The organism is Aeromonas tecta (assembly GCF_000820185.1).
Classification (GTDB): domain Bacteria; phylum Pseudomonadota; class Gammaproteobacteria; order Enterobacterales; family Aeromonadaceae; genus Aeromonas; species Aeromonas tecta.
This window is the reverse complement of record NZ_CDCA01000010.1, coordinates 255,776-303,527: the sequence shown is the minus strand read 5'-3', so window position 1 is coordinate 303,527 and position 47,752 is coordinate 255,776. Positions and strand designations below refer to the sequence as shown.

Here is a 47,752-nt window from a genome sequence, read left to right as displayed (position 1 = left end):
GCCGCCGCCGATCTGGTGTTGGTGGTGGCAAGTGCGCCACTGGATCTTTCCGCCTATGACGGCAAGCGCCTCTATCAGGGCAGCATGGATCTCGCCTTGCAGGATCCCGCCGCCGTGCTGAGCGCAGCCGCGGGGGAGGCCAAGGTCTATCGCCATCAGGCCGCGCCGGCCGTTGCCGCCAAGCCTGCGAGTGTAACCAAGCGTATCGTGGCAGTGACCGCTTGCCCCACTGGCGTTGCTCACACCTTTATGTCGGCGGAAGCGCTCGAAACCATGGCCAAGCAGCTGGGTTATCAGATCCGTGTCGAGACCCAAGGCTCGGTCGGTGCCCAGAACGCCCTGACGGCAGAAGAGATCGCCGCCGCCGATCTGGTGTTCCTCGCCACCGATATCGAAGTGGACATGGCCCGCTTCGATGGCAAGCCGGTGTATCACACCAGCACCGGGGCGGCCCTCAAGAAGACCCGTAGCGAACTGGACAAGGCCTGGACCGAGGCGGCCGTCTATCGTCACAGCGGCGCTGCGGTTGCCAAAAAGGAAGAGAAGGCCGGCCCTTACAAGCACCTGCTGACCGGCGTTTCCTTCATGCTGCCCATGGTGGTGGCCGGTGGCCTCATCATCGCCATCTCCTTCATCTTCGGGATTGAGGCGTTCAAGGAGCAGGGGACACTGGCTGCCGCCCTGATGCAGATTGGCGGCGGCTCGGCCTTCGCCCTGATGATCCCGGTGCTGGCGGGTTACATCGCCTACTCCATCGCCGACCGCCCGGGCCTGGCCCCCGGCATGATAGGCGGTATGCTGGCAAGTTCGCTTGGCGCCGGTTTCCTCGGTGGCATCGTCGCCGGCTTCCTGGCCGGTTACAGCGCCAAGTTCCTGAGTGACAAGGTGCGCCTGCCGGTGACCCTGGAAGCGCTCAAGCCCATCCTCATCATTCCGCTGTTTGCCAGCCTGTTTACCGGTCTGGTGATGATCTACGTGGTGGGTGGCCCGGTGGCCGGCATCATGAGCGCCATGACCGAGTTCTTGAACAACATGGGCTCCGCCAACGCCGTGTTGCTGGGTGTCATCATCGGAGCCATGATGTGCTTCGACATGGGTGGCCCGGTCAACAAGGCAGCCTATGCGTTCGGGGTCGGCCTGCTCGCCTCCAAGACCTATGCTCCCATGGCCGCCGTGATGGCTGCCGGCATGGTGCCGGCGCTCGGGATGGGGATCGCCACCTTCCTCGCCAGCAAGAAGTTCATCAAGACGGAGCAGGAAGCAGGCAAGGCCTCCTTCGTGCTGGGCCTGTGCTTCATCTCCGAGGGGGCCATTCCGTTTGCCGCCAAGGATCCGATGCGCGTCATCCCGGCCTGCATGGTGGGCGGCGCCCTGACCGGTGCGCTCTCCATGTTGTTCGGCTGCGAACTGGTGGCGCCCCACGGCGGCCTGTTCGTGCTGTTCATTCCCAACGCCATCAGCCACGTGTTTATGTATGTGCTGGCCATCGCCGCAGGCTCCTTGGTCACCGGGGTGAGCTACGCCATGCTCAAGCGCAGCGAGGCACAGGCCAAGCTGGCGACCGCCTGACGGCTCAACCCGAGCTAATCAGCAATGCAAAAAGGGCGGCCATGAGGCCGCCCTTTTTATCTTTCGCTATGTAATTTGATGGCAGATAGTATCGTCTGGATATCAAAAGGCAGTCAGAAATCCCATCCAGGTTGCATTGGCTGATCCGGGTCGCCGCTCTCCTGCGCCTTGCGTCTGGCGGCCAGCACCCGGGCCTTGCGATTGCGGCACAGCCGCATCACCTCTTGCTGCTCCATGGGATTCATGGTCAGCCAGTTGAAACGCTCCTCCCGACTGCGCAGGCATCCCTTGCAGTAACCCTTGTCGTTCACTTCACAGACCCCGATGCAGGGGCTCTGTAGCGGGAAGATCTCGAGCTGTTCCATTCATGACCTCGCACACCTTGTCCCTCTGTTATAACCCAGATGACTGGCCTTTGGAAAAATCCCTGCGCTCATCCTTGCACTCTGGCAGCACTCTGGCAGAGAAGGGGGATTTTAGGCCATACAGGTCAAGCGGGAGCCGAGGGCCATAGGGTTGCCGTTGCTGCTCCGGCATGGCGCTGTCGACCCAAGAGGGCCTTCGTTGCGACATTCGATTCCTGTTGGGCCTCAACTAAGCTTCCTGATGCAGCCCCACCGCCCATCTGGAGTCAGAACGCTATGAAACGGTTTAACAAACAACATGGTCTCATCTTGATACTGCTCGCCGCCAGTGGCGCCCTCAGCGCCGCCGAAGTCCTCAACCGCAACATCACCGAGGCCGAGATCACGGCCGCCCAGGATGGCTGGGGCAAGGCCCTGGTGCAGATAAGCGATGACTACCGGACGGGAGGCATAGATAAAGCGAAAGCCACCGCTTCCGCCGTGCTCGACAGCGCCTATGGTTACGCCGACGGGCCCGTGCTGTTCAAGCCGACCCTGGCGAGCGGTGAGCAGACCTTTCGTCTGACCAAGGCGGGGGCGCTTGCCTATTTCGTCGGCCACGATCCGGCTTATCCGGCCGACACCGGCTTTGCCCTCAAGAACTGGAAGAGCTATCGCTACGAGAATGCCGCCGTCTACATCAACGGCAACATGGGGCTGACCATGGGCACGGTGCACCTGGTCGATCGCGACAACAAGGAGGTCGATGTCGACAAGACCTGGGGATTTCGCAAGGGGGACGATGGCAAGGTACGCATCGTACTGCACCACTCCTCCCTGCCCTATAGCCACTGAGCGCCACCAGGGCCGGGTGTCTGCCCACACCCGGCCACCCTCATCTTGCGATCGTCCGCCGCTCCCGCTTTCCGAATGCCGCAGCTTGTGATGAATAAACCGGATTTTTCAATTTAAGGGGCCAAGAGGGCCTTTGTTTTTGTATGATAGCGCCGCCTGCTGATGCGCTGCGGGAATGGCAGTGCGGCGGCTGTGGGCGAGCGGACGAACCCAAGCGGGTATCGGTTGCGGCCTTTGATTGAATTCATCACCATTTTCATGGTGTTAGCGTTATTCGGTAGATGAGGATATATGAAAAAACACGCGTACTGGCTGACCGCCGCTGTGGTTGGGTTGGCCGGTTGTGCGGGCAACCCTGAACCAGCCAAGGTGCCCCAGAAGAAATCCGAAGCCAGATGCTTTCTGAACTGCGAGGTGCCAGAGAATCTGGGCAAGCAGTATCTGGACGGTACCCTGCCAGATGATCTGGTGCGGGTTGAGCGGGTCAACAGCCGTCAGGCGTCGGATTTCAGCAAGTTCGGCCCCCAGAGCCGGCTGGTGCTGGAGCGTTCCGGCAAGATGACCCGCCGCTACGGTGAGCTCTATCGCCAGCTTTCGCGCTGGGTGGCCAACGGTGGCAATCCGGCCCAGATCAGCCAGTACGGCATCAGCCTGGCCCAACTTGGCGGCTCTGATCGCATGGGTAACGTGCTGTTCACCGGTTACTACTCACCGGTGCTGGAGGTGCGTCACCGGCCGGATGCCAAGTACAAGTACCCGATCTACGCCATGCCCAACTGCGCCGGTCGCTGCCCAAGCCGGGCCCAGATCCACCAGGGGGCGCTGGCCAACCGGGGGCTGGAGCTGGGCTACAGCAAGTCCCTCATCGACAACTTCCTGATGGATGTGCAGGGCTCTGGCTTCGTCCACTATGGCGATGAGGACAGGCTGCAGTACCTCGGCTATAGCGGCAAGAACGGTCACGGCTATGTGAGCATCGGCCGGGTGCTGATCGACAGGGGTGAAGTGCCCAAGGCGCAGATGTCCATGCGGGCTATCAAGGAGTGGGCCAACCGCCAGCCGGAGGCGGGCGTCATGGAGCTGGTGGAGCAGAATCCGTCCTATGTGTTCTTCGAGCGCCGTCCGACCAACGACGTGATCGGGGCCGCCGGCATTCCGCTGTTGCCGATGGCGGCGGTGGCCGCCGATCGCACCCTGCTGCCGATGGGCACCCCCATCCTCGCGGAAGTACCGCTGCTGGATAAGGAGGGCCACTGGACCGGCAAGCATCAGCTGCGTCTGCTGATCGCGCTGGACGTGGGCGGCGCGGTCAAGAAGGGGCATCTCGATCTCTACCATGGCATGGGAGAGAAGGCCGGGGTGGCCGCGGGCCATTACAAGCACTTTGGCCGGGTCTGGAAGCTGGGCCTGCATCAGGGACCGACCGCCGCGCCTTGGCTCTGAAATCATGGCGGGCCCGCGTCACCAGGACGCGGGCTATACGCCAGATAACAAAAAAGCCGCCGGAGCAATCCGGCGGCTTTTTTGTGGGTGGCGCTGGCCAGACATGGCAGGCCTTTGCTCACTCTTTTTTCAGACTCAGCCGAATGGCGCCCAGCGGTTTGCAGCAGCAGGGCAGACATTCTCCCTGAGAGACAAACGCCAGCGGCACATTGGGATAGTGCACCTTGCCCGCCAGCAGCGGGGTGCGGCAGGCGCCGCAATAGCCACTGCGACACTGGAACTCTAGCCTATGGCCGTGGCGCTCCAGGGTCTCCAGCACGCTCTCACCAGGATGGGCCTGCAGGGCGCCATCCTGGGTATGAACCAGCAAGGCTTGTGGCTCTTGCTCCGTTGCCTGCTGCGGGGCAGGGGATGGGATGCTGACGGCGTCACTCATGGCGCAATCTTATCCAACGCAGCGACGGTGGTGCCGTCGATCACATCGGCCCCGCATTGCTTGATCACAGCTCGAAGTCACCGAGATCGTCGGCATGCACTTCGCTGTCGATCTGGCCAACCAGATAGGAGCTCACTTCCACTTCCTGGGGGGCGACCTGCACGTTGTCAGAGGACAACCAGGTGTTGATCCAGGGGATGGGGTTTTGCTTGGCGCCGACGAAGGCTGGCTGCAGGCCGACCGCATGCATGCGCAGGTTGGTGATGTACTCCACGTACTGGCAGAGGATGTCCTTGTTCAGGCCGATCATGGAGCCATCCTGGAACAGGTACTCGGCCCACTCTTTCTCCTGAATGGCCGCTTCCTTGAAGATGTCGAAACAGGCTTGCTCGCACTCGGCGGCGATCTCTGCCATCTCGGGATCGTCCAGGCCATTGCGCATCAGGTTCAGCATATGCTGAGTACCGGTCAGGTGCAGCGCCTCGTCACGGGCGATCATCTTGATGATCTTGGCGTTGCCTTCCATCAGCTCGCGCTCGGCGAAGGCGAAGGAGCAGGCGAAGCTGACGTAGAAGCGGATCGCCTCCAGTGCATTGACGCTCATCAGGCACAGGTAGAGCTTTCTCTTCAAGCCACGCAGGCTGATGGTGAGTTCACGGCCTTGAACGCGATGAGTGCCTTCCCCGTGCAGATGGTAGAGCGCAGTCGCCTCGATCAGATCGTCGTAGTAGTGGCTGATGGAGCCGGCACGCTTCAAGATCTGCTCGTTGGTGATGATGTCGTCGAACACCTGCCCCGGGTTGTTGACGATGTTGCGGATGATGTGGGTGTAGGAGCGAGAGTGGATGGTCTCTGAGAAGGCCCAGGTCTCAATCCAGGTCTCCAGCTCCGGGATGGAGACCAGCGGCAGCAGCGCGACGTTCGGGCTGCGACCCTGAATGGAATCCAGCAGGGTCTGGTACTTCAGGTTGGAGATGAAGATGTGCTGCTCATGGGGCGGCAGCGCCTGGTAGTCGATGCGATCGTGGGAGACGTCCACCTCTTCCGGGCGCCAGAAGAAGGAGAGCTGCTTCTCGATCAGCCGCTCGAAGATGTCGTGCTTTTGTTGATCATAACGGGCCACGTTGACCGATTGGCCAAAAAACATCGGCTCTTTGAGCTGGTCGTTCTGGGTTTGGCAGAAAGTTGAATAGGCCATGGTGATTTGAATGTCTTGAATGAGAGGAAACAGGAGGGCGGGAGCTTCATGCTCCCGCCCAGTTATCAGATCTTACAGTGGCTTATATTTTACAAGCTCCGCCGGCACAATCATCTTGCAGGTCGGTCTGGGCATCGTCTGCACCATCACGGGTGTTGTGATAGTACAGGGTCTTGAGGCCGTATTTGTAGGCGGTCAGCAGATCCTTGAGCAGCTGCTTCATCGGTACCTTGTTGCCTTCGAAACGGGCGGGATCATAGTTGGTGTTGGCGGAGATCGCCTGATCCACGAATTTCTGCATGATACCGACCAGCTGCAGGTAACCATCGACGCTCGGTTGCTTCCACAGCAGTTCGTACTGATCTTTCAGGCGATGATACTCGGGCACCACCTGCTTGAGAATACCGTCTTTGGAGGCCTTGACCGATACCAGGCCGCGCGGCGGCTCGATGCCGTTGGTGGCGTTGGAGATCTGGCTGGAGGTCTCGCTTGGCATCAGGGCGGTCAAGGTAGAGTTGCGCAGACCCACGGTCTTGATCTCTTCGCGCAAGGACTCCCAATCCAGGTGCAGGGGTTCGTTGCACAGCACATCGAGATCCTTCTTATAGGTATCGATGGGCAGGATCCCTTGGGCGTAGGTGGTCTCGTTGAAGGCCGGGCAGGGGCCGAACTCGCGGGCCAGCTGCACCGAGGCCTTCAGCAGGTAGTACTGGATCGCCTCGAAGGTGCGGTGAGTCAGCGCGAGGCCAGAGCCGTCGGAGTAGCGAGCACCATTTTTTGCCAAGTAATAGGCATAGTTGATAACCCCAATCCCCAGAGTGCGGCGATTCATGCTGCCTTTTTGCGCAGCTTTCAGCGGATAATCCTGATAGTCGAGCAGCGCATCCAGGGCGCGCACGGCCAAGTCGGCCATCTCTTCCAGGTCTTCCAGCTTCTCGATGGCGCCGAGGTTGAAGGCCGACAGGGTGCACAGGGCAATCTCGCCCTCTTCGTCATCGACGTTGTTGAGCGGCTTGGTCGGCAGCGCAATCTCGAGGCAGAGGTTGGACTGGCGCACCGGCGCCACGGCTGGGTCAAACGGGCTGTGGGTGTTGCAGTGATCCACGTTCTGGATGTAGATGCGACCGGTACCGGCACGCTCCTGCATCATCAGGGAGAACAAGTCCACCGCCTTGATGGTCTTCTTGCGAATGGCCGGATCTTGCTCGTACTTGACGTAGAGCGTCTCGAATTTGTCTTGATCCGCGAAGAAGGCATCGTACAGGCCGGGGGCATCGGAGGGGGAGAACAGGGTGATGTCACCGCCCTTGATCAGGCGCTGGTACATCAGCTTGTTGATCTGCACCCCGTAGTCCATGTGACGGACTCGGTTTTCTTCCACGCCGCGGTTGTTTTTGAGTACCAGCAGGCTCTCTACCTCGGTGTGCCACAGCGGGTAGAACAGGGTGGCGGCACCGCCGCGCACGCCGCCCTGGGAGCAGCATTTGACCGCGGTCTGGAAGTACTTGTAGAACGGGATGCAACCGGTGTGGAAGGCTTCGCCGCCACGGATGGGGCTGCCAAGACCACGGATGCGACCGGCGTTGATGCCGATGCCGGCGCGTTGGGAGACGTAGCGCACGATGGCGCTGGCGGTGGCATTGATGGAGTCCAGGCTGTCATCACACTCGATCAGCACGCAGGAGCTGAACTGGCGAGTCGGGGTGCGCACACCGCTCATGATCGGGGTCGGCAGGGAGATCTTGAAGGTCGACACCGCATCGTAGAAACGCTTGATGTAGTCCAGACGGGTATCTTTCGGATACTTGGAGAACAGGCAGGCGGCCACCAGGATGTAGAGGAACTGCGGGCTCTCGTAGATCTCACCGGTGACACGGTTTTGTACCAGGTACTTGCCTTCCAGCTGCTTGACCGCGGCGTAGGAGAAGTCCATGTCACGCCAGTGATCCAGGTACTCGTTGAGTTCCTCGAATTCGGCCTGGGTGTAGTCGGTCAGCAGGTGCTTGTCGTACTTGCCCATGTCCACCAGACGGGCGACGTGGCTGTAGAGGTGGGGCGGCTCGAACTGGCCGTACGCCTTCTTGCGCAGGTGGAAGATGGCCAGACGGGCGGCCATGTACTGGTAGTCAGGGCTCTGTTCGGAAATCAGGTCGGCGGCAGCCTTGATGACGGTCTCGTGGATGTCGGCGGTACGGATACCGTCATAGAACTGGATGTGAGACTTGAGCTCCACCTGAGAGACAGACACGTTGTCGAGTTTCTCGGCAGCCCAGTCGAGCACGCGGTGAATTTTATCCAGATCGATGGGTTCTTTGTGTCCGTTACGCTTCGTCACAAACAAGTTCATTGGCTGATGACCCTTAGTTGATTCCCGAAAAACCATCGCGCCAGGTCCCCATCAGGCCGTTATAGGCGACAAGCGTGGGGACGTACAGCGCGATGAATCACAAGATATAGTGTTATTTTGATTTCGAACTACAAGATAGTGAGGTCACCCCGGTATTGCAACGTGTGGATAACCTGATTGCTGTGGATAAATTGTGAGTCTTATTGTCTCTGTTAGTGACTGCTCACAGTGAGTGGGTTTTCATGCGTCCGATCCGGTAAATGCAAGTCTGATGATCGAAGATGGAAAATTTAAATAACTTTTTTTGCTTGCGAAAGGAGGTGGTTTTTACTAGCAAATTGCAGCTGGCTATCCCTTGTGCAGCAAGGGTCAAAAGGTGTCCGATCCCGTCACCAGCCCCGTTGCCAAGGCGAAAAAAAGAGAGCCTGGCCCGGCTCTCTTTCCTCATGCCTGTCATGCCGTCCAGATCCATCGCGGAAGGAGTCGAACAGACCATTTTTGTGTGAAAAGCTGCCTGTGACATCCATCAAAGGCAGCATGAGGCCGCTTCGGGCTCAGCTCAGCTCGTAGCGCAGCCAGTGGTGCAGCGCCTGCACGGTATCGAATTGCAAGTCCGCGCCCCACTCGGCGGGATCCTCGTCATCGTGCAGATAGCCCCAGCCCGCTACCGCGGTGCGCATGCCAGCATTGCGACCCGCCTCGATGTCGCGCACATGATCCCCCACATAGAGGCAGTGCGCCGCGTCCACGCCGAGTTGCTCGCAGGCGTAATACATGGGGGCGGGATCGGGTTTGCGCACCGGCAGGGTGTCGGCACTGACCGTTACGCCGCAATTGGCAAGGGCCGGCAGGGCGGCCAGCAGTGGCTCGGTGAGAAAGCCCGGCTTGTTGGTGACTATGCCCCAAGGCAGCTCTTTTTCCTCTAACCATTCGATCAGCGCGAGCATACCGTCATAGGGGCGGGTACCGACGCACAGATTGGCCGCGTAGTAATCGAGCAGGGCGGTGCGAAGGCGAGTGGCGCCGAGCTCTTCGAGCAGCTCGTCCCCAAGGCCCGCCCTGAGTAGCCCCAGCGCCCCGTGGGAGGTGGTCTGGCGGATAACGTCGTCAGAGAGTGGCGCGAAACCTTCGCTTATCAGCACGTGGTTGACGGCGGCGCCGAGATCCGGCGCAGTGTCGAGCAGGGTGCCGTCGAGATCAAACAGCACGCAGCGCAGTGGCGCCTTGTCGGTGGTGCCCATCAGCCTTGCTCCGGGCGCTCGAACGCCACCATGTAGTTGACGTCGACGTTGGCGCCGAGCTTGAAGCGGTTGGAGAGCGGCGCATAGTGCACCCCGCTCATGTCGCGCACCAGCAGGCCGGCGGCCTCGCCCATACGGCACAGCTCGGCCGGGGTGATGAATTTCTTGTGGTCATGAGTGCCCTTGGGCACCATTTTCAGCAGATATTCGGCGCCGAGGATCATCATCAGATAGGCTTTCGGGTTGCGGTTGATGGTGGAGATGACCACCTTGCCGCCCGGGCGCACCAGGGTGGCGATGGCGCGCAGCACCGAGGCCGGATCCGGCACATGCTCGAGCATCTCCATGCAGGTGACCAGATCATACTGGCCGGGGGCCTCGTTGGCATGCTGCTCGGCGGTCATCTGTTGGTAGTGCAGCTCAACCCCTTGCTCCAGCGCATGGAGGCGGGCCACGCCGAGGGGCTCTTTGCCCATGTCGATACCGGTCACCTTGGCGCCGCGTCTGGCCATGCTCTCGGAGAGGATGCCGCCACCGCAGCCGATGTCGAGTACCCGCTTGCCAAACAGGCCGCCGCTCTGGTCGGTTATCCAGTCAAGGCGCACCGGGTTGATTTGATGCAGTGGCTTGAACTCGCCCTCCATGTCCCACCAGCGGGAGGCAATGGCTTCAAATTTGGCGATTTCTGTCAGATCGACATTGGCATCAGTATTCATTTTCGTGGATCCTGTGGCAGGGGCGCGACAGCTGCATGACATGCGCGCAATCTATTGTCCTGGCGGGCATTATAACGGACGCACTTATGCAAACCAGCCTGATTTGCGGCTTAAGGTATTTCACGTCCTGTGTTACTATGTCGCGCTGTTTAAGCCAAAGAACAACTAATTAGGGATTAAGGCTTTCTATGAGCGATCTGGCCAGAGAGATCACGCCGGTCAACATCGAAGAAGAGCTCAAGAGTTCCTATCTTGATTACGCCATGAGCGTGATCGTAGGACGAGCTCTGCCGGATGTGCGTGATGGCTTGAAACCGGTTCACCGCCGCGTTCTGTTTGCTATGAACGAGTTGGGGAACGACTGGAACAAGCCCTATAAAAAATCGGCCCGTGTGGTCGGTGACGTAATCGGTAAATATCACCCGCATGGCGACAGCGCCGTGTATGACACCATCGTCCGCTTGGCGCAGGATTTCTCCATGCGTTACATGCTGGTCGACGGTCAGGGCAACTTCGGTTCGGTCGACGGCGACAGCGCCGCCGCCATGCGTTACACCGAAGTGCGGATGGCGCGCATCTCCCATGAGTTGCTGGCCGATCTGGACAAAGAGACCGTGGATTGGGTGCCGAACTATGACGGCACCGAGATGATCCCGGCGGTCATGCCCACCAAAGTGCCCAACCTGCTGGTCAACGGTTCCTCCGGTATCGCGGTGGGCATGGCGACCAACATTCCGCCCCATAACCTCACCGAGATAGTCAATGGCTGTCTGGCGCTGATCGAAAATGGCGACCTCACCATCGATGAGCTGATGACCTACATCAGCGGCCCGGATTTCCCCACCGGCGCTATCATCAACGGTCGTTCCGGCATCGTGCAGGCATACCGTACCGGTCGTGGCTCCATCTATGTGCGCGCCAAGGCCGAAGTGGAAGTGGACGACAAGACGAGTCGCGAGACCATCATCGTTCACGAGCTGCCTTATCAGGTGAACAAGGCGCGGTTGATCGAGAAGATCGCCGAGCTGGTCAAAGAGAAAAAGGTTGAGGGCATCAGCGCCCTGCGCGATGAGTCTGATAAAGACGGCATGCGCATCGTTATCGAGATCAAGCGCGGCGAGTCCGGCGAGATTGTGCTGAACAATCTCTACAAGCACACCCAGATGCAGACCACGTTCGGCATCAACATGGTGGCGCTCGATAACAATCAGCCCAAGGTGATGAACCTTAAAGAGATCCTGGATGCCTTCCTGCTGCACCGCCGTGAGGTAGTGACCCGCCGGACCGTGTTCGAACTGCGCAAGGCGCGGGATCGGGCCCACATCCTGGAAGGTCTGGCGGTTGCGCTGGCCAACATCGATCCCATCATCGCGCTGATCCGTCACTCCGACACCCCGGCGGACGCCAAGGCCAAGCTTGTGGCGAACGGCTGGGAGCTCGGCAACGTGGCTGGCATGCTGGAAAAAGCAGGCGATGACGCGGCCCGTCCCGAGTGGCTGGAGCCGGAGTTCGGTATCCGTGAAGGCCAGTACTTCCTGACCGAACAGCAAGCCCAGGCCATCCTTGACCTGCGTCTGCACAAGCTGACCGGCCTCGAGCACGAGAAGATCCTGGAAGAGTACCAATCTCTGCTGGATCTGATCGCCGAGCTGCTGTTCATCCTGGCAAGCCCAGAGCGGCTGATGGAAGTGATCCGTGATGAGCTGCTGGCCGTGCGCGAGCAGTATGGCGACGCCCGCCGCACCGAGATCAACTTCTCCAGCATCGAGCTCAATACCAAGGATCTGATCACCCCGGAAGACGTGGTTGTTACCTTGTCTCACCAGGGCTATGTGAAGTATCAGCCGCTGACCGACTACGAGGCCCAGCGCCGCGGTGGTAAGGGCAAGTCGGCCACCCGGATCAAGGAAGAGGACTTTGTGGAGCGTCTGTTGGTGGCCAACACCCACGACACCATTCTGTGCTTCTCCACCCGTGGCAAGGTCTACTGGCTCGAGGTGTATCAGCTGCCGGAGGCGTCCCGTGGCGCCCGCGGTCGTCCGATCATCAACTTGTTGCCGCTGGAAGAGGGTGAGCGCATCACCGCCATCCTGCCGGTGAACGAGTACAGCGATGACAAGTACGTCTTCTTCGCCACCGCCGACGGCACCGTGAAGAAGACCAGCCTGTCTGCGTTCAGCCGTCCGCTCTCCTCCGGGATCCGGGCCATCAACCTCAAAGAGGGCGATGAGCTGATCGGGGTGGATATCACCGACGGCAGCAACGAGATCATGCTGTTCTCCGACGCGGGCAAGGTGGTTCGCTTCGCAGAAGGCAGCGGCCGCGCCGATGCAGCCGATGCCAGCGACGACGTCGAGAACGACGATGACGCCGGCAACGACGACGAAGGCAGCGACAGCAACGACGGTGCCGAAGGCAGCGAAACCAAGGGTGCCTTCAAGGGCGTGCGTCCCATGGGTCGTACCGCCGCCGGTGTGCGCGGTATCCGTCTGCCCAGTGGCAACAAGGTGGTTTCCCTCATCGTCCCCCGTGGCGAGGGTGCCATCCTCACCGCCACCGAGAACGGCTACGGCAAGCGTACCGCCCTTGACGAGTACCCGACCAAGAGCCGTGGTACCCAGGGCGTCATCTCCATCAAGGTGGATGACCGCAACGGCAAGGTGATCGATGCGATCCAGGTCGAAGATACCGACCAGATCATGCTGATCACCAATGGCGGCACCCTGGTCCGTACTCGCGTCGCCGAGGTCAGCATCATCGGCCGTAACACCGGCGGTGTGCGTCTGATCCGCACCGGGGAAGACGAGACCGTGGTCGGCCTGCAGCGCATCGCCGAGAGCGACGAAGAAGAGACCGACGTCGTGGCCATCGACGGTGAGCAGGCTGAAGGCGCAGACAACGCGCCAGATGCCGGTGCTGCCGACGCAGGCACCAGCGAAGAGGGAACGGCTGGCGACGAATAATCGCCCGTCTACTCCGATAAAAAGAGCGACCTCAGGGTCGCTCTTTTTTTACGCTATTTTTAGCGCCATCTTGGCGACATCACCTCCCTTATCCACGGAACCTCATTCCTAGGTAGTTAAAGTGCGATGTTTAATTGCCATTTCTTGGCTTTTTATGCTGTATTAATGACCTGTATTGCGGCTGTCCAGACAGGGTCGGCGCTGAGGGGCTCGACAGTGGGAGCGCCGTTTCATCAAGGGATCATCCTATCGTCACCCCCTTGTCACAGGGGCGAGGCAAGCTGCCCTCAGTGATGGACGGGCCGCACCGAGCGCGCCAGTCGTCACTTGCCGACAATCTGCCAACACCTAACCAAGGGAGCAGCATATGACCAGTTGGATAATGTGGGAGATCTGGTGGAGCCGGATGTGGGGGGAGGCCTCCTCCGGCAGACAGGGGAGCGATATTCACGACGAGGAGGTGGCCCATGAGCCATCGCGCCTGCCGGTGGAGCTGATTGCCCAGGGCAAGCCGGCGCGGCCTTATCCGCCGAGGCCAAGAGGCTGACGTCGCTGATTGCCCGAGGCGAACTCTTCACGCAACCGCGGGTGCTATTGCTAGCTGAACAGATGACGCGGGACCGGTTCTATAGAAGGTCCCGCAGCTCGATCTTGGTGCAGCCTCGGAGCAGGCGTCACCGCGCGTTGGAGGTGATACGGATCAGGTCGAGCCGAATCTGTCGCTTATGGTGCCCATTAGCGCTGCTTTGTAATAGGCGCCATGAAAGGCTGGGATGGCTAATGCGGATCCAGGCTCCGTTGAACACGGGGCCTGTTACGCATTTTCATCGCACATTCCTGCACATTCCTGGAACAGTCGCAACTACCGGCAAGCACGGTTGGAGTGGAGCAGGCTCCGTTGATCACCACGTCTGCTACACATTTATCGCTCATTCCTGACGCAGTCCTGTGCAACCCAGGAACAGCCGTAACTGCTCGTTGGGGCGAATAAAGCGAGTCTGGTTCAGTTGAATATGGCGCCTGACGCGCATCCGTCACACCTCTCTGGCTCCGTTCTAGAACAGACGTAGCTATTCGTTAGGGCGAATTGAAACTAGTCTGGCTCAGTTGAACACCGCGCCTGCCACGCATCCATCACGCCCTTCTGGCGTAGTTCTAGAACAACCGTAGCTGCTCGTTTGGGCGAATAAAGCGGGTCTGGTTGAGTTGAACGTGGCGCTTGCCGAGGGCGAGACGTTTGCTGATCAACCGAAAGCGCTGGGCGAGCAAGTCTGCAAACTGGCCTTCTCCCCGCATGCGGGTACCGAAGGCGGGACTGTTGAGGTTGCCGGCACGGCTGGCCCGCAGCTGGTTCAGGACAGCCTCCTTCTGGCCCGGATAATGCTCGTCCAGCCAGTCGCTGAAGACAGTCGTCAGCTCATGGGGCAGGCGCAGCAGTATGTAGTCGGCGTAGCCGGCGCCCGCCGCGGCCGCCGACTTGATGATCTGCTCGAGCTCAGGCTCGTTCAGGCGCGGGATCATGGGGGCGGCCAGCACCCCGACCGGCACCCCGGCCCCGGCCAGCTTCTCGATCACCTTCAAGCGCCCGGCCCCGGTGCTGGCCCTGGGCTCCAGCTGCCGCCTCAGGGTTTCGTTGAGGGTGGTGACCGATATCATCACCTGACAGAGTCCCTCATTGGCGAGCTCCCCCAACAAGTCGAGATCGCGCAATATCATGGCGCTCTTGGTGATGATCCCCACCGGGTGGCGGTGCGCCAGCATCACCTCCAGCAACGCGCGGGTGAGCCGGTAGTGATGCTCGATGGGTTGGTAGGGATCGGTGTTGGCGCCGAGCACTATGGTCTGGGGCTGGTAGCTCGGCTTGGCAAATTCCCGGCGCAGCAACTCGGCGGCATTGAGCTTGGCAAACAACTTGGTCTCGAAATCCAGGCCCGGCGAGAGCTCAAGGTAGGCGTGACTGGGCCTGGCGTAGCAATAGATGCAGCCGTGCTCGCAGCCCTGATAGGGGTTGATGGAGAGGCCAAAGGGCACATCCGGCGACAGATTGTGGCTGATGATGATCTTGGCTGCTATCTCGCGTACCTCGGTCTGGGGCGCCTGATGTTGAAACGCGGCTTCCCACTCCTGTGCTTGCCAGCCATCGTCGACGGCCTCTATCTGCGGGCCGCTGAATCGGTGCTCGACATTGTGACTGCTGCCTCGTCCTGCCATACCATCACACCAATACTGTTTATATATACAGTTATTGTGGCGAGGGTGGCGACAAACTGCAAGTCCGGTCGTCCGCCTTGGATAAAACTGCATCGCAAATGAATCTCCTGCTTGATCTGTTGCTACATTTCGTTTACATAGACGAAATGAGAACTGGATCACGGAAATCATCATGCAACCCACTACCGCTCGTTGGCTCTTTATCGGTGTCATTGGTCTGGTCATCTGGCGTCTGATCCCGCTCTCCACCGAGCAGGATCTGGCGGCGGCCAACCGGGCCTGGCGCGTGGGTCAGTTCGATGACGCGACTCACATCTGGCAGCCGCTGGCAGAGCAGGGCCAGCCCAGGGCGCAGGCGCTGATGGGCTGGAGTCATGAGGTGGGGCAGGGGAGCGAGCAGGATCTGGCCCGCGCCATCGCTTTATATCGCCAGTCCGCCGAGGCGGGGGATGCCTTTGGTCAATATCGGCTCGGGGAGCTCTACTTGCGTGGCGTCGGGGTGCCGCGGGATCTGCGCGTCGCATTTCACTGGATGGATCTGGCCGCTCACAACGGCGATGTGCCCGCCATGCTCAAGCTGGGCATTTTGCACCTGATGGGGGTCAATGGCCGGGTGGACATGGCCGCTGCCAAGCAGTGGCTCTATCAGGCGTCGCAGCAGGGCAACAAGCTGGCATTGAGGGTGTTGGAAGAGCTCGCGCTGGCGGAGGAGGGCAAGAGCCAGTTCGATTTCAACTGGCAACCTTTGCTGGCCGGCTGACGCCTAGGCGAGATCCCCTGTCATGGTGCGGGTCAGCGGAGCTAGGCTGTGCAGATCCAGCAGGGTAAAGAAGCCGCCCTCCTGCGGATACCAACCGCCGGTATCGATGTAGAACACGTTACCAAGGCGGGCAGGCGCACTCAGCGGGGTGTGACCCACCACCATGGCGACCAGGTCTTCCACCCCGCTCTCATCCAGGCTGTCGATGCGCCGGCGTGACCACAGGCAGACGTTCTTGATGGCCCGCAGCTGGCCGCCTGCCACCCCGGCACCGAGCTTATCCATCAGGGTCAGCCAGGAGGGGAAGGGACAATCGGCATGCAGCAGCCCGACGGGGCCGGTTGGGGTCTCTACCTCGATAGCGATGGGCAGTGCCCGGTAGCGGGCCGCAAACTCGGCTCGTTCGCTCAGGCTCAGGGATTGGAACCAGCTTCCGCCATTTTGTATCCAGTTGTGAGTGTCGCAGCTTTCAAAGCGGCAGACGTAATCGTCATGGTTGCCGCAGACCGGGTGGAACCAGGGTTGGCTCAGCCACGCGAGCGCCTGCCGGCATTCGGGCCCACGATCGGTCAGATCGCCGACGGAGAACAGGCGATCGCACTGGGGATCAAACTCCACCTGCCGCAGCGCCTGCTGCAACAGCGAGAAGTAGCCGTGGATATCTCCGACGGCCAGATCGCGTCCCCGAGTGTTAAGGGGAAAGTGTTGGGCGAGTGGCGACGGGTTCATCTATTCCTCCTTTCTGTGTTGGCGCTGCCTGTTACGGTGCCCACTGACCGAACTTGATAAAGCTATTGCTGCGGCATGTCTAATGTTGACTGCCCTCGTTCACTATCACCAGCTTGATATGAAAGGCGGACCTCCTGAATGACGAGGCGCCAGCACTGGGGTGATGCCCCTTGCTCACCCGTTATGACTTGCGGATCCTGCACGGTAACTTGTCTCGCTGGTCACGTCTGATACAATCCGCAACGGTTCCGGATAATTGATAGCAAAACACACGGCACAGAGTGTGTACCACGGCGTGTACCAACCGTATTGTGAACGGTGAAACATCAAAGTGAGTGGCTTGACGTTAAAGGACATTTTCATTTCACACGTGGCCTTTGGTAGGGGTCACCACTGTTAAGGAAGCAATTATGCCAATCATTACTCTGCCTGACGGCAGCCAACGTCAATTTGCCCACGCCGTTTCCGTCATGGACGTGGCCGCGGACATCGGTCCCGGTCTCGCCAAGGCGTGCATTGCCGGTCGGGTAAACGGTGAACTGGTGGATGCCTGCGAGCTGATCGAAGCCGACGCTTCGCTGGCCATCATCACCGCCAAAGACGAAGAAGGTCTGGACATCCTGCGCCACTCCTGTGCTCACCTGCTGGGTCATGCCATCAAGCAGCTCTGGCCGCAGACCAAGATGGCCATAGGTCCGGTCATCGACAACGGTTTCTATTACGACATCGATCTCGATCGCACCCTGACCGACGAGGATCTGGCTGCCCTGGAAGAGCGCATGCTGGCGCTGGCCGCCAAGGATTACGACGTCGTCAAGAAGAAGGTCTCCTGGCAGGAAGCACGCGACGTGTTCGAAGCCCGTGGCGAGACTTACAAGGTCGAGATCCTGGATCAGAACATTGCCCGTGATGACCAGCCTGGTCTGTACCATCACGAAGAGTACGTCGACATGTGTCGTGGCCCGCACGTGCCCAACATGCGTCACTGCCACCACTTCAAGTTGCAGAAGATGTCCGGCGCCTACTGGCGTGGCGACTCCAACAACAAGATGCTGCAGCGCATCTACGGTACCGCCTGGGCCGACAAGAAACAGCTCAAGGCGTACCTGCAGCGTCTGGAAGAAGCCGCCAAGCGCGATCACCGCAAGATTGGCAAGCAACTCGACCTGTACCACATGCAGGAAGAAGCGCCCGGCATGGTGTTCTGGCACAACGATGGCTGGACCATCTTCCGTGAGCTGGAAACCTTCATCCGCGGCAAGCTCAAAGAGTACGACTATCAGGAAGTGAAGGGTCCCTTCATGATGGATCGCGTGCTGTGGGAGCGTTCAGGCCACTGGGAGAAATACGCCCAGGCCATGTTCACCACCCAGTCCGAGAACCGCGAGTACGCCATCAAGCCGATGAACTGTCCGGGTCACGTACAGATCTTCAACCAGGGTTTGAAGTCCTATCGCGATCTGCCGCTGCGCATGGCCGAATTCGGCTCTTGCCACCGCAACGAGCCGTCAGGCTCCCTGCACGGCCTGATGCGGGTGCGCGGCTTCACCCAGGATGATGCGCACATCTTCTGTACCGAAGCGCAGATCATGGAAGAGGTCTCGGCCTGTATCCGTATGGTCTATGACGTCTATGGCACCTTTGGTTTCGAGAACATCGTGGTCAAGCTGTCCACTCGTCCCGAGCAGCGTATCGGTTCCGATGAAGCCTGGGATCGCGCCGAGGCCGCTCTGGCCGAAGCCCTGGTGTTGAACGGTCTGAAGTACGATCTGCAGCCGGGTGAGGGCGCCTTCTACGGACCCAAAATAGAATTCACCCTGCACGATTGTCTTGATCGTGCGTGGCAGTGTGGTACCGTGCAGCTCGATTTTGCCTTGCCGGGTCGTTTGGGTGCCACCTATGTCGGGGAAGATAACGAGCGTCATGTACCCGTTATGATCCACCGCGCCATCCTGGGCTCTCTCGAACGCTTCATCGGTATTCTGACCGAGGAGTACGCGGGACTGTTCCCGACCTGGTTGGCACCGACTCAGGCCGTGGTCATGAATATCACGGACAATCAGGCCGAATATGCGGTGAAAGTTGCCAAAGCATTGAATGATGCGGGCCTTCGCGCAAAAGCGGACTTGAGAAATGAGAAGATTGGCTTTAAAATCCGCGAGCATACTTTGAAACGAGTTCCTTTCATGTTGGTCTGCGGCGATAAAGAAGTTGAAGCCGGCAAGATTGCAGTACGGACTCGTAAAGGGGCTGACCTGGGCACTTATCCTGTTGAAGAGTTAATCGCTCTGTTGACCCAGGAAGTTCAGACCCGCGGACAAAAGAAAGTGGAGGAATAAGCTATAAAAGGCGGAAAAAAACTGGGCAAGCAACCGCAAGCCCGCGCTCACCGGATCAATGAAGAGATCCGTCTGAAAGAAGTTCGTCTGACCGGTTTGGATGGTGAAGCCATTGGCATCGTCTCCATCCAAGATGCTCTGAACTTGGCCCTTGAGGCTGGAGTGGATCTGGTCGAGATCAGTCCTAACGCTGAGCCGCCCGTTTGCCGGATCATGGATTACGGCAAATTCCTCTACGAAAAGAGCAAGACCACCAAAGAACAGAAGAAAAAGCAGAAAGTCGTCCAGGTCAAGGAAATCAAATTCCGTCCTGGCACTGACGAAGGCGACTATCAGGTAAAACTACGCAACCTGGTTCGCTTTCTGGAAGACGGGGACAAGGCTAAGGTCACCCTGCGCTTCCGTGGTCGTGAAATGGCCCACCAGGATCTTGGTATCAAGGTTCTGGAGCGAGTCAAAAACGATCTGGAAGAGTTGGCCGTAGTAGAATCGTTCCCGAAAGTCGAAGGCCGTCAAGCAGTGATGGTTCTCGCACCTAAGAAGAAATCTTAAGGCCCACAAGAAATTGACTCATGGGCATGTCCCATGAGTCGGTTCGCCTTGCGATTTTGTTGTCACTCACAATGCGGAGTATGAAATGCCGAAGATGAAAACCAACCGGGGCGCCGCAAAGCGCTTCAAGAAGACTGGCTCAGGTCGCTTCAAGTGCAAGCACAACCACCTGCGTCACATCCTGACCAAGAAGAGCAGTAAGCGTAAGCGTAAGCTGGGGCCGAAGTTCATGGTTTCTGCTGCCGACCACAAACGTGTTGTCGCTTGTCTGCCGTACGCATAAGGGGGATGTGAAAAATGCCAAGAGTTAAACGTGGTGTGACCGCTCGCGCTCGTCACAAGAAAGTAATGAAAGCCGCCAAGGGTTACTACGGCGCCCGTTCCCGTGTCTACCGCGTAGCGGTACAAGCGGTAACTAAAGCCGGTCAGTATGCCTACCGTGACCGTCGTCAGAAGAAACGTCAGTTCCGTCAACTGTGGATCGCGCGTATCAACGCTGCTGCCCGTCAGAACGGTCTGTCCTACAGCCGTCTGATCAACGGTCTGAAGAAGGCTTCTATCGAGATCGATCGCAAGATCCTGTCCGATATCGCCGTTCACGACAAGTTGGCTTTCACCGCCCTGGTTGAAAAGGCTAAAGCAGCGCTGGTTTAATCCGGTTCTGTTATGAAAGATAAAAGGAGGCTCAGGCCTCCTTTTTTGTTTTTGTTCTCTCGCGCCTTTACCAAGCGCCCATGGATGACATTTATTGTCGCGCTCGGTGAGCAAAGACAGGCCACTCCTTCTCCCGTTGTTGTGTAACGATTAGCCAGTTCACTTAGCGCCGCCATCGTCATGGCGTCATCTCCCTCCTACCGTCCAGGACGACAGCCTCCTCCTCGTTCCCTGCCAGCACTGGGCTCAGACTCACTGACCCTGTCATTTCCTCGACCTCGGTTATTTCCTCACTGACTTGGCATCGTCAGCTACCCTTTACGCTGTACATATAGCAACCCATTGTATTTATTGTGTAAAAGCTTGATTAAGAGGCGATATCAAGAGAGTCTCTATGAGTTATGTTTTTGTGATGAAAATAGAAAGTCCGTTTACAACAGGGAGAGAACATGAAATCAATGCACAGGAAAATCAAACCCGTCATCGTCAAGTTGATGCTGGCGGGCCTGGTGACCAGCTTGTCTGTTCCGAGCTTTGCCGCAGACGATCTGCGCAAGGATGCGGCGGCCGCGACCCAGACCGCCAATGACCAACTGCTCAAGCAGCTTCCCTTCGCAGACAAGACCGATTTCGAGAACGCCAACAAGGGCTTTATCGCGGCCCTGCCGTCGGCGGCCATCAAGGGTGTAGCGGGCAACCTTATCTGGGATCCGCAGAAGTACGGTTTCATCAAGGCAGGGGAGAAGGCCCCCGCTACCGTCAACCCCAGCCTGTGGCGTCAGTCTCAGCTGATCAATATCAGTGGCTTGTTCCAGGTCACGGATGGCATCTATCAGATCCGCAACCTCGATCTGTCCAACATGACCATCATCGAAGGCAAAGATGGCATTACCGTGGTCGATCCGCTTGTCTCGGCCGAAACGGCCAAGATCGGTATCGATCTGTACTACAAGAATCGCGGCCAGAAGCCGGTGAAGGCGGTGATCTATACCCATAGCCACGTCGATCACTACGGCGGTGTGCGCGGGATCGTCGACGAAGCCGACGTCAAGGCTGGCAAGGTCAAGGTCTATGCGCCGGAAGGCTTCATGGAAGCTGCTGTTGCCGAGAACATCATGGCGGGCAACGTGATGAGCCGCCGTGCCAGCTACATGTATGGCAACCTGCTGCCGGCCGATGCGAAGGGTCAGGTCGGTGCCGGGCTGGGCACGACGACCTCGGCGGGGACAGTGACCCTGATTGCGCCGACGGACTACATCACCAAAACCGGTCAGAAAGAAGTCATCGATGGGCTGACCTATGAGTTCATGATGGCACCGGGCTCGGAAGCTCCGTCCGAGATGCTGTGGTACATCGAAGAGAAGAAAGCCATTTCTGCCGCCGAAGATGCGACCCATACCCTGCACAACACCTACTCGCTGCGTGGCGCCAAGATCCGTGAGCCGCTGCCCTGGTCAAAATACCTGAACCAGGCGCTCTCCATGTGGGGAGACAAGGCCGAGGTGATGTTTGCACAGCACCATTGGCCAACCTGGGGCAACAAAGACGTCACCACCTTGCTGAAATCCCAGCGCGACCTCTATCGCTATATCAACGATGAGACGCTGCGCCTGGCCAACATGGGCTACACCCGGGACGAGATCGCCGAGCAGTTCAAGCTGCCCGACACCCTGGCCAACACCTGGGCCAACCGTGGCTACTATGGCTCCATCAGCCATAACGTCAAGGCGACCTATGTGCTCTATCTGGGCTGGTTCGATGGTAACCCGGCGACCCTGAACGAGCTGACGCCGACCGAGTCTGCCAAGAAGTATGTGGAGTTCATGGGTGGCGCCGATGCGGTGCTGAAGAAAGCCAAGGCTTCTTATGACAAGGGCGAATACCGCTGGGTTGCGCAGGTGGTCAAACACGTGGTGTTTGCCGATCCCAGCAACAAGGCAGCCCGCGAGCTGGAAGCCGATGCCCTCGAGCAGATGGGTTATCAGGCCGAGTCAGGTCCGTGGCGCAACTTCTACCTGACCGGGGCCAAGGAGCTGCGTAGCGGCGTGACCAAGATGGCGACCCCCAACACCGCGAGCCCGGATACGGTACGCGCCATGTCGCTGGATATGTTCTTCGACTATCTGGCGGTTCGCCTCAATGGGCCCAAGTCCGGCGCGGCCAAGGCAGTACTGAACTTCGACTTCGGCGACACCGGTGGCAAGTACAAGGTTGAGCTGGAAAACGGGGTGCTGAACCACACCGCGAATGCCGAGGCCAGCAACGCCGATACCACCATCACCCTGTCCCGTGACACCTTGAACAACCTGATCCTGAAACAAACCACCCTGGAGAAAGCCATCACCGCGGGTGACGTCAAGATCAGTGGTAATAGTGACAAGTTGAAGGAAGTGCTCGGTTATCTGGATAACTTCGAGTTCTGGTTCAATATCGTTACCCCTTAAGCCGTAACTCCCAGAGTAAAGGGCGTGGTCAAAGACCACGCCCTTTTTTATGTCTGAATGGACCGCCAGCAACCGCGGCGAGGGCTCTGCTAGCGCGTCACCTCGTCTGGGTGGCCGCCTCGATGATAAGGGCCGTCACTTCATCGGCCCGTGAGACCAGCGAGGCATGGCTGGCGCTGAGCGTGATGCTCTTGCGGGGATGGATGCGCGCGGCCATTCGTTGCTGGTTGTCCGGGCTTATCATGCGGTCGTCGCTGGAGATCTGGTACCAGCTCGGTTTTTTCTGCCAGGCCGGCGCCTGGATGCTGTCACCGAAGGTGGAACCCAGTGGCGCCTTCTGGGTGATGGCCATCACCTGCGCCTCTTCCGGGGTGAGATCCTGGCAGAAACTGGCGTGAAACTCGCTTTGCTTGATCCAGAGATAGCCGTCACTGTCGCCGACGATGTTGGCCATGGCCGCCGGTGGGCTGGCCTGAGTGATGCCCCCCGCGCTTTCGCCAGCATCGGGGGCAAAGGCGGCAACATAAACCAGACCAATGACATTCGGCATATCGCCCATCTCGGTGATCACGGCGCCGCCGTAAGAGTGGCCGACCAGCAGCACGGGGCCGGATTGCTGCGCCACCATCTTGCGGGTGCGCTCGGCATCGTCTGCCAGCGAGGTCAGCGGCAGTTCAACCGCGTGCAATTGGGTAAAACCGTGTCGAAGCAGCTGGCTGATGACTCTGCGCCAGTGCATGGCACCGCCCCAGAAGCCATGTACCAGCACTATGGTGGGTTGTTCGTTCATGGTGTCATTCTCCTCAGGCTGAGCGGGCCCCGATGGTGGGGCGGTGGAAGTAACCAAGTATAGCGAGGGTGCCTCTCGATATCAGATGGATGCCAGTGTCGATGGCTGCGCCGCAAGAGAGGTGCGGGAGTTGCTCAAACGGGGTCTTTTGCCTCGCGGGGGAGAGTCATATCGTGTCATTGCCGGGCAAGGGGAGGCACCGCTCCCCTTGCATGGTTTCATTAGGTGTCGCGGCAGGGGCTGAAGATGTCGAGCTGCGGGTTGTAGACCGAGGTCGCCACGTCCCAGATCCCGAGCACAGAAGAGAACAGGTTGTCATGGGAGAAGCGATCGCCCGTCGCCTTCTCCTGCAGGCAGCTCATGTCCATGCCCTTGCCCTCGGAGAAGCCGGGGGACATCCAGACCTGCAGGGGCACACGGGTCTGATCGTCGGGGGCAAACTTGTAGGGGGTGCCGTGCAGGTAGAGCCCCAGCGCGCCGAGCGACTCACCATGATCCGAGACATAGATGAGCGCCGTGTTGTACTGCGCCTCGTGGGCTTTGAGCTTGGATATCATCTGGGCTATCACATGGTCCGTGTAGCGGATGGTGTTGTCATAGGTGTTGACCAGCTCCTCGTTGGTGCAGTTCTCGATGTCGCTGCGCGGGCAGTCGGGCAGAAAGGTGCGATGGTGATCGGGGTAGCGCTTGTAATAGGTGGGGCCGTGACTGCCGATGAGGTGAAATGCCACCAGCTTGTCGCCACTCATGTTGGCCACCTCTTCATCCAGCCCTTTGAGCATCACCTCGTCATAGCAGGTGTTCTTATCGCAGAGCTCAGGGTGATCCTTGGGTTTGATCTCAATGTTGGGGACGCGATCGCACACCCCTTTGCAGCCACCGTCATTCTCCTTCCAGAACACCGATACCCCGCTTCGTTGCAGCACATCCAGCAGGCCCTCACTGTTGCGAGCCTTGTTACCGTCAAATCCGGCGCGTCCCATGTTGGAGAACATGCAGGGCACCGAGACTGCGGTCGCCGTGCCGCAGGAGCGCACATTCTGGAACGAGATGACGCCCCCGACTTGGCTGGTAAAGGCGTTGGTCTCTTTTTCATAGCCGTTCATGGAGAAGTTCTTGCTGCGGGCGGTTTCGCCTATCACCAGGAACATCAGGGTCGGCTTGTCGGTCTTGACCGGCCGGGTCGCATCTTTGCCCAGGGTGGTGAAGGGAAGCGGGGTCGCCAGGTAACGCTTGTTGACGTACTTGGCCGTGCTGTAGACGAAGTAGGCAGGAATGATCTCGCGATTCAGGTTCTGGTTGTTGCGACCGACCGAGGCATAGTCCTGGTAGTAGAGCCCGGCTACCCCCGCCACGACCACCAGGGAGATGGCCATGGACAAGGCGCGGCTAAACAGTCCCTTGTACCAGCTGCTGGCGTATTCAATTTTAATGAAAAACAGCAAGATGGCAGGCAGGACCCCGGTGAAGAAGATCCATGTCACCATGGACAAACTGAGGTAGGAATGCAGCTTCGCTGCGGTTGGTCTCGAAGATGTTCTGGATCATCTCGTGATCAAACAGCACCTGATATTTCAGCATGGTGATGCTGACGATGGCGCTGAGGACAAACAGCAAGGCGAAGAACGGCTTGAACAGATAGCGCTGGGAGAAGGGCATGAACACGAAGTTCAGTGCCGCGACCAGCACGATGGGAATGGAAATGACAAACCCCAGCTTGACGTGCTCAAGCTTGGTCAGGATATCGTAAAAGTGCAGCAGGATGGGCCAGTTGAGCATGGCGGTAAAGAGCAGCGCCAACAGAAAAACGAGTGGAACAGCTTTGATGGTGAAAATGGCAGGCATGACTCTTCCCTAAGTGGCCTCGAACTGGGTGCAGTGACGATGTCGTCCCTGCTTGTTATTGCTGCTCATCCTCGTCCATAAGGTGCCGAGCGGCGCCCTGCATAGTCGCCATTAACTGTTAGTTATGTCAACTGTCATGTTTCGCAAAAGTGACGTAAATGAGTGAGTTGTAAGAATAGTGAGGCAAAGGGGATGCCGGGCCGCGCGCTGTCGACGCTGTGATGGTTAAACGCTCGAGGGGGCAGGGCAGAAAGCGCATCCCCCAAGGCTTTAACGGGGTAAGATGGCTGAGGCCAGACGGAACCCGGCGCCGGGAATGGCCGGGTGGGTTAAGGGATCAGTTTAAGGAAGAGTCCGTGCTGAAAGAAAACTTCAATGATCTCCAGTTGTTTCTGGCGGTGGCGAAAGATCGCAGCTTCACCCGCGCCGCCGGCAAGCTGGGGGTCTCGCAGTCCGCCCTGAGTCATGCCATCAAGGGGCTGGAAGGGCGGTTGAATATCCGGTTATTGACCCGTACTACACGCAGTGTGGCGCCCACAGAGGCTGGCGAAAGGATAATCGACTGCCTTGAGCCCCGCCTGGCGGATCTCGAACAGGCCCTCGGCGACATCATACAGATGAACGGCCAGGACGCGGGGAACCTGCGCCTCTCCGCCGGTGAGCACGCGGTGCGCAGCCTGCTGTGGCCAAAGCTCAAGCCGTTTCTCAAGGCCTATCCCCAGATCAACGTGGAGCTGGTGGTAGACAACGGCCTGGTCGACATTGTCGCCGGGCGCTTCGATGGGCGTGCGGCTGGGGGAGAGCGTCGACAAGGACATGGTGGCGGTGCGGATCGGGCCGGACATGCGCATGGTGGTGGTGGGCTCCCCCGCCTATCTGGCCAGTCGCGGCACGCCGCAGACGCCCCATGAGCTGCAACAGCATTGTTGCATCAACATGCGCCTGCCCACCGCCGGTGGCCTCTATCACTGGGAGTTTGAACGCAACGGCAAGCCGCTGCGGGTACGGGTTGAGGGCCAGCTGACCCTCAACTTGCTCAGTGAGCGGATCGATGCCGCCGCCGCTGGCCTGGGGCTCGCCTGCGTGCCGGAAGATATGGTGCAGGCTGCGCTGGCAGCGGGCACCCTGGTGCAGGTGCTGAACGACTGGTGCCCGACCTTCGTCGGTTATTACCTCTACTACCCGAGCCGCAAGCAGCACCCGCCTGCCTTCGTGCGGCTGATTGAGGCGCTGCGCCACCAGGAGTAGGGGCTGATAACAAAGAGGGCCGACTGACAACGTCCGCCCTCAGAGGCATGTTATCAGCGACCCACCCTGGCCTGCAGCGCGGCGGGATAGCGATCCCCGACGATCTGCACCCGGGCGAGTGCGCTGGCTATCTGATCCAGCTCCGCCGGCGTCAGACCGAGCTGCGCCGCCCCCAGGTTCTCATCGAGTCGAGACAACTTGGTGGTGCCGGGGATGGGCACTATCCAGGGTTGCTGTGCCAACAGCCAGGCGAGGGCTATCTGGGCCGGGGTGACGCCTCGTTGCGTAGCCAGCTCCGTCAGCAGCGCCACCAACTGCGTGTTGGCCGCCAGCGCCTCGGCCGCGAAGCGAGGCACCTTGCTTCGAAAATCATCCACGCCAAAGGTGGTACCTGCCTTGATGGCGCCAGTCAGAAAGCCTTTGCCCAGCGGACTGAAGGGCACGAAACCTATCCCCAGCTCCGCCAGCAACGGCAAGATCTCCCGCTCGGGCTCCCGCCACCACAGCGAATATTCGCTCTGCAGCGCCGTCACCGGCAGCACTGCATGGGCGCGCCTGATGGTCTGGGCACCCGCCTCCGACAGGCCGAAGTGCTTGACCTTGCCCTCGGCAATCAAGTCTTTCACCGTGCCGGCCACCTCTTCGATGGGCACCTCGGGATCCACCCTGTGCTGGTAGAGCAGATCGATGACGTCCGTCTGCAGACGGCGCAGGGATCCCTCGACCGCCGCCCGGATCTGCTCGGGGCGGCTGTTGAGTACCTGCTGCTGGTTATCGGCGCCGAAGGTGAAGCCGAACTTGGTGGCGATCACCACCTTGTCCCGCACCGGTTTGAGGGCCTCACCCACCAGTTCTTCATTGAGATAGGGGCCATAGACCTCGGCGGTGTCGAACAGGGTCACGCCGCGATCGACGGCGGCGCGAATAAGGGCTATGGCCTGACCGCGATCGGTAGCCGGGCCATAGCCGTGGCTCAGCCCCATGCAGCCAAGGCCGAGGGCGCTGACGCGCAGGCCGGATTGGCCAAGCAGACGGGTTTGCACCATGGAACTCCTCTTAGGATTCTTTGAATTCAATAAGGTGATATCAGACATCGAGCCGGCGGCCGGTTAGCCACTCCACCCTGGCCGGATCCCGGTGGGAGAAGAAGGCGCTGGTGCCGGTGTCCAGGGCGCTTATCTGCAGCATCTCCTCGTCGCTCAAGGCAAAATCCTGCAGATCGAGGTTCTCCACCATGCGCGCCTTGCGCACCGTCTTGGCAAGAGAGGGGACGCCGCGCTGCCACAGCCAGCGCAGCACCACCTGACCCACGCTCTTACCATGCCGCTCGCCGATGGCGCTGAGCAGGGGGTGCTGGAACAGGCCGTTGCGCCCCTCGGCAAAGGGGGCCCAGGCCTGGGGCATGATGGCGCGGCTCTGCATCCAGGCCACGGGGTGCATCTGCTGGTGGAAGGGGTTCACCTCTATCTGGTTGACCGCGGGGGGCACCTGATTGAAGGCGATGAGGTCCGCCAGCCGATCCGGGTGGAAGTTGCTCACCCCGATGGCGCGGCACTTGCCCGCCCGATAGAGCTCCTCCATGGCGCGCCAGGCGCCGTGCACATCGCCATAAGGTTGGTGAATGAGGTAGAGATCCACATAATCCAGTTGCAGCCGGTGCAAGGAGCGCTCGAACTGGGCCTTGGCCCCCTCGTAACTGGCATCCTGCAGCCACAGCTTGGTGGTGACAAACAGCTCGCCGCGCACGATCCCGCTGCGCCGGATGCCGTTGCCCACCTGAGTTTCATTCTGATAGGAGGCGGCGGTGTCGATGAGACGGTAGCCAGCCTCGATGGCATCGACCACGGCCCGCTCGCACTCGGCAGCCTCCGTCATCTGAAAGACCCCGAACCCCTGCAGGGGCATGGTGACCCCGTTGTTCAGCCTGACTGTTTGCATGACATTCTCCTCATCTGTGCTGTGCCAGCAGCATAACCCAGTGCAATTGCGCGGATTAGATGGTGCAATCCGCTAGGGTTTATCGCTCTGACTCATCAATCGGCGTCATGCCCTGAGCCGATGGGAGCTATATAAGGCCCTTTTTCTGGAACGGCCCTGGCGGTGACAGTCGGGGCTCTTTGCCAGCAAGGACCTGGGCTGGGTCGGCGAGACGGCAGGGCGCAGCAGGGGAGAGGAGGGGACAGGGCCGATAAGCGAAGACGATGAAGCAGGATGGTTTGGCCCATCATATTGATTTGGCACTATATTCTATATCGATGTGCGGCCAGGCCTGAGTCGGGCGGCGCGAGATCTCGGTATATCACCCTCGGCGGCCAATCGGTTGCCTGGTCATAACAAAATGATTTCTCGGGAGAAAAGCCTACCTTAACTATGGTCAGCCAAGGGCCTTTTTTTGTATTATCCCCCTCTTGACCTTATTTAGCCTAACAGGCTCCTGTTCCGGGAGTGGTGACGAGGAAGACATGCAACAGCTTGAAGAAGTAGTCGGCCAGGCCAAGGCCGAAATTGAGGGCGTCAATGACGTTGCGACCCTCGACGAGATCCGGGTCAAATATCTGGGTAAAAAAGGCTTTTTTACCGAGCAGATGAAGACCCTCGGGGCCTTGTCCGCCGAAGAGCGTCCCGCCGCGGGCGCCGTGATCAACCAGGCAAAGCAGCAGGTTCAGGATGCCCTGAACGCGCGTCGCGATGAGCTGGCCGCCCAGGAGCTGAACCAGAAGCTGGCCGCCGAGACCATCGACATCAGCCTGCCGGGTCGCCGCATCGAGAACGGTGGTCTGCACCCGGTAACCCGCACCATCGAGCGCATCGAGCGCCTGTTTGGCGAGATGGGTTTCAAAGTGGAGCGCGGTCCCGAAATCGAAGATGGCTTCCACAACTTCGATGCCCTGAACATCCCGGCCCATCACCCGGCCCGGACCGATCACGACACCTTCTACTTCAACCCGGACCTGATGCTGCGTACCCACACCTCCGGTGTGCAGATCCGCACCATGGAGCATCAGCAGCCGCCCATTCGCATCATCGCGCCGGGCCGCGTCTATCGTAACGACTACGACATGACCCACACCCCGATGTTCCACCAGGTCGAAGGGCTGTTGGTAGACGAACATGCCAGCTTTACCGAGCTGAAGGGGATCTTGCACGACTTCCTGCGCAATTACTTCGAGGAAGATCTCACCATCCGTTTCCGTCCCTCCTATTTCCCGTTCACCGAGCCGAGCGCCGAAGTGGACGTGATGGGCAAGAACGGCAAGTGGCTGGAAGTGCTGGGCTGCGGCATGGTGCACCCGAACGTGCTGCGCTCGGTCGGCATCGATCCGGAAAAATACTCCGGTTTTGCCTTCGGCATGGGCGTTGAGCGCCTGACCATGCTGCGTTACGGGGTCAACGACCTGCGTGCCTTCTTCGAAAACGACCTGCGCTTCCTCAAGCAGTTCAAGTAAGGGCGAGAGAACATGAAATTCAGTAAATCCTGGGTGATGGAGTGGGTCCGCACCGAGTTGAGTGATAACGCACTGGCCGAGCAGATCACCATGGCTGGTCTGGAAGTGGACGCCATCGAGGCGGTCGCCGGTCAGTTCAACAACGTGGTGGTCGGGGAAGTGGTCGAGTGCGCCCAGCACCCTGACGCCGACAAGCTGCGGGTGACCAAGGTCAACGTGGGCGAAGCCGAACTGCTGGACATCGTCTGCGGCGCGCCGAACTGCCGCACCGGTTTGAAAGTGTGTGTGGCCAAGGTGGGCGCGACCCTGCCGGGCGATTTCACCATCAAGAAAGCCAAGCTGCGCGGCCAGCCGTCCCACGGCATGCTCTGCTCCTTCAGCGAGCTCGGCATCGAAGTGGAAGCGGACGGCATTATTGAGCTGCCAGCCGATGCCCCGGTCGGCACCGATATCCGTGACTACCTGAACCTCAATGACGTCGCCATCGACGTGGACTTGACCCCGAACCGCGCCGACTGCCTCGGCATCGCGGGTCTTGCCCGCGAGATTGGTGTACTCAACAGCGCCGACGTGGTCGAGCCGAGCTGGGCACCTACCCTGGCCACCATAGATGCGACCTTCCCGATCCGGGTCGAAGCACCGGCAGATTGCCCGCGCTACCTCGGCCGTGTCATCAAGGGGCTGAACCTGCACGCCCAGAGCCCGCTCTGGATGCAAGAGAAGCTGCGCCGTGGCGGCATTCGCTCCATCGACGCCATCGTCGACATCACTAACTTCCTGATGCTGGAATACGGTCAGCCGATGCACGCCTTCGATCTGGCGACCCTCGAGGGTGAGCTGGTGGTGCGCCGCGCCAAGGCCGATGAGCCTATGACCCTGCTGGACGGCAACGAGGTCAAACTCAAAGAGACTACGCTGGTTATCGCCGATGCCAAAGGCCCTGCCTGCATGGCCGGCATCTTTGGCGGCGCCCGCACCGGCGTCTCCACCGAGACCACCGACGTGCTGCTGGAGTGCGCCTTCTTCGCGCCGCTCTCCATCACCGGCCGTGCCCGAACCTATGGCCTGCACACCGATTCTTCCCATCGTTTCGAGCGTGGGGTGGATCCACAACTGCAAGCCAAGGTGATGGACAGGGCCACCCGTCTGCTGCTGGATATCTGCGGCGGCGAAGCGGGCCCGGTGGTCGAGGTCAAATCCGACGCCCATCTGCCGAAGGCTGCCCCGATCAAGCTGCGTCGCACCAAGCTCGACAAGGTGATCGGCATCAGCGTGGGCGATGCCCAGGTACTCGAGATCCTGACTCGCCTCGGCATGCAGGTGACCGTGGAGGCCGACGGCTGGACCGCACTGGCGCCCTCCTGGCGTTTCGATATCGCCATCGAGGAAGACCTCATTGAGGAAGTGGCCCGCATCTACGGCTATAACAACATCCCGAACTTGAAACCGGCAGCGTCGCTCGCCATGGTTGAGCAGGCGGAAGGTCAGGTGACCCTCAAGCGGGTGCGCGATCTGCTGGTGGACCGCGGCTTCCAGGAAGCCATCACCTACAGCTTTGTGGATCCCAAGAGCCAGCAACTGCTCTACCCGCAGAGCGACGCCATAGTGCTGCCCAACCCCATCTCGGTCGAGATGTCCGCCATGCGGGTCTCCCTGTTCCCGGGTTTGGTGCAGGCGGTGGTCTACAACCAGAACCGTCAGCAGGGTCGGGTGCGTCTGTTCGAGCAAGGCCTGCGCTTCATCAAAGACGCGAGCGCCGAGAACGGCATCCGTCAGGAGCCCATGCTGGCCGGCATCATCACCGGCAACCAGAGCGATGAGCACTGGGACATCAAGAGCCGCGGCAGCGACTTCTTTGATTTGAAAGGGGATCTGGAAGCGGTGCTGGATCTCACCGCCGAAGGGGCGAGCTTCAGCTTCGCGCGTACCGAGCACAGTGCCCTGCACCCGGGTCAGAGTGCGGCCATCCTGCGCAATGGCGCGGTGATCGGCCACATCGGTGTCATTCACCCAAGCCTTGAGAAGAAGCTGGGTCTCAAGACTCGTGCCATCATGTTCGAGCTGGAATTGAACAAGCTGATCCCTGCCAAGGTGCCGGTTGCGGCCGAAGTCTCTCGCTTCCCGGCCAACCGTCGTGACATCGCCGTGGTGGTCGACACTGCGGTTCTGGCCGGCGATGTGCTCGCAGTAATTAAAAAAGTTGGCGGAAATCAGTTAGTTGGAATAAACTTGTTTGACGTATACCAGGGTGCTGGTATGGCAGAGGACAAGAAGAGCCTGGCTATCAGTCTTGTTTTGCAAGACACCCAACGCACCCTGGAGGAGAAAGAGATCGCCGAGACCGTAGACAATGTCGTGCGGGCCCTTGGTGAAGAGTTGAATGCATCCTTGAGGGATTGATCTATGGCGCTTACCAAAGCCGACATTGCAGAGCACCTGTTCACCCAACTCGGGATGAGCAAGCGTGAAGCCAAAGATATGGTGGAAGCCTTCTTTGAGGAGATCCGACAAGCGCTGGAACGCGGCGAACAAGTCAAGATTTCAGGCTTCGGTAATTTTGATCTTCGTGAGAAGAACCAGCGTCCCGGACGTAACCCCAAGACGGGCGAAGACATTCCCATCAGCGCCCGTCGGGTGGTGACCTTCCGGCCTGGTCAGAAGCTCAAGGCCAGGGTAGAAAATGTTGAACCCAATGAGTGATAAAAAGCCAGGCAGATGCCTGGCTTTTCCGTTTCGATGACCAAGACACTCCTCCTGCTCGGCGCATTGCTGGCGTTGCCACTGCGCGCCGCCGCCTTGCCCCTGTCGCCTGCTACCCAGGCGTATGCCGATTCGCTGACCCAGCTGACCTTCTGCTATCCGAGCCTGCAGCGGCCTCCTTATCTGGAAGGCAAGGGCGGTCTGCTCATCGATCAGATGACGCGGTTGGCCCGCCAGTTGCCGGTGCCGCTCTATTTCAAGACCCTGCCTAACTGGCCTGCGGTGGAGCAGGGGTTGCGGGAGGGGCGTTGCGATCTCATTCCACACATCAGCCCGACCCAGCAGCCCGAGAACGGCATGCTGCTCAGCCGCACCATGCTGGAGGCGGAATCTGCCATCCTCTACCGGGGCGATCTCGAGCACGCGGCCTTCCTGGTGTCGCCCATCTGGCAGGCGGGCGAGGTGCTCAAGCGCCTCTACCCCAAGTCGACCCAGCTGCAACTGACCGACGCCGACAACTGGTATCTGGCACTGTTTGCGGAAAAAGGCAGTGCTTACCTCGGAGATTACCTGCAATTACGCTATTTAATGCGGGAATATCCCGATGAAGGGCTACGTCTGCGCCGCCTGCGCAGCGACGATCTGGTGGTGGGTTATCGACTGATGATGCGCGACCGTCCCGAGTTACAACAACTGGTGGACACGGCGATCCGCTTCCTGCCGCCCGGCTGCCTCTACCGGGATCTGGGCCGTTATCTGCCCCAGAGCGAGCAGGACATCAACCCGCTGCACTTCACCGACAAGGAGCAGGCCTGGCTCATTGGCAACGCCCGTACCATCAAGTTGGTGGCGGCGCCGGGTTTCATGCCCTATAGCGGCGTCAACCAGGAGGGAAGGCTCGCCGGCTGGAGCGGTGATGTGCTGCAGCGGGTCAGTCGCCAGACCGGACTCAATTTCGAGCTCATCCCGGTGGCCAGCAAGGAAGAGGCGCTGGCCAAGCTGCGCAGCGGGGAGGCGGTCATGATGGCCGGCCTGCAGGAGTCCCCGACCCTCGGCCAAGAGTTTCACTTCACCCGGGTAGTGGCCATGAGCCGCTATGCCCTGGTCAGTCGCAAGCTGGGTGCCCATGAGCGGATTGACGAGGTGAAGGGCAAGATAGTGGTGCCCGCCACCCTCTACGATCCGAGCCTGCTGGCCGGGCTGGGGCAACACGAGTGGGTGCGGGTCGATACCTTGCAGCAGGGGATCAAGGCGGTGCAGGGGGGGGATGCCGATGCCATGCTGGCGGAGCTCTATCAGCTGCAATATCCCATGCGCAACAACCTGCTGACCGATCTGGCGATCAAGGAGTTGCCGCAGCCCTTCGGCCTGGGTTTTGCCATCCGGACGGATCAGCCCAGGCTCGCCGGGGTGCTGGAGCAGAGCCTGATGACCATCAACGATCGGCAGGTGGATGAGCTGGTCCAGCGTTGGCATAGGTTGATCCTCAATCAGCAGGAGGGGGTCAGCTACGGCTTCTGGTTGGCATCGGTCTTGCTGGCGCTGATGATCAGCGCCGCCGTCATCTGGCTGATCTGGCGCTCACGCCAGCAGCTGGCCCTGGAGGCTCGCGAGCGACAGAAGGCCGAGCAGGCGCTGGCGCTGGAGAGCAAGTTCCGGGAATCCCTGTTCCAGGCGTTGCCGGTACCCGTGTTCTTGCGAAGCGACAAGGGCGAGATCATCAAGCGCAACAAACGGGCCAAGCAGCTGGAGGCGCGCTATGGGGCGGACTTGCAACTGCCCGCGCCGCAACTGCAAGGGGGGGAAGGCGAGCTTGGCTTGCGCGAGCAGGTCTATTCCTATGCCCAGATCCCGCTGCAACTCGGTCTGCAGGCGCCGGCAGGCGATCTCATCGCCCTGTCCGATATCAGCGCCCTGCGCGAGCGCACCCGCTTGCTGCGCCAAGCGGAGCGCAGGCTGCGCGCCCTCACCAACACGGTGCCCGGCGTGGTGCTGCAGTTCAGCCTGCAGGGAGGTGCAGTTTCGCAAGTAGAGTTCGTCAGTCGTGGCAGCTTCGAGCTGCTGGGGCTGGCCAGCCAGCAGATCCGCCTCAACCCCAACGAGGCCCTCACCCGGATGGCGCGCCAGGACAGGCGCGAGATGCGCGCCCCCATGCTGGTCATGTTGCAGGCGGGCCGTCCCTTCTCCCATCTGCTGCGCTATCACCATCCGACCAAGGGGGCTCGCTGGTTGCAGTTCTCCGGGCGGGGGCGTCGCCGCAGCCAGAAGAAGGGATGGCGTATCTACGGGGTGGTGCAGGATGTGACCGACCGGGTTGAGCAGGAGCATGCGCTGCAGCTTTCCCATGAGCAGGCCCAGCAGGCGGTGCTCGCCAAGGGGCGCTTCCTGGCGGCTGTGAGTCACGAGATCCGCACTCCCATGAACGCCATTCTGGGGTTGCTGGAGTGGCTCGATCAGACCTCGCTCTCACCTGAGCAGACATCGGCGCTGACCCATGTCAGGCAGGCGGGTAACGAGCTGCTGGGGCTGCTCAACGACGTGCTCGATTTCAGCCGCAACGAGACGCGCCAGTTGCGGCTCTCGCCCCAGCCGACCGATCTGGTGGAGCTGTGCGAACACGTGGCGGCGGTGCACTGGTCCAAGGCGCGCTCCAAGGGATTGCAGCTGCGCCTTCGTCTCGATCCCAGCCTGCCAGCCCTGCTCAACCTGGATCCCCATAGGGTGCAGCAGGTGTTGCACAATCTGCTCTCCAATGCCATCAAATTCAGCCAGACCGGCGAGGTGGTACTGTGGGCGTGGCGCCAGGGTGAGTGGGTCGTCTGCGGGGTGGATGACGAAGGGCCCGGCATCAGTGCCGAGCTGCTGCCACGGCTGTTCCTGCCCTTCGAGCAGGGCGAGGAGCCGGGTCAGACCCGGGCGCAAGGCACGGGATTGGGCCTGGCCATCTGCCGTCAGCTGATGGAGCAGATGGGCGGGACTATCCAGGTCGAGGCGCGGGTGGAGGGCGGCAGTCGTTTCATCTGCTCGCTGCCGCTCTCTGCCCTACAGGAGAAGGCGCCCTGGCAACCCAGGTTCGGCGCACTCAGCTTGCAGCTGGAAGGCGTCGAACTCGACTACATGCGCCGCTGGCTGGCCGAGTTTGGCATGAGCGAGGAGGCGGATGCGCCTTGCCTGAGCGCCGAGCAGGACGAGAGGGGACTGCGCCACTGGTACTGGCAGGGTGAACCCTGGATCCCGGGCTCGGTGATCAGCTTGCTGCAGCCCAGGCTGTCCCAGGGCAGCGAGGATGTCTCTACGCTGCCCGGTGCCGGCATGCGGGTGCTGCTGGTCGAAGATCACGAAGTGAACCGGGTGTTGATCAGCATGCAGCTCAGCCAGCTGGGAGCCCAGGTATTGAGCGCCGCCAACGGCCGGCTGGCACTGGATATTCTTGGCCGCGAGTCAGTCGATCTGGTGCTGACCGACTTGCAGATGCCAGTGATGGATGGCGCCGAGCTGTGCAAGCAATTGCGAGGCTCGACGCGCTGGCGTCATCTGCCAGTCTATGTGATCACCGCCGATCTCAGTGAGCAGGCGGCAGAGCGGCTGGCCGACAGTGGCTGTCATGGCCATCTGGACAAGCCGGTGATGCTAAGAGAGTTGGCCATCTTGCTGCGCAGCCTGTCCGGGCAGAGCGCCGGGCTTGCGCAGGAGGAGGCCGCCGATTGGTCCGAACAGATGCTGGCGCCGCTGAGTGCCGAGCTTATCAACCTCTATATGAGTTCGGCTCGCCAGGATCTGGCTGACATTGCGCGCTGCGTCACACAAGCGGATGACGAGGCCCTCAAGACGGCTTTACACAAGATGATGGGGGCCGCCAAAATGGTGGGGGCCGTCCCGCTAATACAGGTAATCGACCGCTGGCAGAGGGCTCCCGGACAGCCCTTGATCGCACCACTGACACAGGCAGTGGATGAGGTCTGCCGGCAACTGGGCAAGAGAGTATGAGAATGATCATCACAGATGAAGAGTTATTGGCGCTGCTGGGATCGGACGTGTGTCTGGAGCCCGGGTTTCATCCCGTCAGCATCTATGCCCTGGATGCCGCGTCCCATCAGGCCCTCAAGAGTGCAGGCGTGCCGGACTACGCCAATTTGCATCGCACCCAGCCCGATCCCGGCTGGCAGTGGGAGGGATTGTTCGCCGCCGGCGCCATCGCGCTGTTCGATCCTGCCTCTCATACGGGAGCGGCCTATCTGCCGCAGCTGATGACGCCGGGGCGGGGGATCTACCTCTTGTCGGACAACTGGCGAGCGGCGCTGGAGGAGCGGGTACAACAGTGGCGCGACTGGCTGGCGGAGCTGCAGGTGTTGTTGCTCGAAGATCACCCCTTTCAAGGCGCCAGCATCCAGCAAGAGATCCAGCAACTGGGGCTGCCTTGCCTGTGGGTGCAGGACGGTGAGGCCTGTTTGCAGGCCCTGGAGCAGGGCAAAGTGGGGTTGCTTATCTGCGATCTCAGCCTGGCGGAGCAGGATGCCATCAGCCTGCTGATGAGCCATCCCCAATATCAGCACAGTGGTTTGCCCATCATCTTACTCTCCGCCCACGATCAGACCCTGATCGACGGGGCCCGCCGCCTGCTGCACGATGCCGGTTTCAATGTGCTGGCAGCGCTGGCCAAGCCACTGCAGAGTGACGATCTGTTGCGACTGCTCAAGGTCCTCTATCTGGGCCCCCAGCGTCAGCGCAGACTGAGTGGCTTGAAACGCACCATTCGCAGCTGGCAGGGGGAGGTGCGCGGTCAACTCGGCCTGCTGGCGGACGTGGCTTCCTCCGGTTTGCCTATCTGGCTGGCGCTAAGTGGGCTCCCTCCTCATTGGGAACAACTCAAGACCTGGCTGGATCAGCACGGGCGACAGGCAAGCGAGCTGACCCTGGTTATCCACCGGCGGGATCGACTGCTGAGCCAGGCGGATCGCTTCGCCCTGGTGTTGCAGGCGAGCCTGGCCGGCGCTCGCCTGGCGTTGCTGCTCGACAATGCCCAGCACCTGCCGTTCGATGAGCTGGAACGACTCCCGCTCCAGCACCTGCTGCTGGGACAACATCTGCTGCCGGAGCTGGAGGCGATGGCGGTGGACTCCCTGCTTGCTCGTTTCATCGGGCGCGCCAGAGAGCAGGGCATTGCCCTCTATCTCGACGATCCCTTCAAACTGCTCGATGCCAGCCTCTGGCAGGATCGCGGCATCGCGGGGCACTGGTGACCCGCTACCTGTGCTGGCCAGCCGACGAGCCGCGTCTGCGGACGGGGCTGGCGGGCTGGCTCCATCCCATGACCCGGGCCGCCTTGCCCATCATGATGGTGGTGGGGGGCCAAGAATGCTGGCTAAGAGAGCTGGCGGGGAGCGATCCCGAACCACTGGTAGCCGCGTACGGCGCCCTCAGTGAACAGAGTGTCTACCTGCGTTTCATGCGCCCCAAGCAGTCGCCTACCGCCGAGCAGGTTGCCTTCTTCCTCGACTATCCCAGGGCGGCCCAGATTGGTTTGCTGCTGACCGATGGCAACGGTGTTCCCCTGGCCATGGCCCAGTCCATCAGGCGGCGGTTGCACCCGGAGCGGGCCGAATTCTCCTGCATAGTGGCGGATAACTTCCAGCATCGCGGAGCCGGCCGGCGACTCTTGCTGGCGCTGGCGCTGCTGGCCCACGGGGAGGGAACTCGGGAGTGGACGGCCGAGGTGCTGAGTCAGAATCGCCCCATGCTGGCCCTGCTCAAGGGGTTGGGATTACCGCTGACCCTGGTGACGGGGCGGGAGATGGTGTTTGTCAGGCTGGACCTGAGCGTACTCGACAACCTGACGCCGGAGGTTTCATAAGACCAAGGGCGAATGTGCCGGGATGGCGCCCTGTGGTAAGGTCAGTGGTAATTCGTCGGAGGAAATCCACCATGGTGCAGTCAGCCAAACATATCGTGATCCTCACCGGTGCCGGCATCTCAGCCGAGTCCGGCATCAAGACCTTTCGTGCCAGTGATGGTCTGTGGGAAGAGCACAGGGTTGAGGACGTCGCCACGCCGGAAGGCTATGCGCGAGATCCCGAGCTGGTGCAGCGTTTCTACAACGCCCGTCGCCATCAATTGCAGCAACCCCAGATCCACCCCAATCCTGCGCACTATGCCCTGGCCAGACTGGAGCGTTTGCTGCCGGGTCGGGTGACCCTGGTCACCCAGAATATCGACAACCTGCACAGCGAGGCGGGCAGCAAGAACCTGATCCACATGCACGGGGAGTTGCTCAAGGCGCGCTGCCCGGCGTCGGGTCAGGTGATCGAATGGCGTGGGGAGTTGCATCAGGAAGAGCTCTGCTCCTGCTGCCAGCTGCCGCAGCCGCTGCGCCCCCACGTGGTCTGGTTTGGCGAGATGCCGCTCGGGCTGGACAGGATCTATGGCGCTTTGGCCCAATGCGATCTGTTCATCTCCATCGGCACCTCGGGAGCCGTCTATCCGGCGGCCGGTTTTGTCCATGAGGCCGGCCTCAATGGCGCTCATACCGTAGAGCTCAATCTGGAGCCCAGTGAGGTGGGTAGTCAGTTTGATGAGAAGCGCTACGGCCCGGCGTCTGTGCTGGTGCCCACCTTCGTGGATGAGCTGCTGAAGGAGCTAGGTGTGCATCAACCCAAATCCCCCCCTGGGCACAACTGGATGGAGATGCGCGGCCCATAACTATTGTGTAACAGCGCAGTTGCAATGGCTCCATGAAGTCGCCACACTGACCGATAAAAATAGGGTGCAGTTGGCGTAGCTCATCATGATCATCTTGAAGCATTGGATCACATTTATTCTACTGACGTTGATCACGTCTCAGGTGCAGGCATCTGCTGCCCTGTTGCATCTGATCTTGCCAGACAAGCGAGAGATCCATCTCGACGAAGCGGCTCTAGCAGCCTTGCCACAGGCTGAGTTCAAGACGCAAACCCCCTGGACCCAGGGCATGCACCGTTATCGCGGGCCGACGCTGGCGGGCCTTCTGGCGGCGCAGGGCGTGACCAGTGCCAGCGAGATCGAGGTGTTCGCCCTCAATGGCTATCAGCAGCGGGTGGATCTCTCCCTGTTTGCCCAGGCACCGTTGACGCTGGTGCACTATCAGGACGATCAGCCGTTGACTCGCCGCAACAAGGGGCCGCTCTGGTTGCTGGTGTCGCTCTCCGATCATCCCGAACTGAATGTGCCCGCCATCCACAACAGCATGGTGTGGCAGGTGACGCGCATCGAGGTCATCCCTTGACCCGTCGCCATCGCCACAACCTGCTGCTGGCTGCCATCTCGCTGCTGTTTCTGTTTTCATCGGTGTGGGGGCTCTATCTGCAGCATCGCCACGAGCAGCTCGTGGATAGCTTTTATCGCAACATTCACTGGAATATCAGCCAGACCATGCTGGAGTCCCAGCGTTTCCTCTATGACTTGCGCCTCTACCGGGCGGGTCAGCTGGACATGGAGACCCTGAGCCTCGATTACGATCTGTTGTGGAACCGGCTGGATATCTTCCTCATCAGCAGCGAGACCGCCGATGCCCGTGGCCGTCATGGGCTGGGCAAGGTGCTGGCCTCGCTGTTTGAACAGATAAAGTCGCTCGAGCCCCAGATGCAGGCCGGTGCACTGCAAGAGGGGGCCGCGCTGGATGGCACGCAGGCCCGGATCAGCGAACTGACCCGCCAGGTGGAGCGGATAGGGGACCAGATCCTCTCCGGCCAGGAGCGGGAGGACTCGGTCAACCAGATCCGCCAAAGCCTGTTCTGGCTGCAGATCTGGCAGCTGGTGTTGCTCGTAACGGGCGGTGTCCTGGTGTTTGCCCTCATTCGTGTCAATCTGCAAAATCGCCGTCTCTCCCTGCTCGATCCCATGACCCGGCTGGGTAACAGGCGTGCCTTGCAAGCGCAGTTGAAGCAGTCTCTGCGGGAGGGCCATGCCCAGGCACTGGTGGTGCTGGATCTCAAACGCTTCAAGCAAGTCAATGATCTGCTCGGCTACCAGGTCGGTGATCGATTGCTGCAGACGGTCGCCGCCAAACTGCGGCAAGCCCATCCCGGCCGGGCCTACCGGCTGGGGGGAGATGAATTTGCGGTGGTGCTGGCAGGCTCGCCGCAGGTGGTTGAGCCGCAGGTGGTGGCGATGATGGCCTTGCTCCAGTTTGAATTCGTGACCCGGGAGAGCAGCTTCGATCTGGCCTGCCGCTTCGGGGTGGCGCAGGCAGAGGGAACGGAGGATGCCAACGTGCTGCTGGAGCAGGCCATCCTGGCGCTCAATCAGGCCAAGCGCAGCGATACCTCGCTGGTCTGGTTCCAGCTGGCGATGAAGGCGGCCCTGAACATGGATCAGCGGCAGTTGCACCAGTTGCGAGAGTGGCTGACGGGGGCGGCGCCATCCCCGCTGGAGACGGTGTCGGAGGCGCTGACAGACGAGCAGGGGCAGAGGGTGCTGGCCATCAGCCTGCGCTGGCGGGTTGGCCAACAGGACTGCGGCGTTGACTGGATGCAGGAGCGCGGGGTGCTGGGCCCGGTGGTCGCCCGGCTGTTGGCGGATAGCACGAGCACGTACCCTTTGCTGCTGGTGCTGCATCAGCAGACCCAGCTGGCCCATGTGCTCGCTTATTTGCCTGTCTTGCAGCCGGGAGTGCTGATCCTGGCGTTGCCGACGTTGACCGGGGACGCTCTCCTGCTGGAGAAGGTTCGCCAGCGCGGTTGCCTGTTGGCACTGCATGAGCTGGGCAGCCGGGTCCCCGCATTGCTGCGTGCCGGTTGGCCCATTCGTTACTGGTTGCCGGAAACGTCCGATCACTATGCCTGGTTGCAGCCCCTGGCGCAGCAGTTAGGATTGCGGCATCTGAGCCGGCTTGAGGGCATGGCCGAGGCGGATGAGAGCAGGGCGCAGCGCGAGCCCTATTGAATACGCAAAGATAATAAAGGCGACCACAGGGTCGCCTTTATTATTTGTGTTTCTTGCCGTGGGGCAGTTGCTGGTCAGGCATGCCTCGGCTCAGATGGGGTGAGGGAAGGGGGCGCAGGAGTCCCTGATCACCAGATCTGGGTCGACGGTGATCAACCTGTTGTCGATCCGCTCCCCATTGATCCGCGCCAGCAGCCGGGTGACGGCGAGCCGTCCCAGCTCCTCTTTTGGCTGGTTGATGGTGGTGAGCGGCGGCGACATATATTGGGCCAGCGCCACGTTGTCGTAGCCGACCAGGGAGAGATCCTGCGGGATCTGAAGCCCCGCCTGGTGGGCGGCGCTGATGACCCCCATGGCCATCATGTCGTTGCACACGAACAGGGCGCTCGGCCGTTTGGGCTGGGCCAGCAGGCGGAGCATGGCGTCGTGGCCGCTGGCGCAGTCGAAATCCCCCTCCTGGATCCAGGCCGGGTTGATTGCAAGACCCGCCTCCTGCAGCGCCTGGGCAAAGCCGGCCAGCCGTTGATCGGCGGGGGCGCGGCTGCGCGGGCCCGTGATGCAGCCGATGTCGCGGTGACCGAGCGCCAGCAGATGACGGGTGGCTAGATAGCCGCCACGATGGGAGTTATCGGCGATGAGATCCACCTCCTTGCTCTCCATGCCCCAATCCATCACCACGACCGGCAGATCTTTGAGCCAGTCGAGCTGATTGAACACCTCCTGCTGGCCCTCGCTGCACATGATGAGCAGCCCATCTACCCGCTTCCTGAGCATCATCTTGAGATAGGAGAGCGCCGTCTCGGCCTGTCCTTCGGTGTTGCCCAGCATCAGGTTGTAGCCCTGCTCGAAGCAGTAGCGCTCCACCCCGCGCACCACTTCGGCGAAGAAGGGGTTGCTGGAGGTGGTGACCAGCATGCCGATGCTGTTGGTCTCCTTCACCTTGAGGCTGCGAGCCACCAGGCTGGGGGCGTAGTTGAGGCTCTGCATGGCGGCGAACACCCGCTCGCGAGTCTCCTCGGCCACGAAGCGGGTCTCGTTGATGACGTGGGAGACCGTGGTGGTCGAGACCCCCGCCAGCGCCGCCACCTCCTTGATATTGGCCATCAGAGTCCCTGCGCGGGCTGGGCGTGCAGGAAGGCATCCACCTCGGTCTTGGCTGGGATGGAGCTCTGGGCGCCGAGCCGGGTAACCGACAGCGCCGCCGCGCCGTGAGCAAAGCGCACTGCGGCGTTAAAATCTGCTCCCGCCAGCTCGGCTGCCAGCATGGCACCGTTGAAAGTGTCACCCGCGGCAGTGGTATCCACTGCTGCCACTTTGAATCCAGGTATAAGTATCTGCCGGTCGCGGTTGCTGCAATAGACGCCCTGTGAGCCCAGGGTGATCATCACCTCCCCAATGCCCATCTGATGGAAACGGACGGCCGCTTCGCGGGCACTCGCCTCATCGCTGACCTTCACGCCGGTCAGCAGCTCGGCCTCGGTCTGGTTGGGGGTGATGAGATCCACTAGCGCCAGCAGCTCGGCTGACAACGGCCGGGCCGGCGCCGGGTTCAGCACCACCCGGGTGCCCTGGGCGCGGGCCAGCCTGGCGGCTTCAAACACGCTCTCCAGCGGCACTTCCAGCTGCAGCAGCAGGGTGTGGGCATTGGCAATCATGGCTTCATGGCGCTTGACCATATCAGGGCTCAGGGCACCGTTGGCCTCGGCAGAGATACCGATGCTGTTCTCCCCCTCATCGCTCACATAGATGATGGCGATGCCGGTGGGAAGCGCCTCATCCTGCTCCACCGCGCTCACATCGATGCCGTCTTGGGCGAAGCCTGCGCGCATCTGATGGCCGATGGCATCATCCCCGACCCGGGCGATAAAGGAGACGGCGGCGCCCAGACGTGCGGCGGCGACCGCCTGATTGGCACCCTTGCCACCGGGGACGACACGATAGCTGTGACCGGTCAGGGTTTCACCCGGACGAGGGAAATGGGGGACGCGCAGCACATGGTCTGCATTGACACTGCCCAGCACAACGAGACGGTTCATAGTCATTACTCCTGATGCATCTTGGCTTGGGCACTGCGCTGAGCCCAAGCCAAGGGGCACGAAAAGAGGGAAGGGGGAGGCAAGCCTCCCCCGATCCGATTACTTGCTGACGATTTGCAGCGGCACCGGGATGGATTGCTCCACCGGCTGGCCTTTGAGCACCTTGTCGGCGGTTTCCACACCGATGGCACCGATCAAAGCAGGCTGCTGGGCCACGGTGGCGGCCAGTTTACCCTTGGCTACGGCGGCTTTGCCATCGTCGGTACCGTCGAAGCCGACGATCATCACGTCCTTACCGGCGGCTTGTACGGCGCGGATGGCACCCAGCGCCATCTCGTCGTTCTGGGCGAACACCGCCTGCACGGTCGGATGGGCGGCCAGCAGGTTCTCCATGACGTTCAGACCCTTGGTACGGTCAAAGTCGGCGGGCTGGGAGGCCAGCACCTGCAGCTTGTTGGCGGTCACGGCCAGGGCGAAACCTTCGCCGCGATCGCGAGCGGCGGAGGTGCCGGCAATCCCTTCGAGCTGGATCACCTTGGCGCCGGTGCCCAATTTTTCGGTGATGAAGTCACCGGCCAGCTTGCCGCCCGCCACGTTATCGGAGGCGATATGGGCCTTGACCTCACCCTGAGCCGCGCCGCGATCCAGGGTCAGTACCGGTATGTTGGCCTTGTTGGCCAGGCGGATGGCGTTGCCAACGGCCTCGGAGTCGGTGGGGTTGATCAGGATGGCATTGACCTTGCGTACGGTGAGATCTTCCACGTTGGAAAGCTCCTTGGCCGGGTCATTTTGAGAGTCCAGCACCACCAGCTCGTAGCCAAGCTCCTTGGCCTTGGCTTCGGCCCCTTCCTTCATGGTGACGAAGAAGGGGTTGTTGAGGGTGGAGACCACCATGGCCAGGGTCTGATCGGCGGCCTGGGCGGTGCCCAGCACGGACATGATGGCGGCGGCGAGCAGGGTATTGAGCTTTTTCATCGTTTCATTCCTTGTGTGTGGCTGGTTTGGGTTGTTATTTATTGCTTTTGTTATCGATCATCACGGCGAGCAAAATCACGCTGGCCTTGGCAATCATCTGGTAATAGGAGGAGACGTCGAGCAGGTTCAGGGCATTGTTGAGGAAGCCGATGATGAGGGCGCCTATCAGGGTGCCCATGATGCGACCCTTGCCCCCCATCAGGCTGGTGCCCCCCAGTACCACGGCGGCGATGGCATCGAGCTCATAGCCCATGCCGGCGGTCGGCTGGGCCGAGGACAGACGGGAGGTGACGATGAGACCCGCCAGCGCGGAGAGCGCGCCGCACAGGGCGTAGACCGCGAGCTTGACCCGCGCCACGTTGATGCCGGAGAGGCGGGTGGCCGACTCGTTACCGCCGAGGGCGTAGATGTAACGACCGAGGCGAGTGTGGTTGAGCATGAACCAGGCCAGCAGGAAGACGATGGCCATCAACCAGATGGGCACCGGCAGACCGAACAGGTAACCGGTCCCGAGCCAGGCGAAGTGATCGGCGCCATCGCTAAAACCGGTGGAGATGGGGCGTCCCTCGGTGTAAACCATGGTCACGCCGCGCAGGGCGGTCATGGTCACCAGGGTGGCGATGAAGGCTTGCACCTTGCCCTTGGCAATGATGAGGCCGCTGATGCCACCGAGCAGGGCGCCGGCCCCTAAGGTGAGCGGTACCACCAACCAGATGGGCAGCTCCATGGCCACCATGGTCGCGGCCAGGGCACCACAGAGGGCCAGCACAGAGCCGACCGAGAGATCGATACCGGCGGTGAGAATGACCAGCGTCATGCCGACCGCGATGATGGCGTTGATCGAGGTCTGACGCAGGATGTTGAGCAGGTTGTCGGCGGTGAAGAAGTTCGGGCTCAGGAAGGAGACCACACCGATCAGCACCAAGAGGGCGACCAGGGATTTGTTCTCGATCCACCAGGCCTTGCTCATGACGCCGCGGCGGGGAAGGGTTTGGGTTGTCATTGCTGTGCCTCTTGCTCTGCTTGCCACTGTTTACCGACTGCCGCCGCCATCAGTTTCTCCTGATTGGCGTCTTTGGCCATGAATTCTGCGCTGATGCGCCCCTCGTGCATCACCAGGATGCGATCGCTCATGCCGAGCACTTCCGGCATCTCGGAGGAGACCAGGATGATGCTCATCCCCTCCTTCTTGAACTGGTTGATCAGCTGATAAATTTCCTTTTTTGCCCCGACATCGACGCCGCGGGTCGGCTCATCGAGGATCAACACCTTGGGCCGGGTCAGCAGCCCCTTGGCGATGGCCACCTTCTGCTGGTTGCCACCGGAGAGCAACTTGATGAGCTGCTCGTTGCTGGGGGTCTTGATGTTGAACAGCCGCACGTAGTCGCTCACCGCCTGACGTTCGGCCTTGCCGTCAATCTTGCCACCCTTGTTGAATTCACCTAAGGCGCACAGGCTCATGTTCTCGCGCACCGACAGCTCCAGCACCAGACCATCGCCTTTGCGATCCTCGGAGATGTAGGCGATGCCGGCCTTGAGCCCATCGGCGGGGCTGCGCGGCACCATGGCCTTGCCATCGACTTCGACCGCGCCCGCGCTGATAAGGTTGGCACCGTAGATGAGCTTCATCAGCTCGGTACGACCCGAGCCCATCAGGCCGCTGAAGCCGAGGATCTCGCCCTGATGCAGGGTGAAGTCCACCCCGCGCACGCCGGGGCCGGCCAGCGCCTTGACCTGCAGACTGACGGGGCCGAGCTCGCGGCTGAGGCGCGGGTACTGCTCCTCCAACCGGCGACCCACCATCATCTCGATGATCTTGTCTTCATCGAGCTCGCTCACCGCCTTCTCGCCGATCCACTTGCCATCGCGCAGCACGGTGACCCGATCGCAGATCTGGAAAATTTCTTTCAGGCGATGGGAGATGTAGACGATGCCGCAGCCCTGCTCACGCAGCTCGCGGATGACCGCAAACAGCTGATCCGTTTCGGTGTCGGTGAGGGCATCGGTGGGCTCGTCCATGATGATGACGCTGGCATCAAAGGAGAGCGCCTTGGCGATTTCCACCATCTGCTGCTCACCGATGGAGAGATCCCCGAGCCGGGTATCAGGCCCGTGTTTGACCCCAAGGCGGCGCAGCAGAGCGCTGGCCCGCTCACGCAGCTGAGCGTGATCGATGTTGCCAAAGCGGGTGCGTGGCTCGCGGCCGAGGAAGATGTTGGCGGCAATGGACAATTCCGGCAGCAGGTTCAGCTCCTGGTGGATGATGCTGATGCCCTGATCCTGGGAGTCGCGGGGGCCCTTGAAGTGAACTGGCTGACCGCGATAGCTGACGCTGCCCGCATCGGCCTGGTAGATACCGGTCAGCACCTTCATCAGGGTCGACTTGCCGGCGCCGTTCTCGCCGAGCAGGGCCATCACCTGACCCGGATAGACCCGCAAACCCGCCTCATCGAGGGCGCGCACGCCGGGGAAGGTCTTGACGATCCCGCTGAGCTCTAAAATGGGCGAGGGGGCCGAGGAGGTTGTGCTCATGGCAGCTTCCTTTAGAGGGACTTAGAACGCCACGCCGGCGCAGAGAATGAGGTTGGCGTAAGGGGTGATCTCGCCGCTGCGCACAATGGCCTTGCTCTGGCGGGAGCGGGTCTTGAACTCTTCATGCAGGCAGTACTCTATGGTGATGGGCTTGCCCTGATCACGGGCGTGCTCGGCGATTTGATCAAGCAGGGCCTGATGGGCCAGCGGGCTGACCGTCTTGAGTTCGCTCGCCATGATCACCTTCTCCACCACCAGATCGGTGAACAGCGCGGCGACCACGGTCTGCAGGCTGGGGGTGCCTGCCATCAGCGCCAAGTCGATACGCTCGGGACCGGCCGGGATGGGCAAACCCGCATCGCAGACCGTGATCTCGTCGGTGTGACCCATCTGTGCCAGCAGGGCACTCAGGGGAGCATTGAGCAGTACGCCTCGTTTCATACAGCACCTCATTTTTAGCACA

General features: G+C 60.7%; 39 protein-coding genes and 1 pseudogene. 22 read left to right on the top strand and 18 right to left on the bottom strand.

The genetic code is table 11. The features are described 5' to 3' along the window. The coding region (gene fruA, locus BN1137_RS02700; protein ID WP_083443338.1) for a PTS fructose transporter subunit IIBC at positions 1 to 1,569 on the top strand (1,569 nt) is incomplete at its 5' end. A gap of 113 nt (positions 1,570 to 1,682) precedes the next feature. Here the strand turns inward: fruA and BN1137_RS02695 are convergent. Continuing rightward, positions 1,683 to 1,934, bottom strand: a complete 252-nt coding sequence (locus tag BN1137_RS02695) for a DUF1289 domain-containing protein (protein WP_050717117.1) — start codon at positions 1,932 to 1,934, stop codon at positions 1,683 to 1,685. Between the two features lie 276 nt (positions 1,935 to 2,210). On the opposite strand from BN1137_RS02695, the gene BN1137_RS02690 reads away from it, so the two are divergent. Together BN1137_RS02690 and mltA are read left to right on the top strand one after the other, a co-directional pair. After that, positions 2,211 to 2,768 (top strand): hypothetical protein, encoded by a 558-nt coding sequence (locus tag BN1137_RS02690; protein ID WP_050717116.1) that lies wholly within the window; start codon positions 2,211 to 2,213, stop codon positions 2,766 to 2,768. Between the two features lie 291 nt (positions 2,769 to 3,059). Continuing rightward, positions 3,060 to 4,211 (top strand): murein transglycosylase A, encoded by a 1,152-nt coding sequence (gene mltA, locus BN1137_RS02685; protein WP_050717115.1) that lies wholly within the window; start codon positions 3,060 to 3,062, stop codon positions 4,209 to 4,211. Between the two features lie 118 nt (positions 4,212 to 4,329). Here mltA and yfaE read toward each other — a convergent pair whose 3' ends face one another. The 5 genes from yfaE to ubiG form a co-directional block, all read right to left on the bottom strand. Then, positions 4,330 to 4,647: a class I ribonucleotide reductase maintenance protein YfaE gene (yfaE, locus tag BN1137_RS02680; protein WP_050717114.1), complete on the bottom strand. Its 318-nt coding sequence runs from the start codon at positions 4,645 to 4,647 to the stop codon at positions 4,330 to 4,332. A gap of 64 nt (positions 4,648 to 4,711) precedes the next feature. Next, entirely contained in the window at positions 4,712 to 5,845 is a 1,134-nt protein-coding gene (nrdB, locus tag BN1137_RS02675; RefSeq protein ID WP_050717113.1) for a class Ia ribonucleoside-diphosphate reductase subunit beta, read from the bottom strand. Between the two features lie 82 nt (positions 5,846 to 5,927). Continuing rightward, positions 5,928 to 8,192, bottom strand: coding sequence for a class 1a ribonucleoside-diphosphate reductase subunit alpha (gene nrdA / locus BN1137_RS02670; RefSeq protein WP_050717112.1), 2,265 nt, complete (start codon positions 8,190 to 8,192; stop codon positions 5,928 to 5,930). A 554-nt stretch (positions 8,193 to 8,746) separates the two neighbouring features. Beyond that, on the bottom strand, positions 8,747 to 9,433 hold the full coding sequence (locus BN1137_RS02660) for an HAD family hydrolase (RefSeq protein WP_050717110.1): 687 nt from the start codon (positions 9,431 to 9,433) through the stop codon (positions 8,747 to 8,749). Then, positions 9,433 to 10,149, bottom strand: coding sequence for a bifunctional 2-polyprenyl-6-hydroxyphenol methylase/3-demethylubiquinol 3-O-methyltransferase UbiG (gene ubiG / locus BN1137_RS02655; protein ID WP_050717109.1), 717 nt, complete (start codon positions 10,147 to 10,149; stop codon positions 9,433 to 9,435). Before ubiG ends, BN1137_RS02660 begins: the two co-directional genes overlap by 1 nt. Positions 10,150 to 10,337: 188 nt before the next feature. Between ubiG and gyrA the strand changes: the two genes are divergently transcribed. Continuing rightward, on the top strand, positions 10,338 to 13,112 hold the full coding sequence (gyrA, locus tag BN1137_RS02650) for a DNA topoisomerase (ATP-hydrolyzing) subunit A (protein ID WP_050717108.1): 2,775 nt from the start codon (positions 10,338 to 10,340) through the stop codon (positions 13,110 to 13,112). Positions 13,113 to 13,479: 367 nt separating this feature from the next. Further along, entirely contained in the window at positions 13,480 to 13,659 is a 180-nt protein-coding gene (locus BN1137_RS02645) for a hypothetical protein (RefSeq protein WP_050717107.1), read from the top strand. 608 nt (positions 13,660 to 14,267) lie between these two features. Here BN1137_RS02645 and BN1137_RS02640 read toward each other — a convergent pair. Further along, positions 14,268 to 15,323 carry a PA0069 family radical SAM protein gene (locus tag BN1137_RS02640; protein WP_050717106.1) on the bottom strand — a complete coding sequence of 352 codons (1,056 nt, stop codon included), beginning with the start codon at positions 15,321 to 15,323 and terminating at the stop codon, positions 14,268 to 14,270. Between the two features lie 172 nt (positions 15,324 to 15,495). Between BN1137_RS02640 and BN1137_RS02635 the strand changes: the two genes are divergently transcribed. After that, positions 15,496 to 16,083 (top strand): tetratricopeptide repeat protein, encoded by a 588-nt coding sequence (locus tag BN1137_RS02635; protein ID WP_050717105.1) that lies wholly within the window; start codon positions 15,496 to 15,498, stop codon positions 16,081 to 16,083. A 3-nt stretch (positions 16,084 to 16,086) separates the two neighbouring features. Here BN1137_RS02635 and BN1137_RS02630 read toward each other — a convergent pair whose 3' ends face one another. Beyond that, positions 16,087 to 16,812, bottom strand: a complete 726-nt coding sequence (locus tag BN1137_RS02630; protein WP_050717104.1) for a metallophosphoesterase — start codon at positions 16,810 to 16,812, stop codon at positions 16,087 to 16,089. A gap of 410 nt (positions 16,813 to 17,222) precedes the next feature. On the opposite strand from BN1137_RS02630, the gene thrS reads away from it, so the two are divergent. The 5 genes from thrS to BN1137_RS02605 all read left to right on the top strand — a co-directional run bounded on the left by thrS (position 17,223) and on the right by BN1137_RS02605 (position 22,801). After that, the gene (gene thrS / locus BN1137_RS02625; RefSeq protein ID WP_042638198.1) at positions 17,223 to 19,151 is read left to right on the top strand and encodes a threonine--tRNA ligase; all 1,929 of its coding nucleotides are present in this window, start codon (positions 17,223 to 17,225) and stop codon (positions 19,149 to 19,151) included. Between the two features lie 3 nt (positions 19,152 to 19,154). Continuing rightward, a complete protein-coding gene (gene infC / locus BN1137_RS02620) occupies positions 19,155 to 19,703 on the top strand; it encodes a translation initiation factor IF-3 (RefSeq protein ID WP_042638200.1) in 549 nt (182 codons plus the stop codon). A gap of 85 nt (positions 19,704 to 19,788) precedes the next feature. Beyond that, complete coding sequence (gene rpmI / locus BN1137_RS02615) at positions 19,789 to 19,986, top strand: 50S ribosomal protein L35 (RefSeq protein ID WP_005315535.1); 198 nt, start codon at positions 19,789 to 19,791, stop codon at positions 19,984 to 19,986. Positions 19,987 to 20,000: 14 nt separating this feature from the next. Beyond that, the gene (gene rplT, locus BN1137_RS02610) at positions 20,001 to 20,357 is read left to right on the top strand and encodes a 50S ribosomal protein L20 (RefSeq protein WP_005300683.1); all 357 of its coding nucleotides are present in this window, start codon (positions 20,001 to 20,003) and stop codon (positions 20,355 to 20,357) included. Between the two features lie 449 nt (positions 20,358 to 20,806). Then, positions 20,807 to 22,801: an alkyl/aryl-sulfatase gene (locus BN1137_RS02605; RefSeq protein WP_232306882.1), complete on the top strand. Its 1,995-nt coding sequence runs from the start codon at positions 20,807 to 20,809 to the stop codon at positions 22,799 to 22,801. Between the two features lie 97 nt (positions 22,802 to 22,898). Here BN1137_RS02605 and BN1137_RS02600 read toward each other — a convergent pair whose 3' ends face one another. Both BN1137_RS02600 and BN1137_RS02595 read right to left on the bottom strand, forming a co-directional pair. Continuing rightward, the gene (locus BN1137_RS02600; protein ID WP_050717102.1) at positions 22,899 to 23,591 is read right to left on the bottom strand and encodes an alpha/beta hydrolase; all 693 of its coding nucleotides are present in this window, start codon (positions 23,589 to 23,591) and stop codon (positions 22,899 to 22,901) included. 221 nt (positions 23,592 to 23,812) lie between these two features. Then, positions 23,813 to 25,436 (bottom strand): annotated as a pseudogene (locus tag BN1137_RS02595) (phosphoethanolamine transferase). Positions 25,437 to 25,792: 356 nt separating this feature from the next. On the opposite strand from BN1137_RS02595, the gene BN1137_RS22790 reads away from it, so the two are divergent. Both BN1137_RS22790 and BN1137_RS22785 read left to right on the top strand, forming a co-directional pair. Then, the gene (locus tag BN1137_RS22790) at positions 25,793 to 26,347 is read left to right on the top strand and encodes a LysR family transcriptional regulator (RefSeq protein ID WP_232306881.1); all 555 of its coding nucleotides are present in this window, start codon (positions 25,793 to 25,795) and stop codon (positions 26,345 to 26,347) included. Then, the gene (locus BN1137_RS22785; RefSeq protein WP_232306880.1) at positions 26,253 to 26,684 is read left to right on the top strand and encodes a LysR substrate-binding domain-containing protein; all 432 of its coding nucleotides are present in this window, start codon (positions 26,253 to 26,255) and stop codon (positions 26,682 to 26,684) included. Before BN1137_RS22790 ends, BN1137_RS22785 begins: the two co-directional genes overlap by 95 nt. Positions 26,685 to 26,737: 53 nt before the next feature. On the opposite strand, the gene BN1137_RS02585 is transcribed toward BN1137_RS22785, so the two are convergent. Next, positions 26,738 to 27,730 (bottom strand): aldo/keto reductase, encoded by a 993-nt coding sequence (locus tag BN1137_RS02585; protein WP_198150580.1) that lies wholly within the window; start codon positions 27,728 to 27,730, stop codon positions 26,738 to 26,740. A 40-nt stretch (positions 27,731 to 27,770) separates the two neighbouring features. Then, positions 27,771 to 28,622 carry an aldo/keto reductase gene (locus BN1137_RS02580; RefSeq protein ID WP_050717101.1) on the bottom strand — a complete coding sequence of 284 codons (852 nt, stop codon included), beginning with the start codon at positions 28,620 to 28,622 and terminating at the stop codon, positions 27,771 to 27,773. A gap of 524 nt (positions 28,623 to 29,146) precedes the next feature. Here BN1137_RS02580 and pheS point away from each other — a divergent pair. The 9 genes from pheS (at position 29,147) to BN1137_RS02535 (ending at position 41,746) form a co-directional block, all read left to right on the top strand. Continuing rightward, positions 29,147 to 30,130: a phenylalanine--tRNA ligase subunit alpha gene (gene pheS, locus BN1137_RS02575; protein WP_050717100.1), complete on the top strand. Its 984-nt coding sequence runs from the start codon at positions 29,147 to 29,149 to the stop codon at positions 30,128 to 30,130. 12 nt (positions 30,131 to 30,142) lie between these two features. Continuing rightward, on the top strand, positions 30,143 to 32,530 hold the full coding sequence (gene pheT, locus BN1137_RS02570; RefSeq protein ID WP_050717099.1) for a phenylalanine--tRNA ligase subunit beta: 2,388 nt from the start codon (positions 30,143 to 30,145) through the stop codon (positions 32,528 to 32,530). Between the two features lie 3 nt (positions 32,531 to 32,533). Continuing rightward, positions 32,534 to 32,830, top strand: coding sequence for an integration host factor subunit alpha (gene ihfA / locus BN1137_RS02565; RefSeq protein ID WP_005300715.1), 297 nt, complete (start codon positions 32,534 to 32,536; stop codon positions 32,828 to 32,830). A gap of 54 nt (positions 32,831 to 32,884) precedes the next feature. Beyond that, a complete protein-coding gene (locus BN1137_RS02560; RefSeq protein ID WP_050717137.1) occupies positions 32,885 to 36,817 on the top strand; it encodes an ATP-binding protein in 3,933 nt (1,310 codons plus the stop codon). Between the two features lie 2 nt (positions 36,818 to 36,819). Continuing rightward, on the top strand, positions 36,820 to 38,070 hold the full coding sequence (locus BN1137_RS02555; protein WP_050717098.1) for a response regulator: 1,251 nt from the start codon (positions 36,820 to 36,822) through the stop codon (positions 38,068 to 38,070). Then, positions 38,067 to 38,681 (top strand): GNAT family N-acetyltransferase, encoded by a 615-nt coding sequence (locus tag BN1137_RS02550; RefSeq protein ID WP_050717097.1) that lies wholly within the window; start codon positions 38,067 to 38,069, stop codon positions 38,679 to 38,681. Before BN1137_RS02555 ends, BN1137_RS02550 begins: the two co-directional genes overlap by 4 nt. A 71-nt stretch (positions 38,682 to 38,752) precedes the next feature. Further along, positions 38,753 to 39,526, top strand: coding sequence for a Sir2 family NAD+-dependent deacetylase (gene cobB / locus BN1137_RS02545; protein ID WP_050717096.1), 774 nt, complete (start codon positions 38,753 to 38,755; stop codon positions 39,524 to 39,526). An 85-nt stretch (positions 39,527 to 39,611) separates the two neighbouring features. After that, positions 39,612 to 40,088, top strand: a complete 477-nt coding sequence (locus BN1137_RS02540; RefSeq protein WP_050717095.1) for a putative pterin-binding protein — start codon at positions 39,612 to 39,614, stop codon at positions 40,086 to 40,088. After that, positions 40,085 to 41,746 carry a GGDEF domain-containing protein gene (locus BN1137_RS02535; RefSeq protein WP_050717094.1) on the top strand — a complete coding sequence of 554 codons (1,662 nt, stop codon included), beginning with the start codon at positions 40,085 to 40,087 and terminating at the stop codon, positions 41,744 to 41,746. The genes BN1137_RS02540 and BN1137_RS02535 overlap by 4 nt, the downstream gene beginning before the upstream one ends. Before the next feature lie 90 nt (positions 41,747 to 41,836). On the opposite strand, the gene BN1137_RS02530 is transcribed toward BN1137_RS02535, so the two are convergent. From BN1137_RS02530 to rbsD, 6 genes are all read right to left on the bottom strand, one after another. Then, a complete protein-coding gene (locus BN1137_RS02530) occupies positions 41,837 to 42,850 on the bottom strand; it encodes a substrate-binding domain-containing protein (protein WP_050717093.1) in 1,014 nt (337 codons plus the stop codon). Then, positions 42,850 to 43,782 carry a ribokinase gene (gene rbsK / locus BN1137_RS02525; protein ID WP_050717092.1) on the bottom strand — a complete coding sequence of 311 codons (933 nt, stop codon included), beginning with the start codon at positions 43,780 to 43,782 and terminating at the stop codon, positions 42,850 to 42,852. Before rbsK ends, BN1137_RS02530 begins: the two co-directional genes overlap by 1 nt. 99 nt (positions 43,783 to 43,881) lie before the next feature. Then, positions 43,882 to 44,757 carry a ribose ABC transporter substrate-binding protein RbsB gene (gene rbsB, locus BN1137_RS02520; protein ID WP_050717091.1) on the bottom strand — a complete coding sequence of 292 codons (876 nt, stop codon included), beginning with the start codon at positions 44,755 to 44,757 and terminating at the stop codon, positions 43,882 to 43,884. Positions 44,758 to 44,791: 34 nt separating this feature from the next. Continuing rightward, the gene (rbsC, locus tag BN1137_RS02515; RefSeq protein ID WP_050717090.1) at positions 44,792 to 45,760 is read right to left on the bottom strand and encodes a ribose ABC transporter permease; all 969 of its coding nucleotides are present in this window, start codon (positions 45,758 to 45,760) and stop codon (positions 44,792 to 44,794) included. After that, a complete protein-coding gene (gene rbsA, locus BN1137_RS02510) occupies positions 45,757 to 47,289 on the bottom strand; it encodes a ribose ABC transporter ATP-binding protein RbsA (RefSeq protein WP_050717089.1) in 1,533 nt (510 codons plus the stop codon). Before rbsA ends, rbsC begins: the two co-directional genes overlap by 4 nt. A gap of 21 nt (positions 47,290 to 47,310) precedes the next feature. Beyond that, positions 47,311 to 47,730 carry a D-ribose pyranase gene (gene rbsD / locus BN1137_RS02505; protein WP_050717088.1) on the bottom strand — a complete coding sequence of 140 codons (420 nt, stop codon included), beginning with the start codon at positions 47,728 to 47,730 and terminating at the stop codon, positions 47,311 to 47,313. Between the last annotated feature and the right edge of the window lie 22 nt (positions 47,731 to 47,752).

What these genes read in the sequence shown, in the direction of transcription:
- BN1137_RS02695 (WP_050717117.1), bottom strand. Translation starts at nt 1,934, where the DNA reads ATGGAACAGCTCGAGATCTTCCCGCTACAGAGCCCCTGCATCGGGGTC.
- BN1137_RS02690 (WP_050717116.1), top strand. Translation starts at nt 2,211, where the DNA reads ATGAAACGGTTTAACAAACAACATGGTCTCATCTTGATACTGCTCGCC.
- mltA (WP_050717115.1), top strand. Translation starts at nt 3,060, where the DNA reads ATGAAAAAACACGCGTACTGGCTGACCGCCGCTGTGGTTGGGTTGGCC.
- yfaE (WP_050717114.1), bottom strand. Translation starts at nt 4,647, where the DNA reads ATGAGTGACGCCGTCAGCATCCCATCCCCTGCCCCGCAGCAGGCAACG.
- nrdB (WP_050717113.1), bottom strand. Translation starts at nt 5,845, where the DNA reads ATGGCCTATTCAACTTTCTGCCAAACCCAGAACGACCAGCTCAAAGAG.
- nrdA (WP_050717112.1), bottom strand. Translation starts at nt 8,192, where the DNA reads ATGAACTTGTTTGTGACGAAGCGTAACGGACACAAAGAACCCATCGAT.
- BN1137_RS02660 (WP_050717110.1), bottom strand. Translation starts at nt 9,433, where the DNA reads ATGGGCACCACCGACAAGGCGCCACTGCGCTGCGTGCTGTTTGATCTC.
- ubiG (WP_050717109.1), bottom strand. Translation starts at nt 10,149, where the DNA reads ATGAATACTGATGCCAATGTCGATCTGACAGAAATCGCCAAATTTGAA.
- gyrA (WP_050717108.1), top strand. Translation starts at nt 10,338, where the DNA reads ATGAGCGATCTGGCCAGAGAGATCACGCCGGTCAACATCGAAGAAGAG.
- BN1137_RS02645 (WP_050717107.1), top strand. Translation starts at nt 13,480, where the DNA reads ATGACCAGTTGGATAATGTGGGAGATCTGGTGGAGCCGGATGTGGGGG.
- BN1137_RS02640 (WP_050717106.1), bottom strand. Translation starts at nt 15,323, where the DNA reads ATGGCAGGACGAGGCAGCAGTCACAATGTCGAGCACCGATTCAGCGGC.
- BN1137_RS02635 (WP_050717105.1), top strand. Translation starts at nt 15,496, where the DNA reads ATGCAACCCACTACCGCTCGTTGGCTCTTTATCGGTGTCATTGGTCTG.
- BN1137_RS02630 (WP_050717104.1), bottom strand. Translation starts at nt 16,812, where the DNA reads ATGAACCCGTCGCCACTCGCCCAACACTTTCCCCTTAACACTCGGGGA.
- thrS (WP_042638198.1), top strand. Translation starts at nt 17,223, where the DNA reads ATGCCAATCATTACTCTGCCTGACGGCAGCCAACGTCAATTTGCCCAC.
- rpmI (WP_005315535.1), top strand. Translation starts at nt 19,789, where the DNA reads ATGCCGAAGATGAAAACCAACCGGGGCGCCGCAAAGCGCTTCAAGAAG.
- rplT (WP_005300683.1), top strand. Translation starts at nt 20,001, where the DNA reads ATGCCAAGAGTTAAACGTGGTGTGACCGCTCGCGCTCGTCACAAGAAA.
- BN1137_RS02605 (WP_232306882.1), top strand. Translation starts at nt 20,807, where the DNA reads ATGAAATCAATGCACAGGAAAATCAAACCCGTCATCGTCAAGTTGATG.
- BN1137_RS02600 (WP_050717102.1), bottom strand. Translation starts at nt 23,591, where the DNA reads ATGAACGAACAACCCACCATAGTGCTGGTACATGGCTTCTGGGGCGGT.
- BN1137_RS22785 (WP_232306880.1), top strand. Translation starts at nt 26,253, where the DNA reads ATGGTGGCGGTGCGGATCGGGCCGGACATGCGCATGGTGGTGGTGGGC.
- BN1137_RS02585 (WP_198150580.1), bottom strand. Translation starts at nt 27,730, where the DNA reads ATGGTGCAAACCCGTCTGCTTGGCCAATCCGGCCTGCGCGTCAGCGCC.
- BN1137_RS02580 (WP_050717101.1), bottom strand. Translation starts at nt 28,622, where the DNA reads ATGCAAACAGTCAGGCTGAACAACGGGGTCACCATGCCCCTGCAGGGG.
- pheS (WP_050717100.1), top strand. Translation starts at nt 29,147, where the DNA reads ATGCAACAGCTTGAAGAAGTAGTCGGCCAGGCCAAGGCCGAAATTGAG.
- pheT (WP_050717099.1), top strand. Translation starts at nt 30,143, where the DNA reads ATGAAATTCAGTAAATCCTGGGTGATGGAGTGGGTCCGCACCGAGTTG.
- ihfA (WP_005300715.1), top strand. Translation starts at nt 32,534, where the DNA reads ATGGCGCTTACCAAAGCCGACATTGCAGAGCACCTGTTCACCCAACTC.
- BN1137_RS02555 (WP_050717098.1), top strand. Translation starts at nt 36,820, where the DNA reads ATGATCATCACAGATGAAGAGTTATTGGCGCTGCTGGGATCGGACGTG.
- cobB (WP_050717096.1), top strand. Translation starts at nt 38,753, where the DNA reads ATGGTGCAGTCAGCCAAACATATCGTGATCCTCACCGGTGCCGGCATC.
- BN1137_RS02540 (WP_050717095.1), top strand. Translation starts at nt 39,612, where the DNA reads ATGATCATCTTGAAGCATTGGATCACATTTATTCTACTGACGTTGATC.
- BN1137_RS02530 (WP_050717093.1), bottom strand. Translation starts at nt 42,850, where the DNA reads ATGGCCAATATCAAGGAGGTGGCGGCGCTGGCGGGGGTCTCGACCACC.
- rbsK (WP_050717092.1), bottom strand. Translation starts at nt 43,782, where the DNA reads ATGAACCGTCTCGTTGTGCTGGGCAGTGTCAATGCAGACCATGTGCTG.
- rbsB (WP_050717091.1), bottom strand. Translation starts at nt 44,757, where the DNA reads ATGAAAAAGCTCAATACCCTGCTCGCCGCCGCCATCATGTCCGTGCTG.
- rbsC (WP_050717090.1), bottom strand. Translation starts at nt 45,760, where the DNA reads ATGACAACCCAAACCCTTCCCCGCCGCGGCGTCATGAGCAAGGCCTGG.
- rbsA (WP_050717089.1), bottom strand. Translation starts at nt 47,289, where the DNA reads ATGAGCACAACCTCCTCGGCCCCCTCGCCCATTTTAGAGCTCAGCGGG.
- rbsD (WP_050717088.1), bottom strand. Translation starts at nt 47,730, where the DNA reads ATGAAACGAGGCGTACTGCTCAATGCTCCCCTGAGTGCCCTGCTGGCA.